Source organism: Hymenobacter piscis (genome assembly GCF_018760735.1).
Lineage (GTDB): Bacteria > Bacteroidota > Bacteroidia > Cytophagales > Hymenobacteraceae > Hymenobacter > Hymenobacter piscis.
Genome location: NZ_JAHHZN010000014.1, coordinates 52903 through 102666, shown reverse-complemented (window position 1 = coordinate 102666; position 49764 = coordinate 52903). Strand labels below are relative to the sequence as shown.

Here is a 49764-nt window from a genome sequence, read left to right as displayed (position 1 = left end):
GCACCCGCGCCGGCGACAAAGCCGCCCGGTCCGTTCGGCCGGTGTGCCGGTACTCCCCCACCGTGACCACCAACGGCGGCAACCTCTTCCTGGCCAGCGTGCAGCTGCTGACGACCTACTACAAGCACGGGGCCGTTAAGCGTACGTCGGAGGCGTGCCCTACCCTGCGCACCAAGGACTGCGCGGCGGTGGCCACCGTGCACCTCGACGGCTTCACCTTCTCCCACCAGTTCAGCAATACGCCCCGGCTGCTGCGCGAGCCGGCCCGGACGGTGGTAGCCTCCCGACGCCATCAGTACCTGGCCCTGATCCGGCGCGGGCCCTCGTACCTGGCGCCGGCCGAGGGAGACAGCCTGGTAATGCGGCTGCTGAAATACGTGTGCCGCAAACACGGCATTGCTGATATCCTGATGCGGATGCTGAAAGTGCCGGAACTGAAGCGCATCATGGGATTCCCGGAGGATTACCAGCTGCTGGGTACCCAGACTGAACAGAAGGCCATGCTGGGCAATGCCGTTTGCCCTCAGGTAGCCGAGGCCCTGGGCCGGGCCATGCTGCCGGCGCTGGTACTGGCCGGCCACCGCCGGCGCCCCCCGTTACGCCCTCAGGTGGTCGAGCGGTGGGAACAGGGAGAATTATTCGCCCAGGATAACTACCGGTTGGAGTAGGTCACACAAATCCGGCTCTTTGATGCAATAAATGCATCAAAGAGCCGGATTTTGCGTATATACGTGGGTATATCAGCCCAATGTACTATGAAGGACGAACTCCACGTAGCCTTGTTTTTTAGTGACCGAAAGCCCCATCGGCTGGCTCCCACTTCCATTCTGGTGGTAACCAACTACGGGCCTGGCTTGGGTCGGACCTTGCGCCACCGGGGCTTTCTGAGCGGCCCCCTGGCCCTGCGTACGCTCACCCCCCTGGAGAAAGAAGAAGCGGCCCGCCATTACCGTTTCCGGATGGTGTTCTATGACAGCTGGGCGGAGTTGATTAGGGATGAGCAGAGCTTTCTGCAGGAAGATGCCGGCATCGGGAACTACTTCCTGAGCGTGTGCCAGGCCTGCGCGCTCGATACGTCCTACTCGCCTAAGTGTGTGCCCCACAAAGCCGGCCAACCGGCGGCTACCGACGTATTGGATTTGATGAAGCGGCCGGAGCTGGATGCCGACTTTACCCCGGACGAGTTAGCCGCCGCCGAGCAGCAATTTCACAAAGCCGCCGCCTGAGTCGCTGAAAAGCCCCGCCCCAAGGCGGGGCTTTGTCGTTCTGGGTACTGAAAAGGTGGGCTGTTGCGGAGGAAAGTCAGGGCAGACACAATCTGATATATATTTTGATTTAATTATTGAATCATTAATTTCAGCGCCGCGTATAGCTACTTAAAGACCAACTTCGATGAACTGCTACCCTACCACCTTACTGAACCTACGTCGGCTCGCGTCGATCGGGGACCAGGTGCGCCGGGAGTTTCCGCAGGCGGCCATTCTCTTCGAGTTGGAAGACCGATTCATTCTTACCGGGGCAGAGGCCCACCACGTCGGCCAGTGGCTGCGCGTGGGAACCGTTCGTGCCGGCGAGACAGTCATCTGCGAGTGGAGCAGCTGGGCCCTGCAGGTTCGGGTACTCCCCTGGCTGGGGCAGCAGTACCAGGTGCGCATCGTGCGGCCATCCATCGAGGAGCTGACTTGCTCGGCCTCAGTGGTCAGCACGGCGGCCCTGTTGCGACATCCGGCGTTTTCGGCCCGGTGGGTGAGCTGCCTGAGTAAGCAGCTGGGCCTGGTGGCGCAAGCCACGCAGCTGGATGAGCTGGAACAGGAACTGCTGCGCCGGCGGGATGCCTACGATGACCGGCTGGTGCAACGCGCCGGCTTTTGGGCGCATCTTCCGGAAGACCCGGTTGAATGGTCGACCGCTTAAGTGTTCAATACTTTCATTATCTTTTCTTACGACTACCATGGAAACCATCACCACTTCCCAAACCAAGACGATGGCCGCCACTTCCTCAGAGGCCTACGTTCCCAATCCCCTGCTGGCTTCTCCCGAGGCTGACCGGTTCGCTTCCCACTGCCTGCTGATGCTGGAAACCTGTAACTATGAGCATTCAGAATCCGTCACTACAATGCAGCCTGCATAATTTGTGAGAAGCAAAGTACAATACCCCGAAGTTTTGTACATTTGAATTCCCATTCTGCGTCCTCCTTCCCGTTCTGGTCCCGTCCTGTGCTTGTCATGTATTGCCCGGTGAAACTCCCTAGACATGCTCGATTATATCGACGTAGCACGCGTTCGGCTTGGTCACACCTGCCCGGTTCAGAACCCAAATCCTGGTAAGGATAACGTAGCACTCTCGTTTACTCCCGACTTATTCCATTTAACTTATTTCATCGACCGTCGCAAAGGAGAGCACGACCAGAACTGGTCGGAGGCCTTCCTGACCTGGCCGATTGTCTATGGACTGGCTGAGCCCGCCCCGGGCGTAGGTTTCCTGCTACTGGACCTGAAGGGTCCTCGACAGTGGGTGATTGAAGCCGGCCTGACGCTGGAGACCCCAGGCAAGGGCGCCGCGGAGTTATGGTTGCGCCAACCGCCCCGTGAGATGGTGCCCCTGGCGCTGGCACTGGCAGATACCAATACCGGCGAAGTGCTGGCCCTGCGCGTGATTCAGGTGCCCGGCACCATGGCCACGGAAGCTCGGGCCCTACTGGGGCGGCAGCGGCGTTTCCTGCCCGGAGTATTGGCGAGCCAGGCGCAGCAAATTATTTGTGACCGATTCACCTCCCGTGAGCTGCACTCGCTGTGCGCTACCACTTTCGTGGATATTGCCTGCGAGAAAAGCAACTAATTCGTTATTGCTATGAAACCCACTGTTGCCAACTATCAGGATAGTACCGGCGTGCAGCTTTCCACTCGCTACCAGATCCTGGATCACTCCTTTCGCCAGACCGTTATCGTGTGCGAGGTGCCGCTCATCCGCAACCAGGTGGCCAAGGTGAGTGCTCCGCTGCAGAGCAGCATGTCCGCTTTCGTTCGCCTCATGTGCGCTACCTACAGTCTGGACCCGGGCAAGCTGGTGCTGGTGCTGAGCTACGTGCCGCTTGAGCAGGTACCGTATTGTGGCCAGGGTCAGCTGATGCAGGTTTCCTGGGAAGGGTGGACTCCCAGCCTTTTCGGAGCCGAGCTGCGGGGCGTGCACTGGTACCATGCCCCGGATCAACTGTTGCACCAGTGGCAGCAGCTGGCCACCAGGGCGTAGCCAACCTCGCAAAGATTAGCAATAGATGAACTTTTGATTAGGTAATTTATTGCTACTTTCGCCAATCCCATTCTGCGAAACCCATTCTGATGCCCCGCACTCCTGCCGTTCCGGAAGACGCGCATTCCATTGCTCCCCTGGCCGCGCTGCGCGCTGGCTCCTTCGACCTGATGGAGCTACTGCGCTGGCGAGGCGTTGTGCAGCGCTCCTGCCGTGAACAACTGGATATCGGCTGGTATCGACTCGTGGAGGCGACGGCCAACCCCCTGCTGTTTAAGCTGGAGGAGGTAAAGCGTATTGCCGCCAAGCTGGAGGTTGACGAGATGGAATTGGTGGCTTTCTTTCTGCAGCAGCCGCTGCAGCAGAAAACCACTTAAAAGACAAACCCCCGCTTCTTGCCGGAAGCGGGGGTATTTAATGTTCGGAAGCTCTCTGAATGCCAATAAAGAGTTCTTCCGTGCGGTCGGAATGCCCGAAAGGGCTGCACAGGAATCGACATGCCAAATATAGAGAAAGTTTACCTAGATTCAAATTTTTGCCGCCACCCACACTGGGTGCGGAAGTGGGGAAGAAACGAGGGCCTGGCGCTTGACTTGCTGGTTTACGCGGCCAAGATGACGCACATTCCATCCTTTCGACAGGAGCCCTGGAAGCTGAACGAACCAGGTAACGTATACTTCCTGGCCTCGCAGTTCTGTGAGCTATTCGGCCACTCCTCGGCGGCCTTATTCTCCCGGCCAACCAGCCAGCAGCTGGACTACGTGTTTCGTGGGGCGCCGGCGGAACATCTGGAGACGTACGGCAAGTGCCGCCTGGATACCACCCTGTACGCGATGTGTGAGCGGGCGCTGATGTTTTCCAACCAGTTATTCGAGCGCAACCAACTTGAAATCGGTAAGGAAGCCAAGCTGGTGCAGACGTCGCTGAAGTCGGTGCAGGTGTTCAAGGAGCTGGAGGTACGCCACAGCCACGGAAATTTTGTGAGTTATCAGTTTCTGGTTGGGCCCGTGTTCCGGACCAACAACCACGTACGGCCGCAGCTGGTGGACCTGGCCGACTACACCAGTCTGCGCACGCCGGCCACGGCCAAAGAACCCACTGGTCGATGCTGGGTCGCCGGGCGTTACCTCTACCTTTACTTGCAGTATGTGCGCGGCGTGATGAGCAGTGAGAAGAACCGCCACCTGGAAGTATTTCACGCGGATTTCAACGAGCTCTGTGCCATGATCAGCGAGACAAGGATGCTGACGGATGCAGAGAAGGCCCAGCGCCGGAAACTGCCGGAACAGGAGCTTCGCAAGCTGGATGGTAACCTGATGCGCTTCCGGGCCAGTAACCTGCGGGCCGCCCTGAAACGGGTGTGCGAGCTGCCGAGCGTCGGCTTCACCGCCCGCGTGGAGGCCGCTACTCCCCTGGAGCAAAGTGCGTACCGGGACAGGTACGGCAAAGAAGCCCCAGCTTATATCGTCACGCTGCAGCGCAAGCATAAAGATGGTAGACAAGCCGCATAAAATCAGCGACTTATCAAAGTACAAAAAAGCACAAATCTGGAATAGGTTTGTGCTTTTTTGTGCCCTCATTCCTGATTATCAGCAGCTTATATACTTAGCCACTGAGACACACAGTAGCTTTTGCTGCTTCAGCAGCTGCAGAAACTGCCTGGCCCAGTCTGTGGATAACAGTTACTTCTCACTCACACCCCCTCTTACTTTTCACTCACGGAGAGTTACTTCTCACTCACAAGAGTTACTTCTCGCTCACACAGTCCTACTTCTTGCTCACAGTGTTACTTCTTGCTCACAACGCAGAATTACTTCTCGCTCACACAGTGTTACTTCTTGCTCACGGAGAGTTACTTCTTACTCACAAACTCCTTATAGGTAGAAAGACGTTCTATCAGGAAGAAATCGTTCTGGAGAATAGAAACCCAAAAAAAATAAAGAAACAAACCAGCACGAGTAACCAAGACGATTGGCTTTTAGGGTGATGTTCGGGGCCGGCCGGGCGAGAACGGCCGTTTTTACCGGGAAATCTCGCGTCTGCCGAACGTACGCCGGTCGTGGTGGGTATGGAGATGTCTGGGAACCAGAAGGCGCCACAAACGAGAATTTCTACACTAGGGGGGGCGCGGCTCAGCGGGCCCGACTTATCAGCCGGCGTTACCGCATTAGAATAGCGCGGCGATACCTCTGCCGACCGTTGGCTAGTATCCGGGAATACAGCGGGAACTTGCGCGCCGCATCTTTCTCCAATTGGTCCCCAAGGGCTTGTTGCGCCTCCCCTTCCAGACGCTCAAACTGTTCACTACCCAGCAGCTCGTACATGGCGAACTGCTCCAGCGTAGGGAGCTCCCCTTCGAAGAGCAACTGATTCATCTCCCCAACTGTCGTGGGAGAGTTCGGCACATCGGGCTGGGCACCAGGAAACTGTTGCTGCCACAACCGGTAGTTATCGAGGTAACGGCGGTGCTTCTTTTTCACCCGGGGATATATTTTGCGGCCAACCATTTTCAAAAGGGCCGGCAACCACCGCTTAGGAAGCTTCATCGCTACGCGAATCCACCAGTTGTCGGAGGTCTCGTAAGTCAGGACCTGGGGAAAATTCAGAGGCGGGGGAACGGCAGCTGCGGTAGCGTCAGACATGAGGCGCATAGTTGGGGTAAAGCCATTGTGTACGGCTCAACCAGGCCCAGAGCTATTACTGCAGCGGAAGAATCACACCAGGCCCAGGGTCTTCAGCAACAGGCCGCCGGCATTGGTGGTGGCCTTGACCTTCTCGGTGCGCAGATCAAACACAAACCGGTTGACCTTGGCCACGAGGTCGGGGCTGGCCAGGATCTGCTGCACCAGGTCCGGCCGGATGATTTTGAGCTGCTCCAGGTTGCGTTTGCAGACGGCCACCTTGTTATCCTCCATCGGGCTTTCAAAGGCAATGGTGAGCTGCGGGGCCTGGGTCTGCCGGTTGATTAGAAACTTAATCAGCTCGAAGCTGCGGCCACGCTTACGCAGGTCGTACTTAATGCGCAAATCCGTATGGGTGCTGATTTGGTTGACCGATACGTCCAACACCCACTCCCGCAGCTGGCTGATCTTTTTGAACTTGTCGTTGCCCTTCTCGTCGATGACGCCGAGCATGCGCTTCAGATCCGTAATTTCCAGCAGCGGCGTTTCCCCTTTATCCTTCCACTGGCTGCAGATGGAGTAAATGCGCTTGGCATACTTACTTGACAACCGGAGGGCCGCGTAGAGCTGGAAGGATGTAAAGTTTTCCTTCAGCTCGAACAGGTACGGCCGAATATCTTCCGAGAGCTTCACGGCCACCGTGCCTTCGCCATCCAGGTACTCGACACTCTGGAACATCCAGATCTGCTTGTAGCTCTTTTTCGTCTGCACCTCAAAAACCCGGGAGCCCATATCCGCCGTGGCTTTCTTCAGCTGGACGTGGTTTTGCTTCTTGCCGGTAACTTCAGCCAGATCCTTCACCGACAGCCGGTATATTCCGTCCTGATTTTCCTTGCGTAGCTGGGAGAGCAGGTAGAAGAATAAATCCATCTGCAGTTCGGTGTACTCGTAGCGTGCAGTGGTGATGGCATTGTGTTGCCGAACCTCCAAAGATTGTTTAGCCTCCATGGCCCAAATAGACAAAAACCCGGCTTGAAAAACAACCGGGTTTTTCACATATCAAACCGGGCTCTTCTACATATCAAACCGGGCTTCTGGGGTATCAAACCGGGTTTCTCGCATATCAAACCGGGTTTTTCACGTATCAAACCGGGTTTAAAGACGCTGCTACTCGTTGATAGTCAGTGGCTTATATGGTCCTCAAATAGAACAAATACCCATAAATACACAAAGTTGGTGCCCCACTGACTGACAGCTTTTTAGAGTTGTGGTTCGATAGCAGTTTCCAGCAGACCAGCCACCACACCACCACAACACCTTTCCATACGGCTTATGGGATTGTATTATTTTGATTTTAAGTTAGGTTTAATATTTATAAAACCCGGTTTGATATGTGCGACATACGCCTGAAAAGCCCGGTTTAATATGTGAGTCGGGGGGTAAAACGGCCAATCCAGGCAATCAAGGCAGATTTACTCGGCCCACTTACACTCGATTCCTAGTTTCGCATATCAAACCGGGTTTTTCAGGCATCCCCTGGAGCTGAGGGAAGACCAGCAGCAGGAATCGGCCCCCGCTTCCTACTATAGCCCCTCCCCTACCCCGGAACCCAGAGACACCTTTTCCCAACAGCCCCCTTCTCTTTCCAATTTTCGGAAGAGTTCAGCACTCGTTTTTAAACGATCTATGTCACAACTACTCATCGCGCCGACACTTATATGCAACGTAAGTAGCTTTTTTACCTCTTTTTAGTCAATTATATGTTGGATTACTTATTTTAACGCAGCTTTTCCCTTAAGTCACATCTTCGGCCCATGCGTCCTTTACACCGTATAGGGCCTCCTTATCTTTGTCACAGCGGATCGGAAAAGCAGAGTGCTAAACGGGCCATCTGTTTATTTCTCTTCCTGCTGCACAAGACGACGAAAAAAGGCCCAGCATTGCTGGGCCTCTTTTTTTGTCTACTTCTTTGGGGGTATCAGCTGCTGGTGCTGCTCAACTAACGGTAAGTAGTAGTCCAAGGCAGCTTGGGTAATCTCAGAAATCGAGGTTGAGATACCAGCGATTTTTAGCAGTCGTTTGGTTTTGGTAAGTGGCTCCCGGTATGACTCCGGTACCCGGAGTACCATCGGGGGCAGAAGCTCATCACCTGACGCCGCAGCCGGGCTATTCAAGACTCTCTTCCGAGGCACAGGTGCTGTGCGGGTAGTCGTGTTTTTCTTGCTTTGCTGAGTGGGCTCAGTGGGAACAGCGGACTCAGGAGTATTCCCAGGCAGGACCTCCGTTACGTCCATCTGAGAAAGTTCTTTCAATGGCACTGTTGGAGTTTGCTCCTGGGCCGCAGCTGGTGCAGAAACCGGCGCAGCTGCAGAGGCAACAGGTGCCGGCATTCTTTCCGCAGATGTGTCGGCCAGTGATGGAGGTGGACCCAGGCGATTAGGTCCACCCTGAATGTTCGTGCCAGGCTGGGTGACCATTGCCCTCATGGCCATGGAAGGATCAGCCCGCCGACGTTTTTTCGGGTCTTTGGGTTCGTTTGATGAGTCGCTCATGGCAGTAGGTTAATTAGTTGAACCGTTCTCCCCTTCCAGAGAGGAGATGATAGCGTTTGCCAGGGCCAGCATTTCCTGTTTGGCCTCCGGTACGATGCTGTTCTCTCGGGCGTACCGCGAATCGGAAAATGGCCGAATGGTCGATACCCGGTTGTAGGAAGCACGGGCACGAACGACCTGCTTCATACGGGGGAATTTCATTTCATTCAGAAATTCCTCTACCTGCTTATCCTCAATCTGGCCTGGATTGACTTTGTTCTGTAGCAGCAAGAGATTGAGAGTATAATCAGCTCCATCGGATACGCCGTTACTCAGGCCAGTTACGAATGATGCCACGGCGAACCGGTCAAACAAGGAAGCTACGATTGGGACAATTACCAAATCACAGGTCAGGATCAGTTGCATTTGGGCCGGATCATCCGAGCGGCCCGGCAGATCCACAAATACAAACTCAGGAGCAGTGGTTTCATCCTCCGCCAATTTGTCGAGATGATCCAAGACATACGCCGCATCCATCGTCAGCACTTCGTAGGGGGGCGTCTCGTTCTCCTCCAGTAGTTGCTTGTCGTAATACTGCCGCAGGTTTTGAATGGATTGCTGTGGGTCAGCATCAATGACGAGCACTCGCCGGCCAAGTGTGACGGCTAGCGTTGTGGCAGCGGCGGTAGTTAACGTGCTCTTCCCTGACCCTCCCTTCTGGCTGGCAATTGTAATAAGGTACATAGTTGTGTTTTTAGTGGTTTGCTGCAATTATATAACAAAGTAACTTTATGGCAAAATAACAATGTTATAAAGTTACTTTATGCCATTGTTATGTTGTAATAATGTTATAAAGTAACAAAGACACAAAGTAATATTATTACTTTGTGTCTTTGTTATAAAGTAATATAGTTATAAAGTTACTATGTTACAATATAACTTTGAAACAAAGTAATGAAGTAACAATGTTACCATGTTATAATATAACTTGGTTACAAAGTTATATTGTTATAATGTTTCTTTGTTACTTTGAGACATTTGCCAGTTAAATGGCAGCGTGATTTAAGCGTGTAACATTGTTATAATGTCACAAAGTAATATTATAACAATACGCACCCAGATCGCCAAAGCAGCGCCAGCAACAAAAGTTACTTTGTGATATTGTTAAAATGTTATAAAGTTACTTTGTAACATCGTCAACGGTCGGCGGAGAAGATCCCTCCTCGCCGGCGGCATCAACCGCTCTAGTGGCAGCCCGGCAACACGGCCGGCAGGACCCGCGCCCCTTTAGCCCTACGGCCCCACTGGGCACCAGGCGGCGCGCATGACTCGCTAGTGGCCCCAGCTCCGGGGGGCAGTGAAGACGCACGATGAGCGGGTGCCGGGGCAGTGGTAATGCAGGCATCAGCAACCCCGCCGGCAGGCGACCCGGGCACCCGAATCCGTTCAACGTAATTTTTAGCAAGAGGAGCAACTACCATACAAGCCTAACTGCTTGTATGGTAGTTGCTTACAATCAGCAGAGCTGATTTTTGGTTAATTTGTAGTCTTAATGTGTTAATATTCAGATTGAAAGTGATTAAAAACACGATGATTTTGTACCATGAGTGAGCGCCAGACGAAGCATGTACTAATTCGCGCTACCACGCACCGCCAGGCAGTCATTGTAGCAGAGGGTTTTGAATGTACACTGAGTGATTACGCCGATGCAGCAGTGGGCTATTTTGCCGAGCGAGGGTTGGACCCACGTTCCATCAAAGCGCGGGAGAGCGTCATCATCATTGATGAAATCCGGAAGTCAACAGACCGGCTTTTTCGGTTTTTACAGGTGCAGGAAACCGGACTGCTACTGCCGATGGCGCGCATTATGCTAGAAGCTTTAAACCATTCGGCGGCCGGTCGGAGACAGGGGTTGCGGTTGCTGCTGCAGCAGCTTGGGCAACTGGATACGTTCGACAAGCAGAATGCAACCGGAGAGGAATACGTCAGTAAACAGTCAGAAGCCGGGATGGATTTGCTCATCAAAACCCTGGAGGAACAGACAAAACAAAGTCGGAAAGCAAGGTGATTATGGGCCGTGGGGCAGGAATATTTGGCTTTAAAATGATGTGAATGTGCCATGTATATCAAGGTGATTAACCCGAAAACGGACGGCCACGATGCCTACAAAAATGACGGTAGCGCGGCGCAAGTAGTCAACTATCTGCGAAAGGAGGGATTGGAAAAGAGTGAGGAAGTGCGCTTTTTCACCCGTGAAGAGGAGAGCATTAGCGGAGCGGAAGCGGCCCAGATGATGGACGAGAACGTGAAGGGCCTGACGAAAAAGGAGGCTAAGTTTTACTCGCTGGTCATTAGTCCCAGCGAACAGGAATTGCACGCAATCGGGAATGACCCCGTAAAGCTGCAGGACTTCACGCGGGATGTAATGGCTGCCTATGCGTCCGAATTCAAGTTGCCCAATGGGCGGGTACTGGCCCCCGATGAAATCGTATGGGCGGCCGTGCAGCACAACGAGCGACACTACCGCGGGACGGATAAAGAAGTGGTGGCGGGGGAGGCCGTGGCCGGTACGAAGAAGGAAGGACTGCAGACGCACATCCACGTTATGGTTTCAGCACGGGATGCGGAGCAGAAGATTACGCTTAACCCACTGGGTAAAGCGGACCGGTTCAGCAGGGTGGAGTTTGCCGCCCGAGGAGGGGCCGAGTTTGCCATGCAGTACCAGGTATTGGACTACGCCAGTGAGCAAGGCAAGCTACCCACCATGAAAGCACTGACCGCTACTTTCCGGCAGGCCATCCTGGGTAAGGAACCAATGGGGGAAGAGGAAATAGCGCGCCGGCGGCAAAAGGTGGGGGAGAAGGTAGAGCAGGTGAATGCACAGCTGCCGGCAGATAAGCAGCTCGATGCCGAGCGGGTGAAGAATATCGGGCAGGAGCGCGGATTTGACCGGGTGTTCTATTCAAGCTTGAGCCGGATTGGTAAACGAGCGGAGCAGGGTAAGCCAGTCGAGGAGCCGTACACGCTGTTGCGCACTGGCAAGCTGAATCCGGCAGCAGAGGTAAGCCGGGCTGCATCGTTGGCGAACCGGAGCGTGGTGCCGTTTGGGCAGGGGTTGGCCAAGCTCACCGGGGGGCAGCGCGAGAACTACACGCAGGATATGTCGGAGAAATCCGACCGACGCCATGAGCGGGAGCGGTAGTTACCGGCGGTGGCGGGGAAGCCAATAGAGGGCATGCGCCTTGATGTCGCGCACGTAAACGCCATCCGGGCATACGGTGGCCACCGCCTGCAGGTCGGGGGCAGCGACTACCCCGAGCTGATACCGGCAGTAGCGGGTGGACTTGATGCGGCGACAGGTGATGATGTGGTAAACGGTCCCAACGCGGGTGCCGCCGCCGACCACGCTGGCCAGCAGCTCATCCGGCTGAGGGGCTGGGTCAGTAGGGGAGAGCTGGTACCAGATAGAGCGGAGGCGAAACTCGACCCCATCAATGTTGATCGTGCGAGCCGGCATCCTCAGGCGGCAGTGGCCGCAGCATCATCGTCCAAGGGGAGTACCAGGCGCTTCACATACTGATACAGCGTATCCAGGGCCGGCGGGTCCAGGATGATGACGCTATCCACCTTGGCGGTTTTAGGCGAGTGCTTTATTTCAACCAGGAACGAATGAAGGTAGTGCAGGTTGAAAATGGATGTGCCTTCGACATAGTTGGCTACAAAGCGGCCGCTATACCATATCAGGTTACATTTTTCATCGACGGTAAGAGCCGCAAATTCAGAAACAGTCATAGCGATAGGGGCAGGAAAGGAGCAGGGTAGATCGGTATTCCGGGAAAAATGAGGTTTTTTGCGAAAAATAATCTAAAGTTCGTAATAAACTCGACCAAAACTCACTTTTAGCTCATCTTATGACAGCTGTACCACAAGCACGACCACCCGGGAGCAGCGGGGGAGCCCTGTACGGGCTAATGGCTCTTTTACTGATTGTTGGCGGGGAATACTACCTGCTAACCCACCCGGCAACGCTGGAAGCAGCGGCTACCACGGCCAAGGCTGCGCAGGCGGTACCGGCGAGCAGTGGGGGACTAATGAGCAAGTTCAGCGGTGGGGGCTGGGAGCAGAAGCTCCTGGCGGGTGGAAACAAGCTGCTGGCCGCCGGCGTGGGTAAAGGCCTGCGGGCCCTGCTGCTGATCATCAGCCTGGCCATGTTCTTTGTGATGAAGGCGCCGCCGAAGCGCCCGGGGCAGCCCCGCCGCATCCCCCGCGACTTGAAGGCCGTACGGCCGGCGCTGATCGTGATGGGCGTCCTGGTAGTGGTGCTAGGCTTCGCCCTGCAGTTCATCGACTACGCCACCGGCAAGCTGCTGGAGTACGGCTACCCATCTCTGGTTGGCGGGATGCTGGTGCTCGGCTTTCTGGGCGGCGTGACGCTGGCCAGCACGAAGGTTGCGAAAGGGGAGCTGCAGGCCGAGAAGGAGCCGATAGTTACCGAGTTCGGCATTGTGCTACGCGCGGCCGGCGGGCAGTACGTGAACATGCCCAATATTTTTCGGGGTATCCTGGTGCTGGGCGGAGCCGGGGCCGGTAAAACATATTCCATCGGGGAGCCGGCCATTGAGCAGATGATTGGCAAAGGCATGTGCGGGCTGGTCTACGACTTTAAGTTTCCGACCCTGACCAATGCCGTGAACAAGGCCCTGCACTACTCCCAGACGAGCGAGAAGCCTAGAAGCTACGTGGTCAATTTCCGGGACATGGAGCTGACGGATAAGGTCAATCCTATCCGGCCGGCGAATCTGACGGAACAAGCCATGGCAATGGAGATTTCCACTACGCTCATGAAGAATCTCTCCCCAGGTGGAGCAAAGGAAAACGACTTTTTCTCTCAGAGCGCGGAAATGATCCTGGGGGCGCTGATGTGGTTTTTCAAAAACAACTATCCCGCCCTGTGCACGCTACCCCACGTTGTAGCCGCCGCGCAGCATCCGAACCTGCCGGGTGTGCTCGGGATGCTCAGTACCGATACGGAAAGCCGTACAATGGTGCAGAGTGTAATTTCCTCCGTACTGGGCGGGGCCGAAAAACAGACGGCCGGTATCGTGGGCCAGCTGCAGTTGTCCCTGGCCAAGATTGCCACCAAGGAAATCAGCTGGGTACTCGCCCCGGACGAGCTGGCCGGCGAAGGCTTCTCCCTGGACCTGAATAATCCGGCTGATCCGGCTGTGTTGTGCCTGGGCAACGATGCTACCTTATCCGATACGTTCGGCCCGCTTATCAGCTGCATCATTTCCGTGTGCATCAAGAAGATGAACCAGGAAAAGAAAAAGCCCTCGTTTGTCGTCATTGACGAAGGAGCAACCATCTACGTGCCGGGGCTGGAGCAGCTGCCGGCAACGGCCCGGAGCCGGAAAGTCTGCCTGCTCTACATGACCCAGGACTACGCCCAGATGGTGGCCCGCTACGGCCCGGAACTGACGGAGGTAATTATCTCCAACCTGAACAACCAGCTGATCGGGAAAGTGAACAATGAGAAAACGGCCGAGATGGTTTCCCGCATGATTGGCAAGGTAGAGATGGAGGTAGTAAGCGTGTCAATGGGCAAGAGCAGCGGGGGCGGCAAGAGCGGTGGGGGCAGTAACCAGGGCACGTCCGTTTCGATCCAGGAGCGGCAGGTAGTGCAGGCCCGCGACGTGTATGAGTTGGTGCAGGGCGAGTTCCTGGGTCAAACCGTAGAGAGCCACCAGACGTTCTTCCGGGCACGCATTCAGCGGGAGGAACTACCCGGTGATTTCCCGATACCCAAGCGGGCCGGCTTTGAGTGGGGTAATGTTCCAAACGAACAGGAGCTGGAAGAGCAGGTTCGTCTTAAGGAACTGGAAGTAGCACAACTGCGAGCGGAGAAAGAGAAGCTGGCCGGGGTGGAGCCGAGCAGCCCGGCGCAGGAGCCCAGCAAACCCGTCGACCGGCTGAAGCGCAACGAGGTCGTCGCGGCCAAGTCCCCACTGGAGTTGCTGTTGATCGAAAACCACGCCCGCATCTACCAGGAGATTGATACGCTTATTGACCGGTATGCCTTCAAGCTGGAAGAGCTGAAGTTACCGAAGAAGCCCGTAGACTTCGTTTAATTCTTCTCCCGGCATGTTTGCGCGAACGAGCGTGCCGACAACATAGTAACTTGCTGACGGTGTTGCTGCGTTACCTGTTCAAGTCCACTTACATGCTGACCAATGAAGTTTTTCACTAGTCACTCCGATCAGGAGCTTTCCGAACAAGCCTTGAATGCCGCCGTGCTCGTTGCCTGCACCCACTGTGAAGTGGGCACCCCGCACCAGGTAGAAGAAGTGGTAGAGGCGTTGACCCAAACCACAAGCCTGGTTTCGGTGCGGTGCGAAATCTGCGACGAACAAAGCCTCATCGTGGAGTAGATAAGCTGCCGCGATGCATTATAAACCCATTAGCCATATCAACCATGCACAGCACTAAACAAATACCCAGCACGGCCATAGCCCGGTTACTGAGCAATCCGGAACTGACCCCCGAACAGCGCGACGTGTACGTAGCGTTGTCCCAGGGCGACATTACGGATGAGGAAGCCATTCAGAAAGTAATGGAACTGGAGGCTTCCCGCAACGCTGCCGAAAACCAAGCTGCTGACAAGCCGACTACAGCATGAATCTGGACTACAACAGATACGGCAACACCTTACCGGAAAACAAAGTTGGGGCAGATTCCGCCGAGCAGCTGGCCAGGGCCGAACGCATAGCCGGCGACTTCCGGCGCATGCAGCTGGAGACAGGCCTAGTCGAAGTAAAGGGCAGTCTCGATACCCAGCACCTGAAGCAGCTGCACACGCACGTCATGAAGGACGTCTACGACTGGGCCGGTCAGACGCGACAGGAGCAGCAGCACGAGCGGGAGCGCCTGAGTGGCGACGTGCAGCGGGGGCGCATTGAAACCATCAGCTACGCGCCGGCGGCCGAAGTAAGCGCCCGGCTCGATACGCTGAGCAACCAGCTGAAAGGAGAAAACATGCTGCGGGGCAACACCCCGGAAAACTTCGCCGGACGGGCCGCCCACTACTTCGACCAGCTTAACTACATTCAGCCCTTCCGGGCAGGCAATGAGCAGACGCTGATGGCCGGGATGACGGTGCTGGCCAAGCAGGCAGGCTACGACCTGAAGTTTGACCAGATCAAGCCCGAGGACCTACGGCGGGCGGGCGATGAGGCCCTGCGAAACGTGGGGGAGTCAAAAGCCGGGCCGGGAGCTGAGCAGAGTCGCCTGCGCGAGCTGACTTCGTTGTTTGAGCGGGCCACCGTGCCCCTGCCCGGCGTACAGGCGGAAGCCGCCCGCCACCCCGTAATGCGCGGGCCGGCGCAGGACCCACCGGAACTCCGGCAGCAGATGTTTGATGCGCAGCGCACAGTGCAACAGCACGGTCGCAACGTGGTCGACAACTATGCCATTATCGGGATGCAAGGAGATGTGCCCAGGGCGAAGGTGGAAGACACCTACCGGGCACTGTTCCACGCCAGCCGCGGCGAGCTGGTGCAGGCGGGGGCACCGCTACTGAAAGAGGCGGCTACGTACGTAGAGAAAAATAACCCGTTTCCGGTCGAGGGACCACAGCCGCTGCGGCAGGCCATCCGCAAGCTGGAGGAGCTGCAGCCCGCCTTTGAGAGCGAACGTAACCGCAATACGTTCGTGCAGGCCAGCGCAAAAGTGGAAAACGCACTGTGGGGCAGCGGAAGCCGCATGGAGGCTCAGGAAGTCCGCCGGGCGGCCGATACGGTTTCCAGTGGCCAGAACCTTTCCCCGGCTCAGGTTACGCGCCTGGATGGGGCCATGCAGACAGCCTACCAGGTGGCCAGCAAGTCCGGGGACCAGGAAACCCGCAGCGCCCTGCAGGAAATGGGGCGCAGCTCCCAGCAGCTGCTGCAACCAAAGCCTGTAACTCGGGAAGGCCCAGCCGTAACCCGGGAAATTGACCGTGAACGATAGCACCATTCCATTTTGGATACAAGCAAGCCCCTGCGATGGTCGCAGGGGCTTTTTTTTTACCAAAACCCCATACCCCATGTTCACACAGAAAATTGCTGTTCACCGGCTGGACTCGGTGCAGCGCGCAGCCCTCAGCCAGCAGATGTACCCCCTGCAGGCCCAACTGTTTGCGGGAGTCGATTACGAGACGTTCCGCACCTACGTAGTTGATTCCACGGCCTGGAGGACGTGGATTTACCTGCACCGGTCGGAGCAGGGAGAGTTGGTCGGTTACCTGGCTTTGCATACCTTCCGGAAAGTGATAACCGGAAAGCGTCGCCAGATCTTCCGGATGGAAACAGGGAAGCTGCCCGCTTACCGTGGGCGCGACCTGACGGTACTGCGGGCCATGGCCCGGATGTTGGTGCACAGCCTCTCGGGGCTGCGCTATGAGAGTTTCTTCTTCGCTTCGATGGTGTATCCCTCCTCGTACGCAATGGCTGCCAAATACGCCCCCAGGGTGTGGCCTACGCTGAGCCACGATATGCCGGCAGAGAAGGAAGCGCTGCTCTACGAGCTGGCCGACGTGTTCAAACTGCGGATGGTGACGCCATCAGCCCCGCTGGTACGCTACGTGGGCTGGATAACGAGGGAGCAGGGGAAGAAAGTTGTGTGGAATCCAACTATCAATCCGCACGCAGTGTATTTTACACAGCAGAACCCTACCTACGACCTAGGACATGGGCTCTTAACCCTGGTGCCGGCGTCCATCTGGGACATTTGTCGGGCCCTGGTACGCTTCCTGACCGGTCGCGGTCAGCGACTACTTCGAACTCACCGTAACTAGCCCACCTATTGCTCACACCTACCCACTCCCATGTTGTATTTGAAAATGACGCTGGTAAAATCATCAGCTTCCACGACTACGTGCGCCTTGTCTGGAAGAGAGGCGACCGAACGGACGAAGACATCATGGAAGCGCTCAATAAGACGCTGGAGACCGGGAAGGTGCTAAACATCTGCCGGTTACTGGTTGATCAGGAATTCATCAGGACCTGCTCCGTCGAGGTAGAGGTCTGGTTTAAATATGACTGGTTGAGCCGGGCCCGAATGAATTTTGACTTCGGCGCGGCAGCTGTGTTGAGTAGCCGTAATCTTTTGGTCCGAATAGCTACCCTGGGAATGCTAAATCACCTGGTTGGAAACAGGGACCGTTTGCGGATAAAGGTCTTTCACGCCGGCCAGGAAGAAGAAGCTATCCAGTGGTTGTTGCAACAGCACGCACCAGAAAAATAGAAAGAGCCTGCCCCTAAACGGGGGCAGGCTCTTTGGCTTAAACGGGCGGTAGGGGACTAATGAGAGAAGACGACCAGTTCAACGTCACTGTTCATTACATCTTCCCGGGTGCCTTTAGGGTGGCGAAGCAGCCACCCTTTACCATTGTGGCCATTCACCCAGGTATGGGCTTCCGACTTCGTGGTAGCACCCTTGAGCTGAACCCATTCCTCCAAAGGAGTAGATTCAACCGTATCTTCTCCCTTCATCACAACTTTCGGCCCACCGCTGCCTTTCGACGGCACGGTGACAGCCACATACTCAGGAGCACGCTCATTGCCAAGGCCTTCAATAATGACAAAAACTCCGCCCTGGGGCATCACTACATTCTGCTGCTGCAGGGGAATAGTGAGCAGCCCATCCGGACCCGGGAGCTGATTAGCCGAGAATGTTACGGGCGTCATCAGGTCGGGGCCATTGGGAACAGTGGTCGGCTTGTCAGTACCAGCGGCTACCAGACGTACCCGCAGACGGCCCTGTTTTACCTTATCGTCCTTCAGGTGCAGGCGAATGCCGGTAATGGGGTCATCAGCAGTCCCGGTCAGATGCACCGCTACCTGAATGCCGGGAATCAACGCGTAGGCGTTGATCGGCCGGCGGCGCCCCTCGTAAGGGGAAACTACGGCCTCGTGGCGAGGCCGTACTACCACGTCGGGCAAGTGTTGCTGACGCATAGTATCAGGAGCAGTCAGGGAGCCGGATTGACCGAGAAGAAAGATGAGTGTAGCGAGCATAAAAGTTGTGGGATCTAATTAGACAAAGGTAAGGCTAGGGAGAAGGGGAAATAACAATACCGGGTAGTGAGCCCGGTATTGCTATGGTGTTGCAGAGGTACGCGGCGACTGGGTTAGTCGCAGAAAGCGGAGTTGGGGATAGTGGAACCGGTGCTGAAGCGGATACCGAAAATCCAGGTGCTGTAGGTGCCACCGCCATTTGCGTCGCAGTACATGCCCGAGCCGAAGAGTCTGGCTTGGGCCTTGTTAGCAGGAGCGGCGGCCAGCATTACGCCGGTGGCCATTGCGCCGATTACGGCTAGTTTCTTGCCCTTCTGGCGGGCAACAGTCAGGAGGCGTTTGAATTTGCCTTGCATCGTGATAAATGAAAATGATACGTGCCTACTCGTGCGCTTTTCGGCGGCCGCGTTCCTAGCTAGGGAGTAGGCAAATATGAGTATTTGATTTATTAAAAACAATATTTCGATTAGCTTGAAATTACTTTTAGTTTAGGTTTGGGACAGTAGGGGGAAAATCTCTTACTGGGCGCAGTATCGGCCACCGGCCAGCTCCCAGCGGGTACGGTCTGCCCGGCGCTTCGTCCGTTGGTAGAGCGTGCCCAGAACCATGAAAATCACTAGCACTCGTAGGCCGGTCGTCCAGGCTGAAAAATCCGGAGTCGAATCCAGCGAGTATAGGATCACACCAGGTACAGAAGCCAGATACATTCCCCAAACGGCACGCACATTCCACTGCTGGGAGAAAGCAAAGAGCAGGTGGCGGCTCAGGTTTTCCACGTAAACCAGCAGGGCCACGCCCAGCAACACGAGTAGTCCAGCGTGAGGCTGAACCCAATCGACGAAGGCAGAGCCGAGCATTAACCAGCAGCAGGTGCCCAGTAAAAGGGCCCAGCCAGCTCTGAGCAGCGTAAATCGGGTAGATGTAACTGGTACTGGCCGGGCGCTAACGGAGCGGATGGCGTATACCTGGAATAGAGCTACCAGCGTCAGGGCGAAGATGATGAATAAGGCTTGCATAACGAGTAACGATATATTGATGTAAATATTAAATCAATATTTGTGCCAAGGAAGCGAAAACGCCCCGGTGTACGGGGCGTTTTTGCATTATTCCGGCAGGTTTTTCAAGTAGTGTCGATAGAAGCGCATTCCCTCGTAGAAGCTGGAAACAGCCAGGTGCTCGTCGCGGGCGTGAAAGCCGGCGGGGTCACTCATCGGCCCGAACCGGAAAACCTGGCGAGTAAGGCCGGTGAAGTGGCGGGCATCAGTCTGCCCCACCATCAAGAAAGGGGTAACCAAGGCGCGGGAGGGCAGGGAGGACGCAATAAGCTCGTAGTCGGCCGAGGCGCTACGTGCCGGCATCGCGGTGGGCTCAGCGGGGCGACCAACTACCAGCAGGTGCACGCGGGAGGAATCCGGAAGTAGCGCCCGCAGCTGCTGCAGGGTCGTGGCCACGCTATACCCGGGCAACAGGCGTAGGTTGATGCGGGCGCGGGCCTCACTGGGTACTACGTTGTCCTTGGTTCCGGCCTGCAGGCGGACCGGGGCGAGGGTGGTACGTACGGCTGCCGCGCCGGCCGGGGTAGCGGCGTAGCCCCTCAGAATAAGGGGCTCCATCAACCAGCGGTTAGCGAAGGCCAGGCGCTGCGGCCACGGCAGATGCGGGCCGATGTGGCCGGCCAGCTGCTGCATCGGCTCCGTGAGCTGGGCGGGGAAAGGATGGTGGCGCAGTTGCTGGAGGGCCGAGAGCAACAGGTCCGGGGCTGTCTCGGCCGCCGGCATCGAGGCGTGGCCGCCGGGCGCGCGGGCGACCAGTTCCACGGTCAGGAATCCTTTCTCGGCGGTACCGACCAGCGCCACCGGCCGGCCCTGCATCCCCGGAACGCGGCGGCGGGTGATAAAGCCTCCTTCATCGAGAACCCGGGCCAGCGGGAGCTGCCGGGATTTAAGCCAAGCGGCGGCGCGGCCCGCGCCGCGCCAGCCACCGACTTCCTCATCATGGCCAAGTACCAGGTACACGGGATGGGTGGGAGAGTATCCTTCCTGCAGCAATGATTCGATGGCTTCCAGCTGGGCAATGAGGTTGGCCTTGTTATCTGTCACCCCACGGCCCCAGATTGAATCCCGGGCAACCACGCCGCCGAATGGCGGGTAAGCCCACTGCGCGGAATCCTCGACCGGTACCACGTCCTGGTGGGCAAGTAAGACTGTACCCGGACCAACTGAGCGGCCCGGCCAGGTAAAGAGCAGGGTGCCGCCACCGAGCAGCCGGGGCTGCAGCTGTTGATGAGTTAAAGGGTAAGAGGCGGCTAGGAAGCGGCGGAAGCCCGCAAACTGGGTAGTATCTAGCAGCTGGGTATCATCCTGAGAGATGGTACGGTACCGGATAGCCTGCTGCAACCGGCCCAGTGCTGCCATGCGCTGCGTGGAAGACCAGGGCGTAAGCGACTGCGCCAGCCCAGGGGAGGGGGCCGGCGCAGTCGTCGAAAACCAGAATGTGCGGGCCACAAGTCCTACTAGCAGAAGGCACACGAAAAGCAGTAGCCAGCGTAACGAACGGATAAGAGAAGCCATCTTCATTAGGGTTGCTTAGAAAGCATAGCAGAGAACACGTTCTCTAAGTCGTAAGTGAAACGATGACGTTGTGGCGGACCAGCTGCGATAGTAAACAGGTGGCGGGCATCAAGTGGGATATTTTCCCAGCCAGAGTCAGTGGTAGGTTCACCGGATTGGAACCGTCGAAAAGTTGGATCATAGGTTGGAGACCAGGCCAGGATACGGTGCCGATAATCCAAGTAGGTAAGGGGACGGACAGCCCGGATCAGGTTTAAAGTGCACTGGGCGTACTCCTTCCACATTAACCTATGCCATGTATTGTACTCAGTCGACGAAAGGGTTTTGGCAAACTGATAATTACGAAGCAAGCGGTCCCGTTGCTGTAATAGGGGGCGGGTTTTGCGCCAGGACTCAATGGCAAATGAGTCGATGTGCTGGCGCCGATTCACTTCCGTCATTTGGCGCTTGAGTTCATCTACTTGGAATGTGAGCCGCTGGGTCAGACCATGAAATACATAAGCACATAATGCCCAACCTGCAAATACCAGCATCAAAGAGATAAGTGCGACAATGGTTATGGAAGCATACTCATTCCAGTGACCGGAAAATGGGTGATCAAGAACAGCGGCTGCTTCTTTAATTACAGTATGATCTAAAACAACATCGTAATCGGGGCGCAGCTCCGGATAAAGGGAATAGATTTCCCGAAGTCCCAGTGCTGCGGAATCCCGAGGCTCAAGCCCAATAAGGCTCTTTTGGAGCGAATCCAAATCTAGGGTTGGCTGAGACATAATTTGGCTTATTGGGCAGTTGCTGCGGCAACTTTCTCCGAGGCGGCGGGGGCCAGCGGAATAGGGGGGGCGGCAGGGTGCAGAACGGCGACGTAGGGGTAAGCCCCTTTTTTGCCAGTGTACAGCGTTATCGTATAGCCGTTGGCCTCGTACCTTACGCCCTCACACTCAATGCAGGTAACGGGCGTATTTACCAGCTTCTCACGCTTCAGAGCGCGGTGCAGGGGCTCGAAATTGCGGGCATTGGTGGTCTTGAATAGCACATCGACAATGCCGCCGGGCATTGGGCGCAGGCTTACGCTGGACTCGTACACCTCTTCCGGGTCCGCGCCATTGTCAATTGTGTCGCCGGCCGTCCAATACGTTTCCTGCGTTTTGGTGATGACGCCGCGGTAGGTCCACTCGGGCGTAAACAGGGCGGCCGTCATGCGCTGCAGCGGTAAACCGGACGGCAGGGCCCCGAGTTTCTGCAGCTGCTCCAGGGAAAGCTGCTGGGCGCGGGCCGGCGCGGTGCTGAGTACCTGGGCGACCAGGCAGGCCACGCCGAAAAGGATAGATTTTGTACGTGAAAACTGAGTTGGTTTCATAACCGGGGGGATGTAGGAAGGTGAAACTCCAATTCCCCGCCTCCCTGGAGGCGGGGAATTAATCAATGCTGAATCCGGATGTTGCGCGTGATAACCTGGCGGCCACGGGTGAGCTTCAGCACGTACAGTCCGTTGGGCAAGTCCTGCACGTCGATGCTGGCTTTCCCCAAGCGGGTAGAAGCCGACTTTACCTTGCGGCCACGGTCATTGTAGAGGTCGGCACTGAAGGCGTGCGGGCTTTCCGTTTCGGGCTCGGTGCCCGTGGGCTGCGGCTCACCGCTGACGAGGGTACTAGCCACCAGGTAACTCGTGCTGGGGTTGGGCGAAACCTCGTAGGTGTAGGGGTCACAGAAACGACCGGAGCCAGAGTCATATTCCGGGGCTACTGTGGCCGTAGCGAGCGGGGTAGGCTGGCCGGTGCAGGCATCTGGGCCGGTCACGGTTACTTCGACCGGATCATAGCGTACCATGAAGGACAGCTCCGGCGTCTGGGTCACGATAGTCGTGGGTGAGGTGTTGCCCCCGGGGCGCATAATGCGCCGCGTCCAGGTGTAAGGTCCAGGGGAGTTGCCCTGGGCACGCATGGTAATCGTCGAGTACGGGCAGATGCGCATCTGCCCCCGCAGGTCGATTTCGATTACAAGTCGCGTGCTGGGCTCCGGGGAGATGGTATAGGAAACGGCCGGCGAGGGAGCCGCGCCGGTTCGCTGAGCTATTACAGAAACCACGACATTTCCGGTGCCGCCGGTGAGGCGTATGCCCTGGGTCATATCCAAACCGGCAGCTGACGAGCTGCCGGTGGAGGTAAATACGGCCGGTCCGCTCACGCTCCAGGTATAACTGGTGCGCGCCGTGGCCGACGCGCAATCATCCAGGCTGAGCGTAAAATTAGAGCCAATACAGTAGGTCGTAGGGTTGCTCGGAGCAAAGCGGGGTGGTTGCGTAACATTAAACAGGGCGCGCGTTACGAACTGCTGGGCCGGGCCGTCCAAGGTAACGTGGGCGGCATTCCCTTTACCGTAGGTATAGTAATCGTCGAAGGGCGTTTCACCCTGACAAATCAGGTTGCGGCGGGACAGATCCGTGTAGGGATTGGGCAGGCTGCCGGCAGTGCCGTAGTTGGTCATATTCCGGTACTGAAAGGCCAGGGCGCTGACAGTTGGAATAAACGTGTGGTTGGGGAGCACATTGGAAAATTTGTAGGAGTACCCCTTTTGTTGCTTCCCATTGAGCGTGTAATACTGAATCTGGTACTGAGTATCAAAGGTGCTGCCGGGTGCCAAGTCGTAAGTGCCCTGGGAGGAGTTGATTTTAATCTCGTAGCGTTTCAGAATATTCTTGAACAGGGCAACCAGCACGCGGGCCTCCCCATTAAACACGGTGGCACTTCCGCCCGGCCCAGGCCCAAAATACATATTGGCGGCTATCTGGGTGCCGGGCTCAGTTGAGCGGTAGAAAAACTGCCGCCGCTTGTTGCCGGCGTCACGTACCACGTCCAGTTGCAGGCCGGTACCACCAAAAGAGCCGAGCTGAGTGTTTACCTGGCCGGTGTTGGCCCCATTGGCCAGGCTCACCCGGCGTACCTGAGTCGGAAATCCATAGGAGCCGGGCAGGCCGTTGTTCGTCAGATTCCGCATGAAGGGAATGTGAAAGCTTTGGCCACCGAAATCCTCCAGGTGCTGCACCAACATCTGTTTGGCGGCAACCGATTGTAGTCGCTTGTTATTGGTTTCCGCTTGCTCGGATACGCCAATGAAATACTTCAGGAAAGCCTGGTCCCCAAGGGGAATGTTCGCTCCCCCGTGGGGCGCGTCGAAGGAAAACCAGGTATCCACGTTGTGCTTCCAGTAGGGATTCTGGTAGGTGATTGGATTGGATGAATCGGCATAATTCTTTTCCATCAGGGCTAATCCGTAACGGGAAATAAGGCCGCCCATACTGGGGCCGATGACCGTGATTTTCTGGTTTGGGTCGGCCATCAGTGCCTTTACCCGGCTTAGTAGCTCCACGAACACCAGCGCGTTACGCTCGATGTAATCAGCCCCGCCGTCGGCCCAGTCCAGCTGGTTCTTTTTGTTGGGGCGCCACACCCAGGGAAAATTCAGAATCACCAGATCTCGCTCCTTGCCGCCCACGGTCAGTGCGGGCGTCAGGGGCTCAAAGTCCTGCGCGATTTTCGCCAGGCTGCGTTTGTCGGACGGGTCAAAGCCATCCATGACTATAACCGGGTTGCGCAGGAAGGCATCCTGCTTGCTGAGCGGGTGATAGAGATACGCGACGGCCTCCCCTTCACCCTGGGCGTTCAGCCCTTCGTAATCGGTCCAGGCCTTCCCCCGGATAGGGGAGCCGAAGGGCATGTACACCGCCCCCATGGGGCGCGAAGCCAACGGGGCCCGCACGTACAGCTGACAGTTAGTTTGGGCCGTACTACCGTCCGTGAAGTAGTAAGTCAGCGACAGGTTCTGCCAGCCGGACGTACCAAAAAACGTCATCTGAGCACTGGAACCGGGTTGCAGGGTGAAGGCCTGGTTATAGCCGCGCACAAACACGAAATGAACCGACCGGCCCCGGTTCCCCATCAGCAGACCAGCCGGCATCGTTACCTGGAACTGACTGGCCACCGTGTCGGCCAGCACGCTGCCTACCGCCACGTCGAGTTGCTGGTAAGGATTGCCGGTGCCATTGTAATACAAGCCATTGCTGGCCCGGATGGTGCCTTTCTCCTCGGCTAGCGTATCAAGTACGGCAAAACGGTAATCCAGCAGACCGATGGGAACCTGACCGCCGCCGGCAATCTGATCAATGGCCGTGCGCAGCGCCGCCCGCTCATAGGGGAAGGCCGATTTGTCAAAGGCCGCGGTGCGCAGCTCAAAATAGCTCTGCAGGAAGTGCGAGCCATTGGACACTGACGCTGGGGTAAAGCTGTGCAGCTGGGCGATGCTGGGTACGCGGTCGTAGAGGATGTTGCCCGGAATGCCGGATTTGCTCAAAGGAGCCGTCAGGCTGTCAATCAGCTGGGTGTAAAGGCTCGGGGCTTCTACCGCGTACGTAGTAACCGGCGGCAGCCGCTGAGCCTGCGCGGGCTGGGTAAACAAAGGGGCGGCGGCCAATAAGGCCGCCGCTGAGGCCCACAAACGGCGCACGGAGCGGGCAGGGGCTGTAGGGAAAGAAAGAGCCATAGTGAGGGAGCTAATAGGTTAGGTCAAACCGGCCCTCCGTGATATTCACGGTGGCCGGTCCCGCCGGCTCCTGCGCTCGGAACTGGAAGCTGCCGGCAACCACGCGGGCTACCGTATCCAGGCGCGTAATGATGAGCTGGCCCGTCGAGTTGGGGCCGGTGAACAGCTGCTGATCCGGAGTTGGAGCCGTGTAGATGAAGGCCGCGTATGCCGGATTACTGGTAGTCCGGCGGGGGTCCGCATACTGGTCCAGGGCTATCGTTGCCGGGGCCGTCACGTTCGGCACGTACAGCTTAATCTGTGTGCGCGGATTTGACTGGCCGTCATCCGTCAGCGGGTCGCGGTCCAGCAGTACCGACAGCTGCAGGCCCGTAACGGACCGCTGCAGCGATACTGACATTGGTTTGGGCGCAAACAAGCCACCGCCGACAGGCACCCAGACCTGACCATCTACTTTGCAGCCGGCCGTGTTCTGGCCGGACTGCGTAATAGCGGGCAGCTGGAGGGCTGGCGCGGGAGTTTCCTTGGATGAGCAACCAGCGAGGGAGAGCAGAAGCGAGGCGGGAAATACAATGCGTTTCATGGGATCTAGTAGTGGTTTTCAGAAGTATCAGGCCGGCAAAGTACGGTGAAGGGGTACACCGCGCGGGCAGGGAAACAAGCGGATTCCGGTCATAGCAGGGCGCTTAGTTGGGCGGCCAGCCTGCCGGATGGAGAAGTGAAAAGGACCAGGCTGCCCAGTAGCAGGGCGGCGGCCAGAATCAGAAAGCCTTTGTCACCCAGGAGCTGGCTGAGCATCCAGGCCGCGCCGGCCAGCAGCAGGCAGAGGTAGCCGGCCGTTTCGTAGGACGTGATCAGGGCGCCGGTCATCATCAGGCCGACCAGACCCAACACCAACACGGTGCGGGCACGCTCGGAGATGGACGGACGATGAGTAAAAGTTCTTTTCATATGCTGAAGGAGTGAGCGGCCGAGACCGGTTAGTTGGCGAATAGTTGTTGCAGACGGGCCTGCGCCTGTTGATCAGGGGTGGTCGCCCGGGCACTCTGCAGCGAGAGGGTGGCCGTCTGCACGACCAGTTCAAACTGCCGGCGAGAGCCTTTGCGGAAGCTGGAGCAGATGTACTGCGTCTTTGGGAGGGGAGAAGCGGGGTATTTCTGGGTGCCTCGTTCCAGCAAGCTGATTATCTCGTCTATGGGAAAGGAAAAGAAGCCCAGCAGCATGTTGAGCAGCGGCGCCCCGCCTCCGGGAGGGAATAGGCCGCGAGTGGCCGGGTGGGAGGCCAGTAAAAAGGTGGCGGCTTCCTGGACAGCAGCGGAAGCGACGGGCAGGTAGGCCTGGTCGATAGTGGAGAAATTGCTCATGGGAAGAAAGAAGGAAGGGGGCCAATCAACCCGCCACCCTGCGCCTGGGTGGCGGGTGGCGGGCTAGAGCGAATCAGCGTCAGCGCGCAGGGTGCGCAGGTAGCGCCGGTGCAGCACGCGGGCCTTAAGCGGGCGGTGAAACTCTGGGGCGGGCCGCAGCACCACATCGAGGGTTTTGAGGCTGTCTACCTGGTAATCCTGGGTGAGGTAGCCGGCAAAGGAAACCGTAATGGTGGCCCCCTTTGCCGGCACGGTGAGCAGGTAACGGCCCCGGGAGTTGGTGATGCAATACTGGGGTATAACTCCCTGCAGACGCACTGTGACCCCGGCCATCGGGTTGGCCTGCTCATCCATCACCGTGCCGGTGAGCACCACCCGGGGTGCGTTGGCCGTTACGGAGTCGGTACTGTGGCTGAACTGGGCCCAGGCCGAGCCGGAACACAGACTGCAGAGGAGAGCGAGAAATAGTTTGCGGGCGTCCATAACTGGAGGGAATAGCGAACAAGCGCCGGGCAGGACAAGGCCGACCCGGCGCCGGTGCGGATTATTTGATGTCAAGGCTCAAGCCGGCGTACACGAGACGGCCCACCTGCGGACCGCCGTACACCTGAATGTTATTGGCATTGGCCAGGTTGGAGCCGCCCACCTGCAGCGTGGTGTGCAGCTTGGTGAGCGAGTAACCGAGTTGGGCATCCAGCGAGGAGTACGCCTTGAGCTGGCCAGCGGCAAAGGGCGACTCGAACAAGTGGCCCTGGGCCCAGCGGTAGTTCAGTGAGTAGGTCAGCACTTTAGCCAGCTCGCCGTAGGCCCCGATGTTGTACTTGTGCTTGGGCGTGTTGTAGTACGTCTGGAACCCTTCGGGCAGGCCCTCGCGGTCGAGCAGGTTCAGCGTGTAGTTGCCCGTCAGGCTCAGGGCTTTGAAGGCCGTATATGTCAAGGCAATCACGCTGCCGGAAGCCTTCACCTCCTGGTTAGCATTGGCCTGCACCTGGATTACGCGGGTATTGCCGGACTGGAAGGGGCGGGGGGTGGCGGCCGTAGCCCCGATTTGGGCGACGGTGGGCTTGGAGCCATCGACGTTGGAAATCAACCGAACCTGACCGATGAAGTCGTTGTAGCGGCTGTTGTAATAGTTGACGTCCAGCACCAGGTTGGGCAGCAGCAGCCCCTTATAGCCAATTTCCCAGGTGGCCACGCGCTCAGGCTTCAGGCGGTCCGCCTGCACGGCATAGGCGTCCAGCTCTTGCTGGGCAGTGGCGGGGTTACGCAGGATGCGACCCAGCTGCGAGGCCGCGGCCGTGCTGTAACCGGAATAGCCGTTGCCGATGTTACCCAGCAGCAGGACCCGGGCCAGGTCCAGCGAGAGGTATTGCCCCTGCTGGGTGGGCGAACGGTACGCCTGGTTGTAGGAGGCCCGCAGGTTGTGCAGCTGCTGCTTGTCCAGGGAGAACACGGCCGAGGCGCGGGGCGAGAACACCGATTTAAAGTTCTTGCTGTCGTCGATGCGGCCGGCGGCCGTCAGCTTCAGGCGGTTGGCAAGCAGCTCTTTGGTCAGCTGCAGATACGCGCCGTACTCGTCGTTGACAATGCGCTTGCCGTCGCGGTCGGAGAACAGCTGCCCGTTGGAACCCAGTCGGTACTGCCGGTATGCACCGCCAAGCACAATATCGGCCACGTCGGTTTTGAAGTTGTACTGGCCGCTGATGTCATTCAGCAGGGAGGAGGGGTTGATGCGCGAGCCGACGCCGGGGGTGGCATCGGCAATAACCTGCTGACGAGCGGCATCAAACGCCGGCGTGCCCGGAACGAGCTGATACGGTGCCGCCTTGGTGCGGGCCGCTTGCTCAGCGCCGGCCGTGTTGCCGGGGTTCATGGCCAGGTAAGTATTGTACGCGACGGCGTACGCCTGGAAATACTGCTGACCATAGGTCAGGCCGGCCGCACTGCTCGGGTCCTTCAGCGTCTGCATGAAGGCACCGGTAAAGGGCAGGTCGTAGGAGTTGTTGCCGAAGTCCTGAGTCTGGTAAGCCCGCAGGAAGCCTTTGTCGCTCTTCAGCTCCGCACGCCACTGGTTGGTGGCGAAGTCCTTGAAGCGGTAGCGGTTGGTAAACTGGTACGAGGTCGTGCCTTCCGCCCGCTTGAATTCCACGGCCGCTTTCAGCTTGTCGCTGATCAGCCAGTGCACGGAGGGAATGATGCGGTACAGCTGGGCGCGGTTGTCGCCGGCCACCAGTTCCCGTTCCGTCCAGCCGGGCATATACACTGTTTTGCCATTAAGAGCCCCCCCGGTGGCTCCAAACGTATTACCCACGTCGCCGTAACGGTTCACTGCATCGTAGCCCAGGCCCGAGCCGGCGGGGTTGTTGCCGGGGGCATAGGCCTGGCCCAGGGCATCGTAGTTGCTGGCCATCCAGTCATTGGCGCGGGCGTAGCTGCCGCTCACCTTGACGGCCACCTTCTTACCCAGGCGCAGGGCGTAGCGCAGCTGGCCATCCAGATAATTGCGGTTGCCGCCGCGCAGGCGCACGCTCAGACCCTCGTACTGGAAGGGGTCTTTCGAGTTGGTCAGCACCACGCCGTTAAAGGCGTTGGCGCCGTACAGGGCGGAACTGGGACCGTGCAGCACCTCGACGCTGGCCATGTCAATTTCCGGCAAGCCCAGGGCGTTGCCGGCATTAATGTTCAGGCTCGGCGACTGCGTATCCATGTAGTCCACCAGTTGTACCAGGCGCTCGGACGTGGCCCCGCCGAAACCACGGGTGCTGGCGCTGGCCATGAACATGCCGGAGGTGGTAACATCAACCCCTTTCTGACGAGCTAGGCTGGTAATCAGGTCAGGGGTAGTCAGGCGGGCCAGCTGCTGCGTGTTGAGCTTGTCAACCGTCACCCCGGCACGCAGAATGTTTTCCTCCACGCGAGAGGCAGATACTACAACCTCGTTCACCAAAGCCGGGGCGGGCTGCAGGATAATCGGGGCGAGGTTCCCGGTGACGTTTTCCAGGGAAACGACGGCCGATTCAAAGCCAACGAAACTGACGGACAGAGGCGCGGAGAGCTGGCTTACCGGCACTACCAGCCGGAATGCACCCTCACTGTTCGTGGTAGAGCCGATGTAGGTGCCCTTGATAAACACCGTGGCTCCGGGTAACGGCTCCCCGGCATCAGTCTGGACCGTGCCGAACACCTCACGGGTTGCCTGCTGGGCCTGAACGGAGTGAGAAGATGCCGCGGCCAGGAACAGGCCGGTTGTAAGCGCGGGAAATAATGAGCGCATAAAGTGGTGATGAGTGATGATGGATGAGGAGAAAATGATTCCGGCCAGGCCGGCACTAAAAGCAGAAAAGGCCGATTAGAGCGGCCTTGTAGGAGTAGTAGGTTGGGGCAGCCAGGGAAGGAAAACAGCGGCCAGCAGGCCGAAGAAGACGAGGCTGAAGCAGTAGGCCGGGGCGAGCAGCTGCGGCAGTAGCGCCCAGAGCAGGCTGCCGCTGGCGGCCATCAGCAGGCCAGGCAGCACCCAATACCACCGATTGGAATGCCGAACCACAATCAAGTGCGCCAGCAGAAGCAGGGCCTGGAGCCACAGGCTGGGTACCAGCAGCAGGCAAATGACTTGAAAGGAGAAGTGCACCATCGGCCGGGCGTTAGAATAGGCGGGCCAGTAGGGTAAGCGCGGCGGTCAGCACCAAGGCCGATACCAACACCAGCAGGCAGCGCACCAGGCGGCGAGTGGCAGGAGCTAAGCGAAGTAGAAATAGCAGCATGGCAAAGGCCTTTAAGCGTGAGCAGTAGGAGGCGCGGGATCAACTGCCAGAAAAAAGCCGCTCCCAATCAGTTGAGAGCGGCTTTTACCAGCGGGAGAAGGACTTACTCGTCTCGATTCCTGCGCTAGATCCCACTCTGCGCGTGGCTTCTCCCGCTGGGTTGCTGGCCTGGATACTGTAGGCACCGCCTCCGGGAAACCACTTGTAACCCGGAGAATGAGCCAAAAGTAAATATCATTTTCATATCGCCAAAATGTATTCAAGAATTAATTTAATACTCGACTAAAGTTAATCTTTATCTAATTTGCAGAGCCGTTTCTATCACGTAACCAGCCTGCTTATGAGAAACCTGACTATCTGTGCCATGTGGGCGCAACTGGGTCCATTCGTCGAAGGACCACACTCCAGCTACCCGGCCCCGGCCCCAGTTGCGCAGAGCAGATGAAGATGCCAGCCCTGGAGTTTGAACAACGCTGGCACCACGTCTTTGAATTCGGGGAGAAGCAGCAATGGCAGGTGAGCAACTGGCAGTTCCGGGCCCACCAGCAGGGCCAGCGGAGACGGATATTCTGCGCCCAGGACGTGTTTGGGCCGGGCGTAGAGGCCTTGCTGCAGCGCGAAAGTCTTTGGCAGCTGATCGAAGATTCGCCGGACCTGGATTGGATACTGCTGACGGATTTCCCCGAGCTGGCGCGCGAACAGTTTCCCCACGACGGCTACTGGCGCAATGCCTGGGGCCAACTGCCGGCCAACGTGCTGGTGGGCATGCGGTGCAATTCCTTACGCGACAGTGAGCGGTTGCCGCTGCTGCTAAGTATCCCGGCCCAACGCCGCTTCATCGTGCATGATCGGTTGGAAACGCCTTTGCTCTATCCGTTCGCCCATGTGTACCGCCGAAGTGGAGAGCTGGAAGAGGAAATGATGCTCTGCAAGCGGTGCGGCAGCGGGGTCTGGGACTCCGCGCCGGGCTGCGCCAACTGCCATAGCCACTACATGCTGGAGTGGAGCCCGGCCGATATGCTGCACTGGGTGCTAATCGGCCTCGATGATTCGCTACCGGTCTCGGACGACGACCAGCAATGGGCCGAGCAGCTGCTCAACTACTACCACCAGATCGGGATTCCCTGCTTTTCGCGGCCCGGCCAGCTGCTGCACCTGCAGCAGCTTCCCGATGAGGACGACTGCTAGCCTCCTTTTCCCCACAGCCCATTTTTCACACTCATACCCAATCGTCTATGAAAATTTTTATCTGGCTTACGCTACTGGTAGCCGGGCTGCTGAGCACCTCGCCTACCTGGGCCATGACCGTTGTGCCGTCCGACAAGGACATTAAAGCGCCCGCCGTTTTATCCAGGCAAGCTACGTTGACCTGGACCCGAACCGCTGCGTCCAGTCCGGATCAGCAAAGCATGGTGGTGCTGCAGGAGGTGGGCGTATCGGACGCTACACCCTTGCCCATGAGCGGGCAATTCTACATTGCCAACGAGTATTTCGGGCTGGGCCAGCAGATTGGGCCGGGGGAATACGTGGTGCACGCCGACACGGCCCGCATCATTGTGGTGAAGGGCCTGAAGCCCGGCACGCGCTACCGGGCCGACGTAATTGCCTTCCAGACGGATACGTTAGCCGCCCCTTTTGAATGGCAGGTGCCGCCCCGCTATGCATTTGACCGGGATTCTTCGGCGACCCTCTATTTCACCACGCTGCCAGCAGCCCCAATTCCAGGGCCCACGAAAGCAGCCAGCGCCACGCAGGCAACGGCTATCAATTGCTCAACGCTGGAGGTAAGCTGCCGGCCGGGCAACGGGGATGGGCGGCTGATGGTCGTGCAACCTGTACAGAATCAGGCCGACGGGGCCACCAAGTCCACTACTCCGGTCGATGATGTGTATTACCTGGCCAGCAGCAACTACGGCCAGGGGCAGACAGTCGGGCCGGACGCTTACGTAGTCCAGGCAGGCACGGATACCACGCTCACGGTATACGGGTTGCCGCCCGGGGGCATGTACAAATTCGTGGTGTATGAATACACCTTGGAAAAGGACGCTGGCGGCAATCCGACCGGGGGAGGCATTACCTACGCCCAAGTAACGGATACGGCCTACGTGCATGTAGCTTTTTGCGGGGCAACGGAGCCTGACCGGCCCGCCACCAATGCTCGCCAAACCGATACGACCCTGACCACGGCCCGGGTCGTGTGGCATAATGGCAGCGGCCAGGGGCGGCTGGTGGTAGTGCGCGAGTTTACCCAGGGCCTGCTGCAGCCGGTGCAAAACACGGTATATCAGGGTAACGCGGCGTACGGGCTAGGCGACCAAACGCATCCTGGCAGCTACGTTGTGATGACCGGCCAGGACAGCGTAATCAACCTGACCGGGCTGCAGCCCGCCAGCCTGTACCAGCTGGAGGTGTATGAATATAACCTAGCCTCCGACGGCCGGCCAACCTACCTGCTCAGCCAGCAGCCCGCCTCGGCAATCGTTATGACGGCCTTCCCACCCGTACCGGTTGTGGATTCGCCAAGTAGACTTCAGCTGAGCATAAACCAAGCCTTTACTTATTACAACGGCTTGGTGCAACTGCATTGGACACCGGGCTCAGGTACCCACTACCTGGCCCTGGTCCGGGAAGTTCGGCCCGGCCGGAGCCCATTGCTGAGCCCAGTAGACGGAACCGTTTACCCAAGCAATAACACGCAGGAGATGGGGCGGGCCAACCATGTGGGCAAGGGAAGTTACGTGCTGTGGAACAGGAACTACCGCACCTTGAATGATACGGTCGTTTATCTGCGCAATCCCCGAATCGGCCACGTCTATGAAGTGGCAGTATACGAGTATACGCTCGACGCCGCCGGGCTCCCCGAGTACAGCAGTCCGGTCACGATGACGTTCACGGCGGGGCGTATTGCGCCAGTGCTGGAAGGCAAGCTAGTGGGGGGGCTCCCGTCCTTCAAGTGGTACACCGACGCCCTCTATCTGCCGGTCGCTTATGAACTGGAATATTCCAGCGACGGGATCAACTTCTCACCCAATGGGGGGCGGCAGGCAGTCGGGATGGATAGCTCTGTAACCCGCGTAACCGGCAGCCAAAACCTGGCGGTGCCTTTGTCGGACCCCACCTATTACCGCCTGCGGTTGGAGCACCAGGATCTGCATAGCGAGTATTCCAACATTGTGCGTCTGGAGCCGGGCCAGCCCCTGCCGGTTACGTTGACCTCGTTCACGGGCAAAGTCGACGCGAATAGTTACGCGCAACTGTACTGGACTACGGCCGCCGAAGTCAACAGCGCCTATTTCGAGCTGCAGCGCAGCAGCGACGGAGTTTCCTTTTTCCCCGTTGGGCGGCGCACGGCGGCCGGCAACAGTACCATTTCCCGCAAATACACTATGGGGGACCCGGCTATGCTCATGGCCACCTCTTACTACCGGCTACGGCAGGTTGACCGCGACAGTGCAGAGCATTACACCAATGTTGTGAGCCTGCAGCCGGTAGTACAGAGTACCGTTACGCTGACTGTATGGCCAAATCCGGCCGGCAGAAATCAGCTAGGCCACCTACGGCTGAGCGGACTTCGGGAATGGAGAAACCCGGTCAACGTGGCGATTTACACCGTCCATGGCCAGCTGGTGCAGCGGCAGCAAGTACCGGCCGGGCCAGTGGTCGAATGGAGTTGGTCCCTGGAGCATTTCCAGCCAGGTCTTTACCTGGTCGAGGTCCGGTCTGAAGCCGGCCGCCACACTGCCCGCCTCATCATTGAATAACAATCACAACCTGTATCGAGAAAGCCCCTCATTTGAATTTGAGGGGCTTTTTTTCTGGCGTATGGTCACCAATTCCCAGAGAAAAGCGACAGGGTAGATCAACAAAATATTGATTTAATAATTGAATCAATACGGCCGTAAATCCGTATATTAGTTCAACAGCAACCGCTAATTCTGACAGCCAATGAGCCAGCATGTTTTCGATGCATTTGCCACTGTTACCCCGCTCAATTCAGTTGCCCGCCCGGTCGAGGTATTCTGCGGCTGGGATCGGCCCGACCAACGTCATTTCCTGGTAGTAGAGGACATGAGTGATGCCGCCCAGGAGCAGCCATTCGCCCAGTACGTATTCTCTAATCTGCGGCTGCCGGGCGGCGGCCAGATGACCGCTCAGGATGTGGTCGATACGTTGGTAGCCCACGGCGTGCCGGTTCCGGATGGGCTGTTGGAAGCGTTGCAAGAAGATAAAGCCCAGGATAAAGGCGAGGGCCGGCGGCATTGGTAGGGGCGGTGGGGAAGAAAGTGGAGGGACGAGTAAATACGGCTAATTGTTTATCTTTTTTAATAACAATTACCGCTTGCTTTTCGTTTAATAAGTATAAGAAAAGCAATTACTTACACTGTTCCTCTGCTCATGGATTTCCTCACTTTCTCCCAACAAGCCCGCAAAAGCATCTACAACCTGAATGTGGATGTGTGCATGTATGAACGCGAAAACGCCCGGGGGGTGGGCGTCATTATGTACCGCCTGAAAGCGCAGGGTATGGGAATCGGGGCGCAGCCGCTGATTACCGAAAGCGAAAGCGGGGAGGAATGCATTAAGAACATGATTAGCCGCGTGTGCCGCGCCCGGAAAGACCACAACGAATCTCACAGCGGCCTGCAACGGCAGGCCGCCTAATTTCCCTATAGTATGCCAGAATCAGATTTTTGGGCCGATTGGAACATGCAACATATCCAGGCGGCTGGTAAAGCGGCGGCCTACCTGAATCCGGCGCGCAAGCGGGCGGCGGAGCTGGAGGCGCGGCAGCAGTTCCGGGCCTTTGAGGAAAGTGCCGAGGGGGTGCTACTGAATACCCTGTTTCGGGCCTTCAGCCAGGCTGGGCAGATACCGAGCCTGAGCCGGCCGCTAACGCCGGGCGGCCAGACGTTCGGGCGAGGCTTTTCGGCGGGGCTGGCCCTGACCGTATTGTACCAGGCCCTGCAGAACGTTTACCAGGTAAACCGGGCCGTGGCAGAGCCCGAAAGCTATCAGCAGCAGCAGTTGCGAATACTGCTTGATGCGTTGGCCCCGCTGGCCGCGCAGGTTGAGCCGGGGCGGGAGCTGGCCGAGTTTCAGGCGGGGCAGTCAGGGTAAACCACCTGGGGAAAAATATAGAAAGAGGGGAGAAAGAGCCGGGCATTTTGTCCGGCTTTTTTTGCGTCGTTTCCGGTTGAAAAGAGCTAAAAAGACCAGTATTTGTTTATCTTTTTTAACAACAATTAGGCTGCATCATCGTATAATAAATATCAGTGAAACAACAAGATATGTGAATATGAGCCTTGTAAAAACAGCCCCGGCTTTCCCCATTGGTGGACTTGAGTTTTTGTATACGGGCGGGGAGCCCACCTTCCAACCAGTTAAGAATTTTTGTTACCTGACCGGGGGCAGCTTCCACGAGATGCAGCGCGGCTACCAGCTCTGGAATTTGGGCTACGCCGGGTCGCTGCGCGTGTGCGACGGGCAGGAGCTGACGGTTGCCCAGGCCAGTGAGCGGTTCGAGCAGGCATACGCCGCCGCCCGCCAGCCCATCCCAGGGGCCACGCTCTTATTGCCCAATGGCCTGCATAGCATTGAGCGAGCCGAGAACGGCACCGATTTCCGGCTGCGGCAGCTGCGGCAGCTACTGGCCTGTGACCTCATCGAAATGCAACCCTTGCAAGGTGAGTTCGAGGATTATATCCTCATCCTTGATGAGGACGGGCGCGAATCACGGCCCGTCAATCCGGTAGCCTCGGCGGTGTGGAAGACCTGCTATCCGCCCGAGCTGTACGAACCCTATTACTTCCAGCACGGGCCGGCGCTCATCATGCACACTTCTCTGCTGCGCTAAGCAACTGGGGCCGCCTCGTCCGGGGCGGCCCCACGCCGGCAGGTTCTCCCCCTCTTCCCCCCCGTGTTCCGTCATGCTTTCCCCAACCGCCCCCCTATTTCCGATTGGCCAGATCCAGGTACTCGCTCATGGCCGCTATGTTCCCCTGCCGGCAGCGTACTACCTCTACAAAGGCCAGCTTCACATAATGAGCCGCCAGGGGCTGGTGCCGGCTGGTTTCGATTCGCCGTTTCAGTTGCTGGAGTCGCCGGGCCAGGGTTGGGCAAATCCGGCCGAAGCGTTCGATTTTATGACTGCTCAACTGGAGCTGCTGCGGCCGGGCGGCCAGGTCGGGGCCTGGTGCATTGCGGCCACCGGGCAGGTAACGGCCCAGCCATGCGGGCCACAAGGTGTTACCGTCGATGAGCTGGTGCAGTGGCTGGACCACCACGAATTATATATGCAGCGCGTAACGGCCGGGCCGTTGGGTGGGTGGTGGGTAGTGGTGCAGGAAGGAGCCGGAACCCGGGAGTGGAATTACCCGGCCCTGCCGGTGAACCCGGTAGGTACCGCCCTGGTACTGCCGGCAGAAGCAGCCGGCGCGGTCGGCCGGGCCCGGCTCCACGGTACGGTCGTGGTAGTTAGCCCCCAGCAGTGGGCAATCGGGCAGAAAAAGGTACTAATTCACGTCTGAAAAAAGTAGTTAATTGTATTCATTTTTTATAAACAAATAGCCTGTAAATTTCGTATAATAGGTAAAGGATCAGAAATTTAGATAACAGAGTGCGTATGCAAGTTGCGGATGAACGAGTGCAGGTGGGCGACGTGGTGAAGTACCGGATTCCCGGCCGGGAGATAAAGGGCTGGAATTTTGAAACCATGCAGTTCGTGCTGGACGTCAATGAGGCCGGCGACGTGCTGACGGAGAAGGATGGCTGGCGGCCTGCGGGTACGTTTTCCTTTCACCGCCCGATGGCGCGCAGCCAGCGGGAGCCGAGCTTGCAGGACTGGAGCATCTTCGCGGCGGGCCGCAGCTGGTACATTCACGGCAAGCCCTACGCTAAAGATGGCCGGCAGATGACCGAGCGGCAGATCCGCAACGGGGGGCGGCGGGCGAAGCTGGAGGTGGCCCGCGTTGAGAAGCGCAACAAACAGAAGCTGGCCAGTACGCCGCCGCTGTTCACGGCGTTTTTCGGGGCTACCGAGCTGGAAAAGCCCCGTTATAGTACCGCCGAGGAGGCAAACGCGGAGAACATGAAGCGCCGGCAGGATTTCGTAGCGTACTGGCGCAGCTACACTGCCCGGGTCATCTGCCAGATTCGGCAGGCGCTAAGCCAGCTCGACGAACATACGCTGGCTGCCTATCACCGGCATTGGGACCGACGTGGCGGGGGCCAGGGGCTGGTGTATCTCATTTCTTTCTTGCGCGACCCAGGCTGTGCCAGCGCACGGCAGGAAGCGCTGAAGGTGTATCCACGGCCGCAGGCCACTAAACCCGTAGAAGCATGGCAGCAAGCAGCATAACTATCGACCAAGACGCCACCGCCAGCCAGCGGCGCTACCTGCGCGGACTGTGCGCGCGGGTACGGCAGCAACTAGGTCGAACCCCCTGGGTCACGAAGCACCTTTTCGGCAAGCAGAGCTTCAGTATCTCGCTAGGCGGGAACAAGCCCCACGAGCTTCGGGAGGTGCTGAACCGGGCGGCCCGGCTCGGCGTATCGAAGGTATTTCACCAAGACGGAATCACCTACGCGTACGTACAGCTGCACTTCGAATAGCACCAAAAGGTAACGCCCAGCCAAAAGCCAGGCGCTAAACCTTTCACCTATTGCAACAGCAATGTAAACCGCTCAGTATTCATATGCGGTCTTTGGTATGTACTATTGTGGGCGAGTTCCTTCCCATTTTGAACCACCCCGCTATGAAAAAATCCGCATTACCCGCCGCCGCTGAAACTGCGCGTGAACAGAAACCGGGGCCGAAGATCCAGCCGCTCCGCCAGGACGTGCAGGCCGAGAGGTATTCCGAATTTCCGGACTTTATCGACTCGCTGGGCCCGCGGCGCAGCGTCCACCGGGCGCTGGGTATAACCTACGTAACGCTGATGCGTCGGCTGCGGGAGCCGGCCACGCTTACCATACAGGAGTTGTACAACTTGGCCGAAATTAGCGGGAACACGATGGGTAGCTTGCTAAAGCTGTTGCAGCCGTATCTGAAGCGAGTAGAAACGGAACGCTGAGGCAAAGATAAAGTTGATATAAAAATTAGGTTTCGATGAATTATAGATGATATTTCGCCGTTAAGAATACTTGAGCTTTAGCTCCTGCAAGCGAATTAAGCTCATGCTGCATATGTAGAAAGGGCCGGGAATATTTCCCGGCCCTTTCTGTTGCGGTGGCGTGTAGTAACGCGATTACACGTAATCTGCTCATTTACTGTGAGCAATTATGGCGCGCCCAGGTGCACTGCAATGGTCCGGCCGTTGCGCTGGGTCGCGTACACATCCGGCCCCTTGCGCACCGAAACATCATTGCGGGCGGGCCACCATTGCAGGAGCATAAACACCGGCATAAAGCCAGCCATAGCCCAAGTAGCGAGCCGCAAAGGCCGCGGCGGGCGGCGGGCCGTGGCCAGCAGTGCCATGCCGGCGAAAAGTACGGACCACAGTAGCACGACGGTTAGCCGCGCCCAGTACTGCTCATCGACCGAGCCGTTAATAATGAGGCGCTGCGCCGGTTTCAGATAGTAGTCGGCGGCCACCAGGCAGAGGAGTCCTGGCAGGTAAGCCCGCCAGGAAGTAGTTGAACCGGAACGCATCAGGAGAAGGCGAGCAAATTAGTAGACCAGCTCGAAGCCGGTGAGTACGACCAAGAAGGCGCAGAGCACCAGACCGGCAATCCGCAGGTACTGCAGCACCCCCTGGGCAATGGGGCGGGCCAGCCAAAGGGCGGCCCCCATGATACTGGCCTGCAGGCCGGGGTGCATCGTTGGATTGTGGGCCAGGATGACAACCACAACCAGCATAATAAAGACCGACAGGGCCTGTTGGTCGAGGGAAGGACGTTCGGTAAAGCGCATGTTCAGGTGAGTTAAAAGTACATGAATGAATGCTTTACCGAAGTAGTCAATTGAATATACGGGGTTTTGGGTAATGCCGTTGGCTGCCGACGCATTGAGTGCGTCGGCAGCCACTAGGCATTACAGGCTGGCCACAACGCGGGCGACATTGTGCTTTGATTCGCTGACTTGTTTCAACGAGTCGTACAGCCGCTCAATTGCCCGGGCTACCTGGTCCCACTGCGCATCCGTCAGGGAATCATCTTCCAGCTTAGCCAAGTGCGGGCGGATAGCCGCGCCGATTTCATTGTATTGCTGTTCGAGCTGCATCCACTCCTGAAGTTTGCTCTTGCGGTAGTCGACTGAATAAGCCATTGGGTACTGGGAAAAGGGGGTGAAACAGAGCAGCCGACAAGTAGGCTTGCCGGCTGTGTGTATGTGTACTATATAATAAGGTGTAGGTTACACGAATTGCTTAGCCACTTCCAGCGCCAGTACCAGGCCAGACAAGCTGAGGCCGGTGAGCCAGACGTAGCGCATGAAGCCATCGGCCAGCGGGCGGGCGCCCAGCAGGGCGAGTGCCATCAGGGCTGCTTTTTGCCAGGCCGGAATGTGGTCGCCAATCAGCACCAGGACGACACCGGCCAGCAGCAGAATAAAGAGGGCAAGCAGTTGCTTGTCCATCGGAGTGCGGGTATGGTTCATGACAGAGTGGGAGTTGACAGAAAGTTACCTCGAATTCGGGAGAAAAGAACTAAATTAGCTTTTAACGGGATAAAGTAAGGTAAAACTAATTAATAGGATTTAAATAATGCGGTTTGTGTTATTACGTTATTACACCCGATAATTGTTACTTACCGGGTGCTAATGTACCCGGCCAAAACCTGAGAACAAAGTAATGCACTCTGATTTTCCAATTTAATTTTACAGATTCAGTTTTTCCAATTGGAAAAACTGAATCTTGATTACGCAGTTGATTAATCAAGATCCAGTAAGTTCAATTCTGTTATTGCAATTCTGTGCAGCCAATCGTATATTAGCAATCAGACAAAATTTTTGAGCATGAGCCAAAGCGTCATTTTAGACCGCAGCCTACTATGGGACCCCATCTGCTTTCCTGTCGAGCGCCAGCCGCTGAGTCAGCTGCTGCCCGAGGATGTCAAGCTGCTGCCCAGTGACCGGCAGACGGCCATCGTGGGTGAGATGACGCCGGGCCAGAGCAGCATCTTCGCCCTGCAGAGCAAGGACTACACACTCATTCCGAACGCGCTTATCCGCAAGGTGGCGGAGTCCGTTTTTCCAGACCATCAGCTCGACGTGCGCTATACGTCCCGGGGCGACTTCTCTATCAGCCTGATTCTGCCGGAGGAAATCAACATCACGTCGCAGGCCGGTGACACGACCGTTTCGGACCGGCTGCAGAAGACGATGATTATCAACAACAGCTACCACGGCAAAACCCCGTTCACGCTGCAGGGCACAGCCCTGGCTGAGCATGTGGAATCCATTGTTTCATCCGCCATGCGGGTAAGCTATTACCGGCTAGTCTGCCAGAACGGGCTGATGGGCTGGGCCGACGATTACATGAGCCTGGATGACTACCTGCAGTGGCTGGCCAACGGCAAGCCCAAGAAGTACAAGGACGCCAAGCAAGTGAGGGAGCATGGGCTGACCGAGCGCCGGCAGGTGAACCAGAAGCGGGAATCTGAAATTTTGGTGCAGAAGAAATTCACCCACCGCGCCCTGGATCTGCAGTGGTTCGAGCAGTACCTGACCCGTACCCTGCGTCAGTTCAGCGGCGCCAGCTCGGCCCTGACCGCCCAGGTGTACCAGCGCCTGGCCCAGGTGCTTATTTCGGGGCGGGAAGAAGAGGTACTGGCTGAGGCGGGCCTTCCCAAGATGCTGGCCCGCACCGCCCTGGAGCGGCTGGAAAAGGAGGAACGGGAGCTGCAGCAGCCGGCCACCCTCTGGCTGGCTTACAACGCGCTCAATTATGCTCTGTTTAACTCACGCAGCGCCCTGAATATCAACGACCGGTACCGGGCCGATGAGGCGGCGTTCCACCAAATGGCTACCTTGAGTCTTACCTTATAATTCGTCCGTTCGCGTATGGCCTCCTTTTCACCGTTGACCAGCACGGGCTGGGTTTCAGACTACGGTTTTCGCAAGGCCGTGGAGATGGAGCCCGGCCTACTGCCGTACGTGGGCACCGCGGGCAATCAATAACGAACCCACTTCCCGATGATTTCCATTCTTGCCTGCATGGGCTACAAATATTACGGAGCCAAAATCCCGCTTGTCAAAGGCTCCCCCTGGTTTGACTACCGGGATAACATGACGTACATATGCTTGGCTTTCGATGATTGGCAGAATGATCAGGAAATGGTGCGCTTCGTTGTTAGTAACCATGTGCCGGGCTTTGATTTTTCATTCATCAGACCCCACCTGGAGCAGTTCGTTACGGACAACATGACGCCCTTCATTCACTTACTATTTTGGCAGGATGATAACCTGCACAATGGCGAGTTGATGTTCTCGGTAGGAGTGGAAATACCAACTGTTGTTCAGGGTGAGCAAGAAATAGAAACAGCACCCGCCTATATCGACCGTAAACGGATATTCTATGAGGGGGAGCTTAACCGCCTCGATGCAGAGTTTCAGGAGGAGGAACAGAAGCGGGAAATGCAGCAGCAAGCGCGAAACCAACGGAAGCTGATACGGGAGGCGAAAAAGCTGCTGGGTCTAAAATAAAGCTGTGTCGATGCGCCTACTCTTTCTCGATACTGAAACAACCGGCTTACTGGGCCAGGACCCGGAGGTGCTGAGCCTGGCCCTCGTGGACGGCCGCGGCCGGGTGCTGCTCGATACGCTGGTGCGGCCGGAGCGGCATACCGAGTGGCCCGAGGCCGAGGCCATCCACGGCATTCCCCCCGCCCAGGTGCTGCATCCGGACGTGCCCACCCTGGCCGAGCTGACCCCGCAGCTGCTGCACTTGCTGCGCGGCGCGCACCTGGTCATCTACAACGCAGCCTTTGAGGGGGGCGTTCTCGGACACGTACTAACCCAGGCCCGGCCGCGGCGGGTGGAGTGCGCGATGCTGGCCTTTGCTGAGTTCTACGGGGAATGGCACACCTACTACCAGAACTACCGGTGGCAGTCCTTATCGACGGCGGCGGCCTACGTGCTGCACGAGTGGGACGGCCCCGCGCACACGGCCCTGGCCGACACCCACGCCACTCGGGCCGTCTGGCGCTACCTGAATCGGCCTTCCGTGCGCCGGCGTATCGACGTGGAGCGGACGCGGCGGCGGGAACTGGCCACCGAGCAGGGCATTATCTACTCCTTTCTCTGGAACCAGGAAGAGGCGGAGCGCCTGCGGCTGCAGGCGCTCAACGACACTTGGACCCAGCAGCACTTTCCCGACTTGCAGCGGGTAGGGCTGGTGCACCTGCACCATGCGTATGAGCAGCGCGGGGAGCGAATTTCAGCGCAGGCCTCCGCGGAGGCGTTCAGCGTTGAGCTGACGGGTTTTGGGCTGCAGATGTGGCACCGCTACGGGGAACGGCTGCTGTTGCCCCGGTACGGCAAGGGCCATGAACCGGCCCCGGCGCACCTGGTACCTTATGGCAACTTCGCCGGCGGGGTATATTTCCTTACAGGCGGGTGGCGGCGGCCGGCGGCGGCCATGCTGGTCGTGTGCCAGCACCAGGCGCAACCCGGTAGCTTAGGTTCCAACCTGAGCCTGCAGGAACTATATGATGTGGCAGGGCTGCGCGAGGGCGTAGACTACGTGCGGTACGTGCCCCACACCCCGGCCGGCCACTACACCCGCACGGAGCTGAAGCGCGAATTCAAGCTGAGCGCCGCGCAGCTGGAGCAGCTGCGGCCGGTGCTGGTCAAGCGCACCCGCTACGGGGTGGATTGTTTGTTGTACGCGGCGGCCGACGTGCTGGCCGCCCAAGCTGCCTAACGCCCATGGCTACCGTGCAATGTGACCACGCCCTTGATGTCGGGGCGCAGGAGCAGGAAGTTCACATTAGCCGGGCCGTGCCCCACGGCCGCTACATCTGTGAGCACTGCCGCGAGTCCATGATTCCCAAGGCCCAGCGCAGCTCGGTGGTGGAGCCGCACTTTGCCCACAAAGTCACCAATACAGAGCGACCCTGCACCTACGGGAGTGAAAGCTTCCGCCACAACAAGGCCAAGCAGCTGCTTATTGCCCGCCTACGGGTGATGGTGCCGGCCGTGTACGCCCTACCGCCGGAGGGCTACACCGGCCAGATTCCCCGCCTGGCAGTGGCCCGCGAGGTGGAGGCGGCGAGGGCCGTACGAGAACAGAATATCTACCTCGACGACCAGGCCAAGCAGGTCGTCGAGCCGCGCATTCCCGGGGAGCCCTTCGACGAGCGAAAAGGCCGGCTGCTGGCCCGGCCCGACGTCATTTTCTATGATGCTCAGGGCACGCCCATTCTGCTCATTGAGATTCATGCCGAGCACCGGTGCGGCCCGGAAAAGATTGCCCGCCTGCAGCAGTACGGGGTAGATACCATCGAAATTACCATTCCCCGCCATTTTGACGCCGCCGCCATCGACGGCCTGTTTGACGTTACCCGAAACACCCAGTGGTTATACAATGGCCAGCGAGCTACCTACCAGTTTGATGCAGCTGATCCCCGCCTACTTGGTGCGGGATGTATCCCAGCTACTGACCTCCCGGGACCAGTTTCTGACCGGGCGGAAACGCTCAAGTGCCGACTTAACCGAGTTAAAGGAGCTGTATTCGCAGTTAGAGGGCTATTGGGAAGAGCTGACGTGGCAGAACAAAACGAGGCATATCGGGTCGCTGAGGCAACGGGCCAGGAATTTGTTGCGGGACTTGAAGCGCGACGAGGAGAGCGAGAAACACGACTTGCGGAAGAAATACGACCGGGAGTGGAGGGATACCGAGCAGAGCTTGAGCGAAGGGGCGACGCGCTTGCGCAACACGAGAAAGAAATACGAAGCCGACAACGAGCTCTATCAACAGCGGAAATCAGCCTGGGAAAGTCGATTAGAAACGGAGAAGCGCAGCTTGCACGCGTGCTACCATACCTGGAAGGCCGAGCACAGCGCCCTAGCCGAGACCTGGGCCGCCGACGTAGCAGCCTTGGAATCCAGGTTGCAGACGTTGAACGACGTCTTACGCGCCTTCGAGAACAATACGCCATCCGAGAGCGAGAAGCCCTGGACCGAGAGGCGAAACTACTTGATCAGCAAGCAGAGCAGCTTAGAGCAGAAGAAGAAGAACTTACAAAAGCGGAGGCAGGACTTGGAACAGCGGAAACAACGGCTGAGCGAAGTGCAGCAAAGCGAGTATCAGACCTCCAGCGATTTGAGCAGTATTACCAGGAAATGCAAGGAATTAAAGCGCGAGCTGGTGGCCCAGGGGCTGCTGAGCGCGGATGAGTTCCCCGAGATTCGGCTACCTTTCCAGTCATGAGCACGTCCCACCCGTTAGTTGTCGTTACGCCCCCGGATTCCGAGCTGGATTTATCGGGCCTGGAGCCCTACGTGGCCGAGGCCAGCGAGTTGGTGCATAGCGGGGAGAAGGGGGCCGAGAGTACAGGCCGGGCGTATGCCGGTGACTGGAAGCGTTTCACCAAGTGGTGCAAGGAAAACCGGCAGCGGCCGCTACCGGCCTCGTCCGCGACAGTCGCCGGCTTTCTGGTGCAATTGTTCCGGGAAGAAAAGAAGCCGGCCACGATTCAGCGCCACAAGGCGGCCATCAGCCGCCACCACCGGGCCGTGAACCTGGAGCCGCCGACGGACCATCCCAAGCTGAAGGCCCTGTTCAAAGGAATTCTGCGCAAGGTGGGAAAGCGGCAGAAGCAGGCCGAAGCCTTTACGGTGGCCGAGTTCAAGCGCGTTATCCGGTCCATCGACGCGAGCCGGCCCGGTGGCTTGCGCGCCCGCGCCCTGCTGCTGCTGGGCTTCGCCGGCGCCTTCCGCCGCCAGGAGCTGAGTGCCCTCGATATTGAGCAGCTGAACTTTCGGGCCGGTGAGCTGATCGTAACGCTGTTGGGCAGCAAAACCAACCAGCTGGGGGAGCACGAGGAAAAGGCCATTTTTTATTCTCCTGACGTGGATACCTGCCCGCTGCGGACGCTGCAGCAGTGGCTGGCCTACCTGCGGGCGCAGGGCGCTACCCAGGGGCCCCTGTTTCGTTCTTTCCACAAGGGGGAGCGGCTGAGTGCGCGTCGGCTGAGCGCGGATGCCATCAACGACATCGTACAGCGTCACCTTGGGGCGAAATATTCGGCCCACTCGCTGCGGGCCTCCTTCGTGACGGTGGCCAAGCTGAACGGGGCCGACGACGCGGAGGTGATGAACCAGACCAAGCACAAGAGCAGCGAGATGATCCGCCGCTATACCCGCGTTGATTCCGTTGCCCAGTACAACGCCGGCAAAAAGCTGGGCTTATAGGGCCGGCAGTTCCACTACACGAAAACGCCCGACCTGCGGTAGGTCGGGCGTTTTCGTTACTTCGCTTAACGGCTTAGCTGATCGGACTCAACTGGCACCGCTGCCGGTAGCTAGCTAGGCATTGCTGCTGGTAGGCCTCGTAGGCGGGCCGGTCGGCGGCCAGCTCCGGATGCCGGGCAAATTCCTTATCGGCAAACTCCCAGGCCCGTTCTTCCCGGCCCAGCTGCAAACAAGGGTCATGCTCCTGCCCCTGGGGTAGCCGCTGCTCATCCAGGAAGTGGCCCCACTCATGAAACAGGTCGTAGAGCAGCACTTTGCGCCGGCCTTCCGGCTCGTTGGTGCGGATGCAGATGTCAAATACGTCCGTTCCTGGACTGGTAGCCGGGCGAGCGTGCGAATGCTTCGAAACGGTCAAGCCGGGGTACAGCGAGACCGCGTGAATGGCACTATCGTTGAGGTGGTGAAACACCCGCTCCAGCACGGGGTTGTAGGCTTCTTCGCCAATAAACTGTTGGAACTCGCCAACCTTCAGCCGCAGCTGATAAGGGTTCTTTTTCATACGTATGAATAGATAAAAAATGGGTCACGGAAATGGCCTAAGTGGCTTTCCATACTCGCAACCAGCCGCTACCTGGAATAATTCCACGTAACAAAAGTATATGTGCAGGGAGACCAGCCGGGGGGTAGTACCTTCGCCTTATGAGTAAGCAGCCCGTCCTGAATAAAGCCGCGTTGGCCGACCTGATGCAGCAGCCGGTTTCGCCGGCCGTGCGCTGGTGGCTGATTCCTTACTATGAGCTGAACGCGCAGCAGGCCTGGAGCCGGCGGGCCCAGTTCGTCCTGGAGGAGCCCGGCCAGCCGCTGCGCACCTGGCCGCTGCACCCGAACACCTTTGTTGGATTACTCGGACGGCTGCGCCAGCAGGAGGCATTCCCCATTCCCCACCTTCCCGGCCACGAGTACGACAACTTTGCCCGGCTGGACGAGCTGTTGCAGCAAGCAGCGCAACTGTGGCACACGCGTAGCGGGGTGGTAGAACAGGTACTGGAGGGTATCTACCGGTTGGATGATACCGATGGCATTCCACTGCAGCACGCCGTGGCATGGCAACGGCGGGCGGAAGCTCTGCTGAAGCGCCTGCAATGGAGTGAGCTGTTTACCTGCTGGCAGCGTAGCGGGCCACCACATTTCGAGCAGCACAGCGAGCAGCTGGCCGAGGCCGTAGCGCGAGCCGAAGCAGTGCTGCCGGAACTGGAAGCCTTCAGCCGGGAGCCGGTGCCGCAGGTCGTGCCCGGCTGGTCCGGGGCCGTGACCAACGGCGACGGCAGCGGCTACCGGGAACGTACCCGCTACTATTTCGAGCGGGAGTACCAGGGAAGCTCTTTCGCCTACGCCAAGGTAAACACCTACGATGCGGTCTGGCGGCGCCATGAGCAGGAAGCAGAAGAAGCCTACTGGCAGGAACAGACGAAAGCACCCCGCACGCTGGCCCGCTCGCAGCGGGCCAGCGTGCGGGAGCAGCTATTGAGCATCCGCCGGCAGATTGACGACGTGTTGCAGCAACTGCAAGAGGAAGCCGACTTGACGGACGAGGAATAGGCCTAGCAGGCGCTCAGATACTGTAGATATCGGTTACAATGTCCCAAATCATTGTATACCCATCAAAGGTGAAACACCGAATGTCGCCATCAACCGCCCCACGCGTGCGAATGAGCTGCTGCAGGGCCTGCTCTTCGTCCAGGCCTTCCGGAATGTCGCGCTGAGCCAGTTCTAAATGCTGCTCAGTACCATCCGGCATATTCAGGGAGATGGAGAATACAAGCAGGTAGTCGCGCTCATCAACTTCGGGCTCCTCGGGATAGTTTTCCTGCTCCCCGGCCGGCAGCAGGGCCAGCACTTTCTGGCGCTCTTCGCGCAGCGAGTAGGTTGCCCACCGTTGCAGCCAGGTGGGGTGTTCCACCAGATAATGCTCAAACAGAGTCGAAAAGCCCAGGCCCCGAAACAGCTGATCCAGGATCTGCCGGGGGCCGTGCGAGTACAGCCGGCCCTGCAGAGGGGTATTCTCATACGCTTCCCGGGAGCCGTATCCTTTACTGGTGACCAGGGCCAGTTGTTCCAGAGTTAACTCATCGTAGGGGATGACGGCCACGTTATAGCTCATGTGCTCGTAGGCCATTTCCAGCATCAGATCAAACTCATTCCACGCGGTAGCAGACTCCGCCGTGTCGAAGAGCTGCGCGGAGAACAGCAGGCCTGGGGGCACTTGTAATACCGCTGCCATCCGCTGCAGTAGTTCGATCCGGATGTTGGTGGGCCGCTTCTCCAGCTTGGAATAGTTGGGCCGGGTCATGTGCAGTTGATCGGCCATCTGCTGCTGGGTCAGTTTGCGCAGGCCGCGCAGGTTTTTCAAGCGAAGGTGTAAGCTCATGGGCGAGGCGTTTTTACAAAGCTGTGGGGCGGTTGGGAAGAAAACCAGTAGGTGCCTTCTTTTCACCTTTTCGCGGACCCTATTTAGCGCGGGGTGCTTTGCGGGCGGGCGTTTTGCGCCGGTGACGTTTGATGGGTGGCGAGGCGTTTAGGAGTAGGGATTGGCCTTTGCTGATGTTCAGCCGCATCTGGCCGAGCGCCTTGAAAATGTCGGGTAGGTGAGCCAGGAGCATCTGCAGGGCCAGCAAGCCGGCCAGCAGTAGGTTCGTCCCGGCATACAGCCACGGATGGTGCCAGTACAGCAGCGGGGTGGTGAGCGAAAGGCTGGAAACCAGCACGGCGGCGCCCCAGGCGTACTTGGTAGAGGGCAGAGTAGGTAAACTCATGAATACAAAAAGGAGAACTGTGGAATGAGGGTGTTCCCGGCCGTGAACACGGGTAAATAGGGTGCCGTTAGTGCCGCGCGACCAGTTTCCGGAAAAAAAGTTTTGCCTAGTTTTATTAGCCAGCATATAGCTTTGCTATAATCTTTAGCTAAGTTGGGCTTTTGCCCGTAGTAGTTCCCATGGCCACCGTTTCGCTTCTCCCCGTTCCCGAACCCACCACGACCCATTGGATTCCGGTTTTCAGCTCCCTGGTACCGGCCGGTTTTCCGTCCCCGGCCTCTGAGGAAATGGCGGAATTGTTCGATATGAACCGGCTGCTGTTCCGCCACCCGGATGCCACGTACCTGGTGCGCGTAAGCGGGGAGAGTATGAGCGGGGCCGAGATTCACACCGGCGACCTGCTGGCGGTTGATAAGCACCTGGAGGCGGACCACAACATGATTGTGGTAGCCGTCATCGAGGGAGAATGCACCGTGAAGCGCCTGGTACGCGAGGGAAATACCTGGTGGCTGAAGCCGGAAAATCCGGCCTACCAGCCCTTTGAAATTACCGAGCCGGAAAGCCTGCGCATCTGGGGCGTGGTAACGCATGTGGTGCACGAGCTGATACCGGGCAAGCTGACGGCGCTGCTGCGCACACGGGAGTAACGAAAGGAGCCTCATGCCCCCTATCACGCCGGCGTCGATACTTTTTCACCTTTCTTCCCCACCGCCCATGTTTGCCCTGGTTGACGGCACGAACTTCTACGTTTCCTGTGAGCGGGTTTTCCAGCCCCGCCTGGAGGGCGTACCCGTCGTTATCCTGAGCAACAATGATGGGTCGGTCGTGAGCTTGTCGGCCGAGGCGAAAGCCAGCGGTATCCGCCGCGGCGTCCCCTACTTCGAAATACGCGAGCAGCTGCGGCGGCTGCA

General features: G+C 58.0%; 59 protein-coding genes (1 of these 59 only partly in view). 33 read left to right on the top strand and 26 right to left on the bottom strand.

Annotated elements, in window-relative coordinates:
* The 8 genes from KLP40_RS14910 to KLP40_RS14875 form a co-directional block, all read left to right on the top strand.
* Positions 1–668 (top strand): DNA cytosine methyltransferase (locus tag KLP40_RS14910; protein ID WP_215594637.1); only part of this gene is annotated, 668 nt, incomplete at its 5' end.
* A gap of 87 nt (positions 669–755) precedes the next feature.
* Positions 756–1226 (top strand): hypothetical protein, encoded by a 471-nt coding sequence (locus KLP40_RS14905; RefSeq protein WP_215594636.1) that lies wholly within the window; start codon positions 756–758, stop codon positions 1224–1226.
* 166 nt (positions 1227–1392) lie between these two features.
* A complete protein-coding gene (locus tag KLP40_RS14900; RefSeq protein ID WP_215594635.1) occupies positions 1393–1914 on the top strand; it encodes a hypothetical protein in 522 nt (173 codons plus the stop codon).
* Between the two features lie 37 nt (positions 1915–1951).
* A complete protein-coding gene (locus KLP40_RS14895) occupies positions 1952–2131 on the top strand; it encodes a hypothetical protein (RefSeq protein ID WP_215594634.1) in 180 nt (59 codons plus the stop codon).
* A gap of 123 nt (positions 2132–2254) precedes the next feature.
* Positions 2255–2839, top strand: a complete 585-nt coding sequence (locus KLP40_RS14890) for a hypothetical protein (RefSeq protein ID WP_215594633.1) — start codon at positions 2255–2257, stop codon at positions 2837–2839.
* 12 nt (positions 2840–2851) lie between these two features.
* Positions 2852–3250, top strand: coding sequence for a hypothetical protein (locus tag KLP40_RS14885; RefSeq protein ID WP_215594632.1), 399 nt, complete (start codon positions 2852–2854; stop codon positions 3248–3250).
* A gap of 89 nt (positions 3251–3339) precedes the next feature.
* On the top strand, positions 3340–3627 hold the full coding sequence (locus KLP40_RS14880; RefSeq protein WP_215594631.1) for a hypothetical protein: 288 nt from the start codon (positions 3340–3342) through the stop codon (positions 3625–3627).
* Positions 3628–3864: 237 nt separating this feature from the next.
* On the top strand, positions 3865–4761 hold the full coding sequence (locus tag KLP40_RS14875) for a hypothetical protein (RefSeq protein ID WP_215594630.1): 897 nt from the start codon (positions 3865–3867) through the stop codon (positions 4759–4761).
* Positions 4762–5409: 648 nt separating this feature from the next.
* Here KLP40_RS14875 and KLP40_RS14870 read toward each other — a convergent pair.
* The 3 genes from KLP40_RS14870 to KLP40_RS14860 all read right to left on the bottom strand — a co-directional run bounded on the left by KLP40_RS14870 (position 5410) and on the right by KLP40_RS14860 (position 9146).
* Positions 5410–5892, bottom strand: coding sequence for a hypothetical protein (locus tag KLP40_RS14870; protein WP_215594629.1), 483 nt, complete (start codon positions 5890–5892; stop codon positions 5410–5412).
* A gap of 72 nt (positions 5893–5964) precedes the next feature.
* Positions 5965–6879, bottom strand: coding sequence for a replication initiation protein (locus KLP40_RS14865; protein ID WP_215594628.1), 915 nt, complete (start codon positions 6877–6879; stop codon positions 5965–5967).
* A gap of 1553 nt (positions 6880–8432) precedes the next feature.
* A complete protein-coding gene (locus KLP40_RS14860) occupies positions 8433–9146 on the bottom strand; it encodes a ParA family protein (protein WP_215594627.1) in 714 nt (237 codons plus the stop codon).
* Positions 9147–10005: 859 nt separating this feature from the next.
* Between KLP40_RS14860 and KLP40_RS14855 the strand changes: the two genes are divergently transcribed.
* Positions 10006–10470, top strand: coding sequence for a BfmA/BtgA family mobilization protein (locus KLP40_RS14855; protein WP_215594626.1), 465 nt, complete (start codon positions 10006–10008; stop codon positions 10468–10470).
* A 51-nt stretch (positions 10471–10521) separates the two neighbouring features.
* Positions 10522–11604 carry a DUF5712 family protein gene (locus tag KLP40_RS14850; protein WP_215594625.1) on the top strand — a complete coding sequence of 361 codons (1083 nt, stop codon included), beginning with the start codon at positions 10522–10524 and terminating at the stop codon, positions 11602–11604.
* Here KLP40_RS14850 and KLP40_RS14845 read toward each other — a convergent pair whose 3' ends face one another.
* Entirely contained in the window at positions 11605–11919 is a 315-nt protein-coding gene (locus KLP40_RS14845) for a hypothetical protein (protein WP_215594624.1), read from the bottom strand.
* Positions 11920–11921: 2 nt separating this feature from the next.
* Entirely contained in the window at positions 11922–12194 is a 273-nt protein-coding gene (locus tag KLP40_RS14840) for a hypothetical protein (protein WP_215594623.1), read from the bottom strand.
* A gap of 179 nt (positions 12195–12373) precedes the next feature.
* Here KLP40_RS14840 and KLP40_RS14835 point away from each other — a divergent pair, with 179 nt between their 5' ends.
* From KLP40_RS14835 to KLP40_RS14810, 6 genes are all read left to right on the top strand, one after another.
* The gene (locus KLP40_RS14835) at positions 12374–14530 is read left to right on the top strand and encodes a type IV secretory system conjugative DNA transfer family protein (protein ID WP_215594622.1); all 2157 of its coding nucleotides are present in this window, start codon (positions 12374–12376) and stop codon (positions 14528–14530) included.
* 102 nt (positions 14531–14632) lie between these two features.
* The gene (locus KLP40_RS14830) at positions 14633–14830 is read left to right on the top strand and encodes a hypothetical protein (protein ID WP_215594621.1); all 198 of its coding nucleotides are present in this window, start codon (positions 14633–14635) and stop codon (positions 14828–14830) included.
* A 44-nt stretch (positions 14831–14874) separates the two neighbouring features.
* Positions 14875–15078, top strand: coding sequence for a hypothetical protein (locus KLP40_RS14825; protein ID WP_215594620.1), 204 nt, complete (start codon positions 14875–14877; stop codon positions 15076–15078).
* Positions 15075–16406 carry a Fic/DOC family protein gene (locus KLP40_RS14820; protein WP_215594619.1) on the top strand — a complete coding sequence of 444 codons (1332 nt, stop codon included), beginning with the start codon at positions 15075–15077 and terminating at the stop codon, positions 16404–16406. Before KLP40_RS14825 ends, KLP40_RS14820 begins: the two co-directional genes overlap by 4 nt.
* Positions 16407–16482: 76 nt before the next feature.
* The gene (locus tag KLP40_RS14815) at positions 16483–17232 is read left to right on the top strand and encodes a hypothetical protein (RefSeq protein ID WP_215594618.1); all 750 of its coding nucleotides are present in this window, start codon (positions 16483–16485) and stop codon (positions 17230–17232) included.
* An 8-nt stretch (positions 17233–17240) separates the two neighbouring features.
* Positions 17241–17681, top strand: coding sequence for a SpoIIAA family protein (locus tag KLP40_RS14810; protein WP_215594617.1), 441 nt, complete (start codon positions 17241–17243; stop codon positions 17679–17681).
* Between the two features lie 56 nt (positions 17682–17737).
* Here the strand turns inward: KLP40_RS14810 and KLP40_RS14805 are convergent, their stop codons facing one another.
* From KLP40_RS14805 to KLP40_RS14745, 13 genes are all read right to left on the bottom strand, one after another.
* Positions 17738–18394, bottom strand: a complete 657-nt coding sequence (locus KLP40_RS14805; RefSeq protein WP_215594616.1) for a hypothetical protein — start codon at positions 18392–18394, stop codon at positions 17738–17740.
* Positions 18395–18567: 173 nt separating this feature from the next.
* On the bottom strand, positions 18568–18810 hold the full coding sequence (locus KLP40_RS14800) for a hypothetical protein (protein ID WP_215594615.1): 243 nt from the start codon (positions 18808–18810) through the stop codon (positions 18568–18570).
* Positions 18811–18972: 162 nt separating this feature from the next.
* Positions 18973–19470: a hypothetical protein gene (locus KLP40_RS14795; protein ID WP_215594614.1), complete on the bottom strand. Its 498-nt coding sequence runs from the start codon at positions 19468–19470 to the stop codon at positions 18973–18975.
* Between the two features lie 87 nt (positions 19471–19557).
* Positions 19558–20958 carry a M20/M25/M40 family metallo-hydrolase gene (locus KLP40_RS14790; protein ID WP_215594613.1) on the bottom strand — a complete coding sequence of 467 codons (1401 nt, stop codon included), beginning with the start codon at positions 20956–20958 and terminating at the stop codon, positions 19558–19560.
* 71 nt (positions 20959–21029) lie between these two features.
* Complete coding sequence (locus KLP40_RS14785; protein WP_215594612.1) at positions 21030–21776, bottom strand: hypothetical protein; 747 nt, start codon at positions 21774–21776, stop codon at positions 21030–21032.
* Positions 21777–21805: 29 nt separating this feature from the next.
* A complete protein-coding gene (locus KLP40_RS14780) occupies positions 21806–22384 on the bottom strand; it encodes a hypothetical protein (protein ID WP_215594611.1) in 579 nt (192 codons plus the stop codon).
* A 62-nt stretch (positions 22385–22446) separates the two neighbouring features.
* A complete protein-coding gene (locus tag KLP40_RS14775; protein ID WP_215594610.1) occupies positions 22447–25563 on the bottom strand; it encodes a T9SS type A sorting domain-containing protein in 3117 nt (1038 codons plus the stop codon).
* 10 nt (positions 25564–25573) lie between these two features.
* Positions 25574–26146, bottom strand: coding sequence for a DUF6252 family protein (locus KLP40_RS14770; RefSeq protein ID WP_215594609.1), 573 nt, complete (start codon positions 26144–26146; stop codon positions 25574–25576).
* 89 nt (positions 26147–26235) lie between these two features.
* On the bottom strand, positions 26236–26514 hold the full coding sequence (locus KLP40_RS14765) for a hypothetical protein (protein ID WP_215594608.1): 279 nt from the start codon (positions 26512–26514) through the stop codon (positions 26236–26238).
* A gap of 29 nt (positions 26515–26543) precedes the next feature.
* Positions 26544–26927, bottom strand: coding sequence for a hypothetical protein (locus KLP40_RS14760; RefSeq protein WP_215594607.1), 384 nt, complete (start codon positions 26925–26927; stop codon positions 26544–26546).
* Positions 26928–26990: 63 nt separating this feature from the next.
* Positions 26991–27410: a carboxypeptidase regulatory-like domain-containing protein gene (locus KLP40_RS14755; RefSeq protein ID WP_215594606.1), complete on the bottom strand. Its 420-nt coding sequence runs from the start codon at positions 27408–27410 to the stop codon at positions 26991–26993.
* A gap of 61 nt (positions 27411–27471) precedes the next feature.
* Positions 27472–30201, bottom strand: a complete 2730-nt coding sequence (locus KLP40_RS14750) for a TonB-dependent receptor (protein ID WP_215594605.1) — start codon at positions 30199–30201, stop codon at positions 27472–27474.
* A gap of 75 nt (positions 30202–30276) precedes the next feature.
* Complete coding sequence (locus KLP40_RS14745; RefSeq protein ID WP_215594604.1) at positions 30277–30558, bottom strand: hypothetical protein; 282 nt, start codon at positions 30556–30558, stop codon at positions 30277–30279.
* A gap of 571 nt (positions 30559–31129) precedes the next feature.
* Between KLP40_RS14745 and KLP40_RS14740 the strand changes: the two genes are divergently transcribed.
* The 9 genes from KLP40_RS14740 (at position 31130) to KLP40_RS14700 (ending at position 38760) form a co-directional block, all read left to right on the top strand.
* The gene (locus tag KLP40_RS14740; RefSeq protein ID WP_215594603.1) at positions 31130–31876 is read left to right on the top strand and encodes a DUF5131 family protein; all 747 of its coding nucleotides are present in this window, start codon (positions 31130–31132) and stop codon (positions 31874–31876) included.
* Positions 31877–31923: 47 nt separating this feature from the next.
* Positions 31924–34449: a T9SS type A sorting domain-containing protein gene (locus tag KLP40_RS14735; RefSeq protein WP_215594602.1), complete on the top strand. Its 2526-nt coding sequence runs from the start codon at positions 31924–31926 to the stop codon at positions 34447–34449.
* 184 nt (positions 34450–34633) lie between these two features.
* On the top strand, positions 34634–34954 hold the full coding sequence (locus KLP40_RS14730) for a hypothetical protein (RefSeq protein ID WP_215594601.1): 321 nt from the start codon (positions 34634–34636) through the stop codon (positions 34952–34954).
* Between the two features lie 129 nt (positions 34955–35083).
* Positions 35084–35350, top strand: coding sequence for a hypothetical protein (locus KLP40_RS14725; protein WP_215594600.1), 267 nt, complete (start codon positions 35084–35086; stop codon positions 35348–35350).
* A 45-nt stretch (positions 35351–35395) separates the two neighbouring features.
* On the top strand, positions 35396–35806 hold the full coding sequence (locus KLP40_RS14720; RefSeq protein ID WP_215594599.1) for a hypothetical protein: 411 nt from the start codon (positions 35396–35398) through the stop codon (positions 35804–35806).
* 304 nt (positions 35807–36110) lie between these two features.
* A complete protein-coding gene (locus KLP40_RS14715) occupies positions 36111–36542 on the top strand; it encodes a hypothetical protein (protein WP_215594598.1) in 432 nt (143 codons plus the stop codon).
* Between the two features lie 73 nt (positions 36543–36615).
* On the top strand, positions 36616–37215 hold the full coding sequence (locus tag KLP40_RS14710; RefSeq protein WP_215594597.1) for a hypothetical protein: 600 nt from the start codon (positions 36616–36618) through the stop codon (positions 37213–37215).
* Positions 37216–37310: 95 nt separating this feature from the next.
* The gene (locus KLP40_RS14705; RefSeq protein ID WP_215594596.1) at positions 37311–38045 is read left to right on the top strand and encodes a hypothetical protein; all 735 of its coding nucleotides are present in this window, start codon (positions 37311–37313) and stop codon (positions 38043–38045) included.
* Positions 38046–38442: 397 nt separating this feature from the next.
* The gene (locus KLP40_RS14700) at positions 38443–38760 is read left to right on the top strand and encodes a hypothetical protein (RefSeq protein WP_215594595.1); all 318 of its coding nucleotides are present in this window, start codon (positions 38443–38445) and stop codon (positions 38758–38760) included.
* A gap of 206 nt (positions 38761–38966) precedes the next feature.
* On the opposite strand, the gene KLP40_RS14695 is transcribed toward KLP40_RS14700, so the two are convergent.
* The 4 genes from KLP40_RS14695 to KLP40_RS14680 all read right to left on the bottom strand — a co-directional run bounded on the left by KLP40_RS14695 (position 38967) and on the right by KLP40_RS14680 (position 40262).
* Positions 38967–39338, bottom strand: a complete 372-nt coding sequence (locus KLP40_RS14695; protein ID WP_215594594.1) for a hypothetical protein — start codon at positions 39336–39338, stop codon at positions 38967–38969.
* 18 nt (positions 39339–39356) lie between these two features.
* Complete coding sequence (locus tag KLP40_RS14690; protein WP_215594593.1) at positions 39357–39599, bottom strand: hypothetical protein; 243 nt, start codon at positions 39597–39599, stop codon at positions 39357–39359.
* Between the two features lie 120 nt (positions 39600–39719).
* Positions 39720–39953 (bottom strand): hypothetical protein, encoded by a 234-nt coding sequence (locus tag KLP40_RS14685; RefSeq protein WP_215594592.1) that lies wholly within the window; start codon positions 39951–39953, stop codon positions 39720–39722.
* Between the two features lie 87 nt (positions 39954–40040).
* Positions 40041–40262, bottom strand: coding sequence for a hypothetical protein (locus KLP40_RS14680; RefSeq protein WP_215594591.1), 222 nt, complete (start codon positions 40260–40262; stop codon positions 40041–40043).
* A gap of 378 nt (positions 40263–40640) precedes the next feature.
* On the opposite strand from KLP40_RS14680, the gene KLP40_RS14675 reads away from it, so the two are divergent.
* From KLP40_RS14675 to KLP40_RS14665, 3 genes are all read left to right on the top strand, one after another.
* Positions 40641–41672 carry a hypothetical protein gene (locus KLP40_RS14675; RefSeq protein ID WP_215594590.1) on the top strand — a complete coding sequence of 344 codons (1032 nt, stop codon included), beginning with the start codon at positions 40641–40643 and terminating at the stop codon, positions 41670–41672.
* Between the two features lie 147 nt (positions 41673–41819).
* The gene (locus KLP40_RS14670) at positions 41820–42329 is read left to right on the top strand and encodes a hypothetical protein (RefSeq protein ID WP_215594589.1); all 510 of its coding nucleotides are present in this window, start codon (positions 41820–41822) and stop codon (positions 42327–42329) included.
* Positions 42330–42339: 10 nt separating this feature from the next.
* The gene (locus KLP40_RS14665) at positions 42340–43548 is read left to right on the top strand and encodes a 3'-5' exonuclease (RefSeq protein ID WP_215594588.1); all 1209 of its coding nucleotides are present in this window, start codon (positions 42340–42342) and stop codon (positions 43546–43548) included.
* A 284-nt stretch (positions 43549–43832) separates the two neighbouring features.
* On the opposite strand, the gene KLP40_RS14660 is transcribed toward KLP40_RS14665, so the two are convergent.
* Positions 43833–44150: a hypothetical protein gene (locus KLP40_RS14660; RefSeq protein ID WP_215594587.1), complete on the bottom strand. Its 318-nt coding sequence runs from the start codon at positions 44148–44150 to the stop codon at positions 43833–43835.
* Between the two features lie 85 nt (positions 44151–44235).
* Here KLP40_RS14660 and KLP40_RS14655 point away from each other — a divergent pair, with 85 nt between their 5' ends.
* Both KLP40_RS14655 and KLP40_RS14650 read left to right on the top strand, forming a co-directional pair.
* Entirely contained in the window at positions 44236–45057 is an 822-nt protein-coding gene (locus KLP40_RS14655; RefSeq protein ID WP_215594586.1) for a hypothetical protein, read from the top strand.
* A complete protein-coding gene (locus KLP40_RS14650; protein ID WP_215594585.1) occupies positions 45054–46040 on the top strand; it encodes a site-specific integrase in 987 nt (328 codons plus the stop codon). The genes KLP40_RS14655 and KLP40_RS14650 overlap by 4 nt, the downstream gene beginning before the upstream one ends.
* Positions 46041–46113: 73 nt before the next feature.
* Here the strand turns inward: KLP40_RS14650 and KLP40_RS14645 are convergent, their stop codons facing one another.
* A complete protein-coding gene (locus KLP40_RS14645) occupies positions 46114–46599 on the bottom strand; it encodes a hypothetical protein (RefSeq protein WP_215594584.1) in 486 nt (161 codons plus the stop codon).
* Between the two features lie 140 nt (positions 46600–46739).
* On the opposite strand from KLP40_RS14645, the gene KLP40_RS14640 reads away from it, so the two are divergent.
* On the top strand, positions 46740–47639 hold the full coding sequence (locus tag KLP40_RS14640; RefSeq protein ID WP_215594583.1) for a hypothetical protein: 900 nt from the start codon (positions 46740–46742) through the stop codon (positions 47637–47639).
* A gap of 13 nt (positions 47640–47652) precedes the next feature.
* On the opposite strand, the gene KLP40_RS14635 is transcribed toward KLP40_RS14640, so the two are convergent.
* Both KLP40_RS14635 and KLP40_RS14630 read right to left on the bottom strand, forming a co-directional pair.
* The gene (locus KLP40_RS14635) at positions 47653–48468 is read right to left on the bottom strand and encodes a helix-turn-helix domain-containing protein (protein ID WP_215594582.1); all 816 of its coding nucleotides are present in this window, start codon (positions 48466–48468) and stop codon (positions 47653–47655) included.
* 79 nt (positions 48469–48547) lie between these two features.
* On the bottom strand, positions 48548–48853 hold the full coding sequence (locus KLP40_RS14630; protein WP_215594581.1) for a hypothetical protein: 306 nt from the start codon (positions 48851–48853) through the stop codon (positions 48548–48550).
* A 179-nt stretch (positions 48854–49032) separates the two neighbouring features.
* Between KLP40_RS14630 and KLP40_RS14625 the strand changes: the two genes are divergently transcribed.
* Positions 49033–49500, top strand: a complete 468-nt coding sequence (locus KLP40_RS14625; protein ID WP_215594638.1) for a LexA family protein — start codon at positions 49033–49035, stop codon at positions 49498–49500.
* A 67-nt stretch (positions 49501–49567) separates the two neighbouring features.
* On the top strand, positions 49568–49764 hold the beginning of the coding sequence (locus tag KLP40_RS14620; RefSeq protein WP_215594580.1) for a Y-family DNA polymerase. The gene runs 1108 nt beyond the window's last position; the window shows 197 of its 1305 coding nt (coding positions 1–197); it begins with the start codon at positions 49568–49570; the stop codon falls past the right edge of the window.

Bases quoted from the DNA above. Each gene is read 5' to 3' on its own strand.
- KLP40_RS14905 (WP_215594636.1), top strand. From the start codon at position 756: ATGAAGGACGAACTCCACGTAGCCTTGTTTTTTAGTGACCGAAAGCCC.
- KLP40_RS14900 (WP_215594635.1), top strand. From the start codon at position 1,393: ATGAACTGCTACCCTACCACCTTACTGAACCTACGTCGGCTCGCGTCG.
- KLP40_RS14895 (WP_215594634.1), top strand. From the start codon at position 1,952: ATGGAAACCATCACCACTTCCCAAACCAAGACGATGGCCGCCACTTCC.
- KLP40_RS14890 (WP_215594633.1), top strand. From the start codon at position 2,255: ATGCTCGATTATATCGACGTAGCACGCGTTCGGCTTGGTCACACCTGC.
- KLP40_RS14885 (WP_215594632.1), top strand. From the start codon at position 2,852: ATGAAACCCACTGTTGCCAACTATCAGGATAGTACCGGCGTGCAGCTT.
- KLP40_RS14880 (WP_215594631.1), top strand. From the start codon at position 3,340: ATGCCCCGCACTCCTGCCGTTCCGGAAGACGCGCATTCCATTGCTCCC.
- KLP40_RS14875 (WP_215594630.1), top strand. From the start codon at position 3,865: ATGACGCACATTCCATCCTTTCGACAGGAGCCCTGGAAGCTGAACGAA.
- KLP40_RS14870 (WP_215594629.1), bottom strand. From the start codon at position 5,892: ATGTCTGACGCTACCGCAGCTGCCGTTCCCCCGCCTCTGAATTTTCCC.
- KLP40_RS14865 (WP_215594628.1), bottom strand. From the start codon at position 6,879: ATGGAGGCTAAACAATCTTTGGAGGTTCGGCAACACAATGCCATCACC.
- KLP40_RS14860 (WP_215594627.1), bottom strand. From the start codon at position 9,146: ATGTACCTTATTACAATTGCCAGCCAGAAGGGAGGGTCAGGGAAGAGC.
- KLP40_RS14855 (WP_215594626.1), top strand. From the start codon at position 10,006: ATGAGTGAGCGCCAGACGAAGCATGTACTAATTCGCGCTACCACGCAC.
- KLP40_RS14850 (WP_215594625.1), top strand. From the start codon at position 10,522: ATGTATATCAAGGTGATTAACCCGAAAACGGACGGCCACGATGCCTAC.
- KLP40_RS14845 (WP_215594624.1), bottom strand. From the start codon at position 11,919: ATGCCGGCTCGCACGATCAACATTGATGGGGTCGAGTTTCGCCTCCGC.
- KLP40_RS14840 (WP_215594623.1), bottom strand. From the start codon at position 12,194: ATGACTGTTTCTGAATTTGCGGCTCTTACCGTCGATGAAAAATGTAAC.
- KLP40_RS14835 (WP_215594622.1), top strand. From the start codon at position 12,374: ATGGCTCTTTTACTGATTGTTGGCGGGGAATACTACCTGCTAACCCAC.
- KLP40_RS14830 (WP_215594621.1), top strand. From the start codon at position 14,633: ATGAAGTTTTTCACTAGTCACTCCGATCAGGAGCTTTCCGAACAAGCC.
- KLP40_RS14825 (WP_215594620.1), top strand. From the start codon at position 14,875: ATGCACAGCACTAAACAAATACCCAGCACGGCCATAGCCCGGTTACTG.
- KLP40_RS14820 (WP_215594619.1), top strand. From the start codon at position 15,075: ATGAATCTGGACTACAACAGATACGGCAACACCTTACCGGAAAACAAA.
- KLP40_RS14815 (WP_215594618.1), top strand. From the start codon at position 16,483: ATGTTCACACAGAAAATTGCTGTTCACCGGCTGGACTCGGTGCAGCGC.
- KLP40_RS14805 (WP_215594616.1), bottom strand. From the start codon at position 18,394: ATGCGTCAGCAACACTTGCCCGACGTGGTAGTACGGCCTCGCCACGAG.
- KLP40_RS14800 (WP_215594615.1), bottom strand. From the start codon at position 18,810: ATGCAAGGCAAATTCAAACGCCTCCTGACTGTTGCCCGCCAGAAGGGC.
- KLP40_RS14795 (WP_215594614.1), bottom strand. From the start codon at position 19,470: ATGCAAGCCTTATTCATCATCTTCGCCCTGACGCTGGTAGCTCTATTC.
- KLP40_RS14780 (WP_215594611.1), bottom strand. From the start codon at position 22,384: ATGAAACCAACTCAGTTTTCACGTACAAAATCTATCCTTTTCGGCGTG.
- KLP40_RS14775 (WP_215594610.1), bottom strand. From the start codon at position 25,563: ATGGCTCTTTCTTTCCCTACAGCCCCTGCCCGCTCCGTGCGCCGTTTG.
- KLP40_RS14770 (WP_215594609.1), bottom strand. From the start codon at position 26,146: ATGAAACGCATTGTATTTCCCGCCTCGCTTCTGCTCTCCCTCGCTGGT.
- KLP40_RS14765 (WP_215594608.1), bottom strand. From the start codon at position 26,514: ATGAAAAGAACTTTTACTCATCGTCCGTCCATCTCCGAGCGTGCCCGC.
- KLP40_RS14760 (WP_215594607.1), bottom strand. From the start codon at position 26,927: ATGAGCAATTTCTCCACTATCGACCAGGCCTACCTGCCCGTCGCTTCC.
- KLP40_RS14755 (WP_215594606.1), bottom strand. From the start codon at position 27,410: ATGGACGCCCGCAAACTATTTCTCGCTCTCCTCTGCAGTCTGTGTTCC.
- KLP40_RS14750 (WP_215594605.1), bottom strand. From the start codon at position 30,201: ATGCGCTCATTATTTCCCGCGCTTACAACCGGCCTGTTCCTGGCCGCG.
- KLP40_RS14745 (WP_215594604.1), bottom strand. From the start codon at position 30,558: ATGGTGCACTTCTCCTTTCAAGTCATTTGCCTGCTGCTGGTACCCAGC.
- KLP40_RS14740 (WP_215594603.1), top strand. From the start codon at position 31,130: ATGAAGATGCCAGCCCTGGAGTTTGAACAACGCTGGCACCACGTCTTT.
- KLP40_RS14735 (WP_215594602.1), top strand. From the start codon at position 31,924: ATGAAAATTTTTATCTGGCTTACGCTACTGGTAGCCGGGCTGCTGAGC.
- KLP40_RS14730 (WP_215594601.1), top strand. From the start codon at position 34,634: ATGAGCCAGCATGTTTTCGATGCATTTGCCACTGTTACCCCGCTCAAT.
- KLP40_RS14725 (WP_215594600.1), top strand. From the start codon at position 35,084: ATGGATTTCCTCACTTTCTCCCAACAAGCCCGCAAAAGCATCTACAAC.
- KLP40_RS14720 (WP_215594599.1), top strand. From the start codon at position 35,396: ATGCAACATATCCAGGCGGCTGGTAAAGCGGCGGCCTACCTGAATCCG.
- KLP40_RS14715 (WP_215594598.1), top strand. From the start codon at position 36,111: ATGCAGCGCGGCTACCAGCTCTGGAATTTGGGCTACGCCGGGTCGCTG.
- KLP40_RS14710 (WP_215594597.1), top strand. From the start codon at position 36,616: ATGCTTTCCCCAACCGCCCCCCTATTTCCGATTGGCCAGATCCAGGTA.
- KLP40_RS14705 (WP_215594596.1), top strand. From the start codon at position 37,311: ATGCAAGTTGCGGATGAACGAGTGCAGGTGGGCGACGTGGTGAAGTAC.
- KLP40_RS14700 (WP_215594595.1), top strand. From the start codon at position 38,443: ATGAAAAAATCCGCATTACCCGCCGCCGCTGAAACTGCGCGTGAACAG.
- KLP40_RS14695 (WP_215594594.1), bottom strand. From the start codon at position 39,338: ATGCGTTCCGGTTCAACTACTTCCTGGCGGGCTTACCTGCCAGGACTC.
- KLP40_RS14690 (WP_215594593.1), bottom strand. From the start codon at position 39,599: ATGCGCTTTACCGAACGTCCTTCCCTCGACCAACAGGCCCTGTCGGTC.
- KLP40_RS14685 (WP_215594592.1), bottom strand. From the start codon at position 39,953: ATGGCTTATTCAGTCGACTACCGCAAGAGCAAACTTCAGGAGTGGATG.
- KLP40_RS14680 (WP_215594591.1), bottom strand. From the start codon at position 40,262: ATGGACAAGCAACTGCTTGCCCTCTTTATTCTGCTGCTGGCCGGTGTC.
- KLP40_RS14675 (WP_215594590.1), top strand. From the start codon at position 40,641: ATGAGCCAAAGCGTCATTTTAGACCGCAGCCTACTATGGGACCCCATC.
- KLP40_RS14670 (WP_215594589.1), top strand. From the start codon at position 41,820: ATGATTTCCATTCTTGCCTGCATGGGCTACAAATATTACGGAGCCAAA.
- KLP40_RS14665 (WP_215594588.1), top strand. From the start codon at position 42,340: ATGCGCCTACTCTTTCTCGATACTGAAACAACCGGCTTACTGGGCCAG.
- KLP40_RS14660 (WP_215594587.1), bottom strand. From the start codon at position 44,150: ATGGCGGGGAATGGTAATTTCGATGGTATCTACCCCGTACTGCTGCAG.
- KLP40_RS14650 (WP_215594585.1), top strand. From the start codon at position 45,054: ATGAGCACGTCCCACCCGTTAGTTGTCGTTACGCCCCCGGATTCCGAG.
- KLP40_RS14645 (WP_215594584.1), bottom strand. From the start codon at position 46,599: ATGAAAAAGAACCCTTATCAGCTGCGGCTGAAGGTTGGCGAGTTCCAA.
- KLP40_RS14640 (WP_215594583.1), top strand. From the start codon at position 46,740: ATGAGTAAGCAGCCCGTCCTGAATAAAGCCGCGTTGGCCGACCTGATG.
- KLP40_RS14635 (WP_215594582.1), bottom strand. From the start codon at position 48,468: ATGAGCTTACACCTTCGCTTGAAAAACCTGCGCGGCCTGCGCAAACTG.
- KLP40_RS14630 (WP_215594581.1), bottom strand. From the start codon at position 48,853: ATGAGTTTACCTACTCTGCCCTCTACCAAGTACGCCTGGGGCGCCGCC.
- KLP40_RS14625 (WP_215594638.1), top strand. From the start codon at position 49,033: ATGGCCACCGTTTCGCTTCTCCCCGTTCCCGAACCCACCACGACCCAT.